This is a genomic window from Aeromonas sp. Y318-1, from assembly GCF_027706125.1.
In the GTDB taxonomy this organism is placed as follows: Bacteria; Pseudomonadota; Gammaproteobacteria; order Enterobacterales; family Aeromonadaceae; genus Aeromonas; species Aeromonas hydrophila.
The window spans coordinates 57672-113919 of record NZ_JAPDCM010000015.1; the positions used below are offsets into that span (position 1 = coordinate 57672).

At 58.8% G+C, this 56248-nt stretch carries 54 protein-coding genes, 3 tRNA genes and 2 pseudogenes (1 of these 59 running past the window's edge); 26 read left to right on the forward strand and 33 right to left on the reverse strand.

The window, feature by feature from the left end; genetic code table 11:
- Positions 1-91 precede the first annotated feature (91 nt).
- Positions 92-1165 (forward strand): PIN-like domain-containing protein, encoded by a 1074-nt coding sequence (locus OKB87_RS19620; protein ID WP_270828321.1) that lies wholly within the window; start codon positions 92-94, stop codon positions 1163-1165.
- 356 nt (positions 1166-1521) lie between these two features.
- Here the strand turns inward: OKB87_RS19620 and OKB87_RS19625 are convergent, their stop codons facing one another.
- Complete coding sequence (locus OKB87_RS19625; RefSeq protein ID WP_270828322.1) at positions 1522-2016, reverse strand: hypothetical protein; 495 nt, start codon at positions 2014-2016, stop codon at positions 1522-1524.
- Entirely contained in the window at positions 1994-2221 is a 228-nt protein-coding gene (locus OKB87_RS19630) for a hypothetical protein (RefSeq protein ID WP_270828323.1), read from the reverse strand. The genes OKB87_RS19625 and OKB87_RS19630 overlap by 23 nt, the downstream gene beginning before the upstream one ends.
- A 1904-nt stretch (positions 2222-4125) precedes the next feature.
- Here OKB87_RS19630 and OKB87_RS19635 point away from each other — a divergent pair.
- Both OKB87_RS19635 and OKB87_RS23700 read left to right on the forward strand, forming a co-directional pair.
- Positions 4126-4910: pseudogene (locus OKB87_RS19635) on the forward strand (IS5 family transposase); the annotation flags it as partial.
- Positions 4911-5218: 308 nt separating this feature from the next.
- Complete coding sequence (locus OKB87_RS23700; protein WP_429076515.1) at positions 5219-5398, forward strand: helix-turn-helix transcriptional regulator; 180 nt, start codon at positions 5219-5221, stop codon at positions 5396-5398.
- A 35-nt stretch (positions 5399-5433) separates the two neighbouring features.
- Here the strand turns inward: OKB87_RS23700 and OKB87_RS19640 are convergent, their stop codons facing one another.
- Positions 5434-6627, reverse strand: a complete 1194-nt coding sequence (locus tag OKB87_RS19640) for a tyrosine-type recombinase/integrase (RefSeq protein WP_270828324.1) — start codon at positions 6625-6627, stop codon at positions 5434-5436.
- A 188-nt stretch (positions 6628-6815) separates the two neighbouring features.
- Between OKB87_RS19640 and sbcB the strand changes: the two genes are divergently transcribed.
- Positions 6816-8231, forward strand: coding sequence for an exodeoxyribonuclease I (sbcB, locus tag OKB87_RS19645; protein WP_270828325.1), 1416 nt, complete (start codon positions 6816-6818; stop codon positions 8229-8231).
- A 154-nt stretch (positions 8232-8385) separates the two neighbouring features.
- The gene (locus OKB87_RS19650) at positions 8386-8892 is read left to right on the forward strand and encodes a hypothetical protein (protein ID WP_039214596.1); all 507 of its coding nucleotides are present in this window, start codon (positions 8386-8388) and stop codon (positions 8890-8892) included.
- Positions 8893-8964: 72 nt separating this feature from the next.
- On the opposite strand, the gene OKB87_RS19655 is transcribed toward OKB87_RS19650, so the two are convergent.
- Positions 8965-10674, reverse strand: coding sequence for a glycoside hydrolase family 36 protein (locus OKB87_RS19655; RefSeq protein ID WP_270828326.1), 1710 nt, complete (start codon positions 10672-10674; stop codon positions 8965-8967).
- Positions 10675-10833: 159 nt separating this feature from the next.
- On the opposite strand from OKB87_RS19655, the gene OKB87_RS19660 reads away from it, so the two are divergent.
- From OKB87_RS19660 to cdd, 3 genes are all read left to right on the forward strand, one after another.
- Positions 10834-11190, forward strand: a complete 357-nt coding sequence (locus OKB87_RS19660) for a CidA/LrgA family protein (RefSeq protein ID WP_011705771.1) — start codon at positions 10834-10836, stop codon at positions 11188-11190.
- Positions 11187-11873, forward strand: coding sequence for an LrgB family protein (locus OKB87_RS19665; protein WP_270828327.1), 687 nt, complete (start codon positions 11187-11189; stop codon positions 11871-11873). The genes OKB87_RS19660 and OKB87_RS19665 overlap by 4 nt, the downstream gene beginning before the upstream one ends.
- A gap of 187 nt (positions 11874-12060) precedes the next feature.
- Entirely contained in the window at positions 12061-12942 is an 882-nt protein-coding gene (gene cdd, locus OKB87_RS19670) for a cytidine deaminase (RefSeq protein ID WP_124252890.1), read from the forward strand.
- A gap of 84 nt (positions 12943-13026) precedes the next feature.
- On the opposite strand, the gene OKB87_RS19675 is transcribed toward cdd, so the two are convergent.
- From OKB87_RS19675 to OKB87_RS19685, 3 genes are all read right to left on the reverse strand, one after another.
- Entirely contained in the window at positions 13027-14691 is a 1665-nt protein-coding gene (locus tag OKB87_RS19675; RefSeq protein WP_016350478.1) for an AMP-binding protein, read from the reverse strand.
- 97 nt (positions 14692-14788) lie between these two features.
- Positions 14789-15067 (reverse strand): YfcL family protein, encoded by a 279-nt coding sequence (locus OKB87_RS19680; protein WP_011705767.1) that lies wholly within the window; start codon positions 15065-15067, stop codon positions 14789-14791.
- A 110-nt stretch (positions 15068-15177) separates the two neighbouring features.
- Entirely contained in the window at positions 15178-16293 is a 1116-nt protein-coding gene (locus OKB87_RS19685; protein ID WP_270828328.1) for an ATP-NAD kinase family protein, read from the reverse strand.
- A gap of 118 nt (positions 16294-16411) precedes the next feature.
- Between OKB87_RS19685 and OKB87_RS19690 the strand changes: the two genes are divergently transcribed.
- On the forward strand, positions 16412-17146 hold the full coding sequence (locus tag OKB87_RS19690; protein WP_016350476.1) for a TerC family protein: 735 nt from the start codon (positions 16412-16414) through the stop codon (positions 17144-17146).
- A gap of 57 nt (positions 17147-17203) precedes the next feature.
- On the opposite strand, the gene OKB87_RS19695 is transcribed toward OKB87_RS19690, so the two are convergent.
- From OKB87_RS19695 to pspA, 12 genes and pseudogenes are all read right to left on the reverse strand, one after another.
- Positions 17204-17692 carry an OmpA family protein gene (locus OKB87_RS19695; RefSeq protein WP_017409647.1) on the reverse strand — a complete coding sequence of 163 codons (489 nt, stop codon included), beginning with the start codon at positions 17690-17692 and terminating at the stop codon, positions 17204-17206.
- Between the two features lie 2 nt (positions 17693-17694).
- Positions 17695-18963, reverse strand: a complete 1269-nt coding sequence (locus tag OKB87_RS19700; protein ID WP_017409648.1) for a diguanylate cyclase domain-containing protein — start codon at positions 18961-18963, stop codon at positions 17695-17697.
- Positions 18960-19508 carry a YfiR family protein gene (locus tag OKB87_RS19705; RefSeq protein WP_270828329.1) on the reverse strand — a complete coding sequence of 183 codons (549 nt, stop codon included), beginning with the start codon at positions 19506-19508 and terminating at the stop codon, positions 18960-18962. Before OKB87_RS19705 ends, OKB87_RS19700 begins: the two co-directional genes overlap by 4 nt.
- 198 nt (positions 19509-19706) lie before the next feature.
- Positions 19707-21254, reverse strand: a complete 1548-nt coding sequence (gene tyrR, locus OKB87_RS19710; RefSeq protein WP_270828330.1) for a transcriptional regulator TyrR — start codon at positions 21252-21254, stop codon at positions 19707-19709.
- A gap of 134 nt (positions 21255-21388) precedes the next feature.
- Positions 21389-21504 (reverse strand): annotated as a pseudogene (locus OKB87_RS19715) (4a-hydroxytetrahydrobiopterin dehydratase); the annotation flags it as partial.
- 126 nt (positions 21505-21630) lie between these two features.
- Positions 21631-21969: a 4a-hydroxytetrahydrobiopterin dehydratase gene (locus tag OKB87_RS19725; protein ID WP_270828331.1), complete on the reverse strand. Its 339-nt coding sequence runs from the start codon at positions 21967-21969 to the stop codon at positions 21631-21633.
- A 54-nt stretch (positions 21970-22023) separates the two neighbouring features.
- Positions 22024-22818, reverse strand: a complete 795-nt coding sequence (gene phhA / locus OKB87_RS19730; protein WP_270828332.1) for a phenylalanine 4-monooxygenase — start codon at positions 22816-22818, stop codon at positions 22024-22026.
- Positions 22819-22990: 172 nt separating this feature from the next.
- Entirely contained in the window at positions 22991-24022 is a 1032-nt protein-coding gene (locus tag OKB87_RS19735) for a YcjF family protein (RefSeq protein ID WP_270828333.1), read from the reverse strand.
- Positions 24023-24088: 66 nt separating this feature from the next.
- Complete coding sequence (locus OKB87_RS19740; protein WP_270828334.1) at positions 24089-25495, reverse strand: YcjX family protein; 1407 nt, start codon at positions 25493-25495, stop codon at positions 24089-24091.
- A 131-nt stretch (positions 25496-25626) separates the two neighbouring features.
- Positions 25627-26031 carry an envelope stress response membrane protein PspC gene (pspC, locus tag OKB87_RS19745; protein WP_029301161.1) on the reverse strand — a complete coding sequence of 135 codons (405 nt, stop codon included), beginning with the start codon at positions 26029-26031 and terminating at the stop codon, positions 25627-25629.
- Complete coding sequence (pspB, locus tag OKB87_RS19750) at positions 26028-26264, reverse strand: envelope stress response membrane protein PspB (RefSeq protein ID WP_005300084.1); 237 nt, start codon at positions 26262-26264, stop codon at positions 26028-26030. Before pspB ends, pspC begins: the two co-directional genes overlap by 4 nt.
- A 3-nt stretch (positions 26265-26267) precedes the next feature.
- Complete coding sequence (pspA, locus tag OKB87_RS19755) at positions 26268-26948, reverse strand: phage shock protein PspA (protein ID WP_011705754.1); 681 nt, start codon at positions 26946-26948, stop codon at positions 26268-26270.
- 196 nt (positions 26949-27144) lie between these two features.
- On the opposite strand from pspA, the gene pspF reads away from it, so the two are divergent.
- The 7 genes from pspF to OKB87_RS19790 all read left to right on the forward strand — a co-directional run bounded on the left by pspF (position 27145) and on the right by OKB87_RS19790 (position 33723).
- The gene (gene pspF / locus OKB87_RS19760) at positions 27145-28179 is read left to right on the forward strand and encodes a phage shock protein operon transcriptional activator (RefSeq protein WP_270828344.1); all 1035 of its coding nucleotides are present in this window, start codon (positions 27145-27147) and stop codon (positions 28177-28179) included.
- A 90-nt stretch (positions 28180-28269) separates the two neighbouring features.
- Positions 28270-29865, forward strand: a complete 1596-nt coding sequence (gene sapA / locus OKB87_RS19765; RefSeq protein WP_270828345.1) for an ABC transporter substrate-binding protein SapA — start codon at positions 28270-28272, stop codon at positions 29863-29865.
- 2 nt (positions 29866-29867) lie between these two features.
- Entirely contained in the window at positions 29868-30827 is a 960-nt protein-coding gene (locus OKB87_RS19770) for an ABC transporter permease (RefSeq protein ID WP_011705751.1), read from the forward strand.
- A 35-nt stretch (positions 30828-30862) separates the two neighbouring features.
- Positions 30863-31756, forward strand: a complete 894-nt coding sequence (locus tag OKB87_RS19775; protein ID WP_041216297.1) for an ABC transporter permease subunit — start codon at positions 30863-30865, stop codon at positions 31754-31756.
- The gene (locus OKB87_RS19780) at positions 31756-31884 is read left to right on the forward strand and encodes a hypothetical protein (protein ID WP_270828335.1); all 129 of its coding nucleotides are present in this window, start codon (positions 31756-31758) and stop codon (positions 31882-31884) included. Before OKB87_RS19775 ends, OKB87_RS19780 begins: the two co-directional genes overlap by 1 nt.
- Positions 31884-32882 (forward strand): peptide ABC transporter ATP-binding protein, encoded by a 999-nt coding sequence (locus OKB87_RS19785; protein ID WP_005300065.1) that lies wholly within the window; start codon positions 31884-31886, stop codon positions 32880-32882. The genes OKB87_RS19780 and OKB87_RS19785 overlap by 1 nt, the downstream gene beginning before the upstream one ends.
- 55 nt (positions 32883-32937) lie before the next feature.
- A complete protein-coding gene (locus OKB87_RS19790; RefSeq protein WP_011705748.1) occupies positions 32938-33723 on the forward strand; it encodes a peptide ABC transporter ATP-binding protein in 786 nt (261 codons plus the stop codon).
- 143 nt (positions 33724-33866) lie between these two features.
- On the opposite strand, the gene miaE is transcribed toward OKB87_RS19790, so the two are convergent.
- From miaE to lrp, 8 genes are all read right to left on the reverse strand, one after another.
- The gene (miaE, locus tag OKB87_RS19795; RefSeq protein WP_017409658.1) at positions 33867-34625 is read right to left on the reverse strand and encodes a tRNA isopentenyl-2-thiomethyl-A-37 hydroxylase MiaE; all 759 of its coding nucleotides are present in this window, start codon (positions 34623-34625) and stop codon (positions 33867-33869) included.
- Positions 34626-34808: 183 nt separating this feature from the next.
- Complete coding sequence (gene purF / locus OKB87_RS19800; RefSeq protein WP_011705746.1) at positions 34809-36329, reverse strand: amidophosphoribosyltransferase; 1521 nt, start codon at positions 36327-36329, stop codon at positions 34809-34811.
- 21 nt (positions 36330-36350) lie between these two features.
- Entirely contained in the window at positions 36351-36839 is a 489-nt protein-coding gene (locus OKB87_RS19805; protein ID WP_011705745.1) for a CvpA family protein, read from the reverse strand.
- Positions 36840-37025: 186 nt separating this feature from the next.
- The gene (gene serS, locus OKB87_RS19810) at positions 37026-38321 is read right to left on the reverse strand and encodes a serine--tRNA ligase (RefSeq protein ID WP_011705744.1); all 1296 of its coding nucleotides are present in this window, start codon (positions 38319-38321) and stop codon (positions 37026-37028) included.
- A gap of 340 nt (positions 38322-38661) precedes the next feature.
- Positions 38662-39999, reverse strand: a complete 1338-nt coding sequence (locus tag OKB87_RS19815) for a replication-associated recombination protein A (RefSeq protein WP_029301167.1) — start codon at positions 39997-39999, stop codon at positions 38662-38664.
- Positions 40000-40152: 153 nt separating this feature from the next.
- Positions 40153-40761 (reverse strand): outer membrane lipoprotein chaperone LolA, encoded by a 609-nt coding sequence (gene lolA / locus OKB87_RS19820; RefSeq protein ID WP_011705742.1) that lies wholly within the window; start codon positions 40759-40761, stop codon positions 40153-40155.
- Positions 40762-40838: 77 nt separating this feature from the next.
- On the reverse strand, positions 40839-43361 hold the full coding sequence (locus OKB87_RS19825) for a DNA translocase FtsK (RefSeq protein WP_270828336.1): 2523 nt from the start codon (positions 43359-43361) through the stop codon (positions 40839-40841).
- A 201-nt stretch (positions 43362-43562) separates the two neighbouring features.
- Positions 43563-44054: a leucine-responsive transcriptional regulator Lrp gene (gene lrp / locus OKB87_RS19830; RefSeq protein WP_005300047.1), complete on the reverse strand. Its 492-nt coding sequence runs from the start codon at positions 44052-44054 to the stop codon at positions 43563-43565.
- 149 nt (positions 44055-44203) lie between these two features.
- Here lrp and OKB87_RS19835 point away from each other — a divergent pair, with 149 nt between their 5' ends.
- From OKB87_RS19835 to OKB87_RS19845, 3 genes are all read left to right on the forward strand, one after another.
- The gene (locus tag OKB87_RS19835) at positions 44204-44434 is read left to right on the forward strand and encodes an alanine dehydrogenase (RefSeq protein ID WP_270828337.1); all 231 of its coding nucleotides are present in this window, start codon (positions 44204-44206) and stop codon (positions 44432-44434) included.
- A gap of 653 nt (positions 44435-45087) precedes the next feature.
- Complete coding sequence (gene trxB / locus OKB87_RS19840; protein ID WP_017409663.1) at positions 45088-46038, forward strand: thioredoxin-disulfide reductase; 951 nt, start codon at positions 45088-45090, stop codon at positions 46036-46038.
- 57 nt (positions 46039-46095) lie between these two features.
- Entirely contained in the window at positions 46096-47343 is a 1248-nt protein-coding gene (locus OKB87_RS19845) for a response regulator (RefSeq protein WP_270828338.1), read from the forward strand.
- Between the two features lie 110 nt (positions 47344-47453).
- Here OKB87_RS19845 and OKB87_RS19850 read toward each other — a convergent pair whose 3' ends face one another.
- A complete protein-coding gene (locus tag OKB87_RS19850; RefSeq protein ID WP_270828339.1) occupies positions 47454-47924 on the reverse strand; it encodes a glycine zipper 2TM domain-containing protein in 471 nt (156 codons plus the stop codon).
- Positions 47925-47943: 19 nt separating this feature from the next.
- Here OKB87_RS19850 and aat point away from each other — a divergent pair, with 19 nt between their 5' ends.
- The 3 genes from aat (at position 47944) to infA (ending at position 49652) form a co-directional block, all read left to right on the forward strand.
- Positions 47944-48651, forward strand: coding sequence for a leucyl/phenylalanyl-tRNA--protein transferase (gene aat, locus OKB87_RS19855; RefSeq protein ID WP_011705736.1), 708 nt, complete (start codon positions 47944-47946; stop codon positions 48649-48651).
- Positions 48648-49364 carry an arginyltransferase gene (locus OKB87_RS19860; RefSeq protein ID WP_011705735.1) on the forward strand — a complete coding sequence of 239 codons (717 nt, stop codon included), beginning with the start codon at positions 48648-48650 and terminating at the stop codon, positions 49362-49364. Before aat ends, OKB87_RS19860 begins: the two co-directional genes overlap by 4 nt.
- Positions 49365-49433: 69 nt before the next feature.
- Entirely contained in the window at positions 49434-49652 is a 219-nt protein-coding gene (infA, locus tag OKB87_RS19865) for a translation initiation factor IF-1 (RefSeq protein WP_005300033.1), read from the forward strand.
- 69 nt (positions 49653-49721) lie between these two features.
- On the opposite strand, the gene clpA is transcribed toward infA, so the two are convergent.
- Both clpA and clpS read right to left on the reverse strand, forming a co-directional pair.
- Positions 49722-51974, reverse strand: coding sequence for an ATP-dependent Clp protease ATP-binding subunit ClpA (gene clpA / locus OKB87_RS19870; RefSeq protein WP_270828340.1), 2253 nt, complete (start codon positions 51972-51974; stop codon positions 49722-49724).
- A gap of 59 nt (positions 51975-52033) precedes the next feature.
- Positions 52034-52351, reverse strand: coding sequence for an ATP-dependent Clp protease adapter ClpS (clpS, locus tag OKB87_RS19875; RefSeq protein WP_005300028.1), 318 nt, complete (start codon positions 52349-52351; stop codon positions 52034-52036).
- Between the two features lie 228 nt (positions 52352-52579).
- Here clpS and cspD point away from each other — a divergent pair, with 228 nt between their 5' ends.
- Complete coding sequence (gene cspD, locus OKB87_RS19880; protein WP_005300025.1) at positions 52580-52798, forward strand: cold shock-like protein CspD; 219 nt, start codon at positions 52580-52582, stop codon at positions 52796-52798.
- A 107-nt stretch (positions 52799-52905) separates the two neighbouring features.
- Here cspD and folD read toward each other — a convergent pair whose 3' ends face one another.
- On the reverse strand, positions 52906-53769 hold the full coding sequence (gene folD / locus OKB87_RS19885) for a bifunctional methylenetetrahydrofolate dehydrogenase/methenyltetrahydrofolate cyclohydrolase FolD (RefSeq protein WP_043168397.1): 864 nt from the start codon (positions 53767-53769) through the stop codon (positions 52906-52908).
- Positions 53770-53972: 203 nt separating this feature from the next.
- Here folD and OKB87_RS19890 point away from each other — a divergent pair.
- From OKB87_RS19890 to OKB87_RS19900, 3 genes are all read left to right on the forward strand, one after another.
- Positions 53973-54049 (forward strand) — tRNA-Pro (locus tag OKB87_RS19890).
- A gap of 36 nt (positions 54050-54085) precedes the next feature.
- Positions 54086-54162: transfer RNA gene (locus OKB87_RS19895), tRNA-Arg, on the forward strand.
- 49 nt (positions 54163-54211) lie between these two features.
- Positions 54212-54287 (forward strand) — tRNA-His (locus OKB87_RS19900).
- Positions 54288-54713: 426 nt separating this feature from the next.
- Here OKB87_RS19900 and OKB87_RS19905 read toward each other — a convergent pair.
- Positions 54714-55505 carry a hypothetical protein gene (locus OKB87_RS19905; RefSeq protein WP_270828341.1) on the reverse strand — a complete coding sequence of 264 codons (792 nt, stop codon included), beginning with the start codon at positions 55503-55505 and terminating at the stop codon, positions 54714-54716.
- Between the two features lie 3 nt (positions 55506-55508).
- On the reverse strand, positions 55509-56248 hold the 3' portion of the coding sequence (locus OKB87_RS19910; protein WP_270828342.1) for an N-acetylglucosaminidase. The gene runs 124 nt beyond the window's last position; the window shows 740 of its 864 coding nt (coding positions 125-864); its start codon lies off the right edge, out of view; the stop codon is at positions 55509-55511.

Here is a 56248-nt window from a genome sequence, read left to right on the forward strand (position 1 = left end):
CTGACTGTTGCCCATTCTTTGGTGTTCATAAATACAATAACTATGAACGCTAAGTATTGTTAGTTCGGATAAAAAAAGAGAGATAGTCATCATGAAAGATAGCTTCAAGGGTTACTATAATACTGATAGTGGTAAACTGAAGGAATTATGGAAAAGTCCAGAAACATTATTTGTATTTGACACAAATGTTTTCCTCAATATCTATGGTTATGCAAAGCAGACTAGAGATGACTTCTTCAAAATAATAAACGCGCTAAGTGAAAGGATTTGGATCCCTTACCATGTAGGCCTTGAATATCAGCGTAGAAGACTTGATATAATCAAGCATGAAAAGTCAATTTTTAATTCAATCGGAAAAAATTTAGAAAAAATACAGAATGTATTTAAAGGAGACTTTGAGCAATTAGCTTTAAAACGACGTTTTCCAAAGCTATATGAAAACACTGAAAAATTAGAAAATGAAATTGGGAGAAGCATTTCTAGTTATAAACGTTCCGTGAAGCATTGGGATGATAATCAACCATGCGTAAGATCAAATGACGAAATCAGAAACAATTTAGATTTATATTTTGAAAACAAAGTGGGCAGCCCGCCACCTGACCAAGAATGGCTGGATGAAACTTTTAAAGAAGGGCAAGTAAGATACGATAATAAAATCCCTCCAGGTTTCAAAGACGCTGCTAAGTCGAAACAAGATACTGCTTTTTATCAGCACAATGGCTTGAAATATGACAAACAGTTTGGGGATTATATAATTTGGAAGCAACTTCTTGAAAAAGCCAGTAACGGCGGTGTTAAATATATTATTTTTATCACTGATGACAATAAAGATGACTGGTGGTTAAACATGGAGTCAAATGGAAAAAAACAAATTGGCCCATTACCAGAACTCCAATCTGAGATTTATAGAACCACGAGCGTCAATTCATTTCACATGTATTCGACGGCAACGTTTCTTGAAGATGGGAAATCAAATCTAGCTGTGGACGTGAAAGAAAGCTCAATACAAGACGCGATAAACCAAATGATTAGTGTTGATTCTGAAAATAAAGAGAGTTCAATTGCCTCCTTGCTAGACTCAATTTTCATTAGTGACAACCATATTAAATGGTACAATGCATATAGTATATCAGAAAAAACAATAAAAATCGCAAAAAGCATCTGAATAACCTATTAACCAAATATAATAAAGATGAGTATATAAAGTCTAAAGAAATTTTACTTGAACACTTTATAGATAATGAACACCTAGCGCTCGATATTAAAGATAATTATTACACAGATGAATACATAAATTATTTATTAAAAATTCATGAAGCCCGCAATAGTTTATTAAGACTTAAAGACTCTGAAAAGAAATCACGTTCTTCATCAAAAAACAACAATGAAAGTAATGAGGAAGGCGATAGTGATGAATAGTTTTTTTAAAATCGGTGCTATTCAATTACTGGATTGAAAAGGTAAAAACAGCAGACATCGGCCAGAGGCCGATGTCTGTCTACTACCTCATGAACAACGCCTTTAAGCATTAAGCCCCCTCCCCATCACACTCACACCTTGTCGGGCTTTCTCAGCCAACACCTTCCGCAGCTCAGCTGTAACTTCCTCTGCCGGCACACTGCGATTTCGTAGGTAAACTCTCACCTCCGCCTCCATCTCACATACTCGCAGGGACACCTGGCGGCCAACTGGCGCAGCGCTGGGAACGGGATTATTACGCAGGATAACAGCCCTTACCTCCGCCGGCCGCGGCGCATACTGCCGATCGACATCCTCCCCAAGCTGCAGCACCGCCTCGCGGATCTGCTGCGCATTGAAGCCCCTTAGCATGCTCCCCCAGGCCAGCGCTACACCTCGGGCATTGCTGTCCAGCTGGTTAGCATTGGCAGGCCAAAGTCCTGCCATCAATGGCAGCAGCTCCTCAGCCAAGAACACCGACATGCGGGCGCTGACCTGCAGAGCATCCCCTGATGCGCTCAGGGCCGTCGTCTCGTCAGAGCGGAGTGCTGTCGTCATAGACTCCCCTCCCCGACTCTCTGAGTGCCTTAGCGGCCTGCTGGGCAGCCTGCAGGTTTTCCAGTGGCTTGCGCTGCGCAGTGGTCCGGAACGAGCTGGCAGCCCGGCGGATCCAGTTACGCCAGGTCTTCTCCCAGTCCAGCTTGACGGCCTTTGCGCCGGGCAGTGCCTGCCAGTAATCCGCGAACGTGGCCGCCTCCAGCAAGATCCGCTCCCTGGGGAGGCCTGTCTCCTGGATAGCCCACCTCCCCCACTCGCCTGGGAGCACCCAGTCGTTCGGCAAGCGTGTACCTCGTCGTGGGGGCTCACTGTCTGGGCGTTTGTCCCCTTGGGGGGATACAGGGGGGATCTTTGGTTCAATGACTGGATCTAAAGAGTGACTGATTCTATGTGCATCTCTTGCACATCTGGATGTGCATGAGATTCACTATCAAGTATCAACAAGTAGACATTTGACCTCTTCCCATTGGGGCCTTTCCGAGCCTGCTTAATCAAAAGGCCAGCAGTACACAACGCATCGATATGACTGATCACTGAGCGACGCGAAATCTCACATTGATCGGCGATATGTTGACTGCTTTAAAAATTGCTAGAGCAGGCCAAGAGCTTGAAACTGACAAAGTGGCCATGCACGGAGTTTTATTGTTGCTTTCGCTATCGTCAGTAAATAGGTTAATTTTTAATAAATCGCATAGAAATGTCGATTGCTATTAATTATATATCGATAGTACTCGGTATCGTGGACCCATAAGATGACGCATTTCAGTGAAATATGACACAGCCACTTTTCTATAAAAAGCTCAGTTTTTAGACTATCTTAGCCGTATAAATGGTAATCGCTTCTCAACGCTACAGCATAGTCCATTCTAAAATTTAACTTAATTCCATTGAGCGTTCAGTAATCAGTATCAACTGAGGAAATACAGACCTCACCTAGATGAGAATTTTCGGTATAACACCCTATTTTCAATAAACTGTCATACCGCAATGAACATCAACAAATCAAGCAACCACCATTAAAGCACCAATCTATATACAGGTTAATGAGTAACCATTCTTGATGGCATATAACGGCTCTATTGCCATATTATGGCAATGTTTATCGGTGATTTTTCCAGATTTTTGCATGCAAATCGCTATGATTTTATCATGTACACAAAACCGAATCATTAAAAAATAGCTCTTTAAAAAACAAAGCCTTAAGCTAGTAAAACTATTAGCTCAATATCAAAAATCCGTGCCACTATATGGCAATAAGCATTTGGCGCTGCCATATGGCGGCAGACACTTCTACACAACGCCTTACTGAGCCTATTTACCATACAGACAACTCAGAAAACCCATCAAAATATGAAGATAAAGCGACTAGATATGCATTTATCATCCCTTCCATACTCGTCTTAGTATCTTGTCCCAAGATAGTACAATGGGATACCATTAATTATAACCAAGCTGCCTTGTCGCACCCAATCGAAACCCAACCAAGGAATACCTTATTATACATCTCATGCATGGCTTCGACGCCACCTTGTAGATATTCAATAATTATACCTTTTCATGCTGACCTTCACTTACATCCCCTGTATTTCAAGATGAAATCTGTTCTATATAAAAGCCATGTTAAATACAATAATTCTGAGTAGCAATTCATGCTATCTCACTCACTATAAGTTATATTTTTAATTTTGCTAATTTATTACGGTAAGTGACAGAGTTACGACTCATTTACTGGCGGAGAAAAGACAAATATAACATGCATTACTGCTCAGAGTGAAAAATGAAGAAGCCTGGAATCTTAAATTCAATACAAATAAAACCATCACTAATATCACACTCTGATAATAATCTTATCCAGACCTGTTCAACTTGGAGACACTGGATGTTATTCGTCACGCGGGAGATGGTACGTAAGGCGGTGAATATCTACAACGTGGAGCGACTGTATCATGTGTTGAAATACAGAATCCCCGATGTGGTAAATCGGGGATTCTGAGTGGAAAAATGCTAGTTGAAATTGTGTAAATCGGCGTTGTTGCCCAAATCGATATAGCTTGAATGGAACTAACTGAGAACTTGGTGATCTGATCACTACCATCCTCTTCAACTCTGCATCATGGGCGGCGGGGCCGCAGCCCGCTTTACACTGGCCAGACCATCTGTACCTTCCTGATGCTCAAGGGGATTTTCAACCTCACTCTGCGGGCCACTCAGGGACTACTCGACTCCCTGTTCGAGTTGATGAATGTGCCATTGTGCGCACCGGACCATAGCTGTGTCAGCAAGCGCGCCCGCACGGTGACAGTGGCCTATCGGCAGCCCAGCAAGGGGCGCATCACCGGCCTGGTTATCGACTCGACTGGCCTGAAGGTGTTTGGCGAAGGCGAATGGAAGGTCAGAAAACATGGCGCGGAGAAGCGGCAAGTCTGGCGCAAGTTGCATCTAGCGGTAGACCCGGTGACCCACGATATCGTGGCGGCGGAAGTCTCGCTGGAAAATGTCCATGATGCCGAGGTGTTGCCCACCTTGCTCAACCCTCTGCGGCGTAAGCTGGGACATGTTTATGCGGATGGCGCCTATGACAGCAAAGCCAGCCATCTGCTTATCTCGCGCAAAGGTGCGACAGCCTGTATCCCGCCTCGCAAGAGCGCGGGGTTATGGAAAAAGGGACACCCAAGAAATGACGCTGTGCTGGTGCTGCGTAAGGAAGGGCTGGCACACTGGAAGAAGATAACGGGGTATCACCGTCGCTCACTGGCAGAGACAGCAATCAGTTGCTGGCGGGGAAAATCAGCCTGCGTAACTACAACGGCCAAGTGGGAGAAGTCATGGCGTATGTCAGCGCCATAAACACACTGAATACCCTTGTTCTAGCTATCAGAAAGCCCCGAGTCTAACGGTCACCAGGAGCTGGGGAAGTCATGACTTGCAGGCTGATTTGGGCAACAACACCACTCTATACCCAACCATCAAGGGCTAACACGAGCCAAAATTTTTATTGAAATTTACATATCATAACCATAAGCCAAATTGCTCCATAGCCATTTTCATTGCTTTTATAATACACAAAAACAATTATTAAATTGATTTTCACAGTATGAAGGCGGCGGTTTGTTTTTATATATCATAAAAACAACCGTCTAAAATAATCGCAAATTGACATGTGTAGCTGTGATGTTTAACCTCCTAAAAAACAGGAGAATATATGAACAACAATGAGCCAACACTAATAAAAACCAAAACACTATTAAAACAACTTGGCATATCCAGATCGACGCTGTATAGATGGATTAAAGAAGAAAAATTCCCACCACCTCTCAATAAAGGCTTTTATTCGACTGCAGCGGTAAACAACTGGATATCAAGGGGAAAGCACTCATCTTAGATGATGAATTATATGATTTCATGGTTCGGTTATATTTAGAGTTCCTGCAATGATTTTACTGCCTCCATTAATTTTTTATCCCATAACTCATATGCCTCACGTTGCTCATCAATCCAATCATGTAGATTGTAAATAGCCATGACACCCGCCATCCTGTGACCAAGAATTTTCTCGGTTACCTGTGGCATAACGCGCTCTTCCGATAGGCGAGTACTCAACGTTCGACGCATGTCGTGCATACGCCAATACGGCAGCTCCAGTTTATCTCGCACACGCTCAGCTAGCTGGATGAGAGATGCGCTACTCAGTGACTGCGTTTGATTCACCGGAGAGCGACATACAGGTCCCCCCTTTAGCCGAGATCTCACGGCCGTTTCTTGCAGCAACATCATCACCCTACTAGGAATAGGCCTACGTATTGGCGCCCCACATTTGGCACGAGCAGCGGGAACCGTCCAAATTTGCTCCTCCATATTGAACTCACTCCACTGTGCACCCAATGCCTCGCCGCTGCGACAGCCTAGCAGGATCACCAATTTGGCTGCCAATTTTAATCCGCGGCTGGCCCTGCTCTGTTCAAATGCAATCCAAATCTGAGCGAGTTCACGCATGGTCAACACACGAGTGCCTCTCTCAGGTTGAGAGCCCACATCTTCGGTGCGTAATTGCAGCACCGGGGAGCCGCCAATGAGATTACGCCGAATACAAAAACTAAGAATGGATTTTAACCTGCGCAATAAATGCCCTGCGTTTTTCGGCTTTTTCTTGCCAATCTTATCAAACCACTCCAGCCAGCTCGAAAACGGGATCTGTTCAACCGGAATACCAATAAACAGAGGTTCGAAATAGCGCTGCATGGTATGCTCATAGAGCATGACCGTACGGGGCCGCAGCTTGGGCAGATGGTGCTCACGAAAATGCTCGCAGCACTGTTTCAGTGTGACATCATGCTTCTGGTGGAGCTTATCCCAGAAAACTCTGGGATGTTCATTACGCTCAAGTGCACCACGGATAGCAGGGATCAACGCCCTGGCATCAGCGAGTTTAAGGTCGGGATAGCGTCCAATTTTGAGTCTCGCCGCTTTTCCTTGCCAACGATAGCGATATTGCCACGAGATGGTGCCTCGTTCGGTGACCCGAGCTGACAATCCATCACGGTCTGACAATTCCCTCTTGCCAAAGTAGGGCTTACCATAGAGGGCCCGTAGCTTCGTATCAGTAAGTGTCATATGACTCTCCTATGACTGGTCATCTGATTTTTCACTGACACATTAACGCGTCCTAACGTGTACACAGATATGTACCAAACTGGTCTGAAACGGACTGAATCAAGATCGGACAAAGTGAGACAATCTGAGATAACACTCCGTATAACGACTTGTTTTTCAAGCATATAGACACAATTCAGAACCACGAAATGAACCAGCAGACAAATCCTACCTTCTATTTCCACGACTACGAGACCTTCGGCATCAGCCCGGCCAGGGACAGACCGGCGCAGTTTGCCGGCATTCGTACCGACGGGGATTTCAACCTCATCGGCGAGCCGCTGGTCATCTATTGCAAGCCGCCGGCGGATTACCTGCCGGAGCCGGAGGCGTGCCTGATCACCGGCATCACGCCGCAGAAGGCGATGAAGGACGGGCTGTGCGAGGCGGATTTCATCCGTCAGATCCACGAGCAGTTCGCCACCCCGGGCACCTGCGTGCTGGGCTACAACAGCATCCGCTTCGATGATGAAGTGACCCGCTACACCCTCTATCGCAACTTCTATGATCCCTATGCCTACGCCTGGCAGAACGGCAACTCCCGCTGGGACATTCTCGACATGCTGCGGGCCTGCTACGCCCTGCGCCCGGAGGGGATCAAGTGGGCGTTTGATGAAGAGGGCAAGCCGAGCTTCAAGCTGGAGAAGCTGACGGTGGCCAACGGCGTGGCCCACGCCAATGCCCACGATGCGCTGTCCGATGTGCTGGCCACCATCGAGATGGCCAAGCTGGTGAAAAAGGCCCAGCCCAAGCTGTTCGGCTACCTGTTTGACCTTCGCAACAAGAACAAGGTGAAGGCCCTCATCGACGTGGTGACCATGAAACCGCTGGTGCACGTCTCCGGCATGTTCTCCCCCTGGCAGGGGTGCGCAAGCTGGGTCTCGCCGCTCGCCTGGCACCCCAGCAACCAGAACGCGGTGATCATGGTGGATCTGACCCGTGACCCCACCCCGCTCATCGAGCTCACCAGCGAGGAGATACGCGAGCGCCTCTACACCAAGAAAGAGGAGCTGGGGGATCTGGCCGGCATTCCGGTGAAGCTGGTGCACATCAACAAGTGCCCGGTGCTGGCGCCGGCCGCCACCCTGACGGCGGAGCGTGCCGACCAGCTTGGCATCGACCGGGAGCAGTGCCGCAAGAGCCTGGATCTGCTACGCGCCCACCCCGAAGTGCGTGAAAAACTGGTGGAAGTGTTCAATCAGGAGTTTGCCGGCAACAATGACGGCGACCCGGATACCCAGCTCTACGCCGGCTTCTTCGGTCACGGCGACAAGTCCACCATGGATCTGGTGCGCGCCACCCCGGCGGATCTGCTGGGCGAGCGGGAGTTTGCCTTCACCGACTCACGGCTGCCGGAGATGCTGTTCCGCTACCGTGCCCGCAACTGGCCACACACCTTGAGCGAAGCGGAGCAAAAGCGCTGGCGGCTGCACTGCAGCGACTACTTCAGCCGCCGTCTGCCGGACTATGTACCGCGCCTCGAGGCGCTGGCCGAGCAGAATCAGGGTAACGAACGGAACTTTGCCATCCTCAAGAGCCTCTATCACTACCTCGAAAATCTGTGAGATGTGACCCGCCTCACGGTTAAATGACTGTACGCTCCCCCGCCCCGCGACATAATGGGAAGGGGAGAAAAGACTCCTGATGTTTCAATTATTTGTGCGCTAACATTGCACTAACGGCCGGTTGGCCTATCGACCCTTGGGGATGCCGCATCCGATGCGTTCAGGATTATCCGGTTTTGGTTTGCTCATCTGCGCCCTGCTGCCATCGGCCAGCATGGCGGGTGTGCGTTTTGATGTCCCCGACTATCTGTTGCAGTTGCCGCAGCAGACTTACCAGCTGATCGAGAGCAACTTCAGCCGCCTCTATCAGCAGACCGACTTTACCCCCCAGATCACCAACAGCTATTTCAACCGCTCCGATCTCTACAACTTCGTCGGCGTGCCGCTGGCCATCACCCCCCAGGCCGGTTTCCAGCTGGAAGTGTTCGGCCAGCTCTACAACCGCGCCTCCCAGAGCTACGTGCACATGAGCCAGGACATGTCGCTCTATCGGATGATCCGGGCCGACATGATGGGCAACACCAACGACGAGGTAGCCCTCGGCATGGGGCTCGGCATTCCGCTCACTGCGCAGCTCACCTTCAAGGCCCTGCTCTCCAGCAACGAGATCCCGGGCTATGGTGCAGCCAATTACGCCATCGGCTTCGAGTGGCGTTACTGACCCCGGCATAGCAACGCCTTTCGCAATAGATTCAGGCTCCCATGGGAGCCTGAATCATGATTGCCAGCCTGCTCAGCGGTAGCGGATCACCCGCCCCTCGCCCCCCTGCAGGGTGAGCGCGGTACCGACTGCCCCCTCATCCCAGAAATCTTCGCCCCCTGCCGGCAACAGGAACTCCTGAGGCTGCACCTCCCAGTTGAAGAGGCAGAGCAGGGTGCCGCCCCCGGGCAGGCTCACCTCGCCACAGGCAAAGTCCATCGACTCGAAACGGGCGCCAGGGGCGCGCGCCGCGCAAAGCTCGAGCAGCTTGCGCAGTTGCGCCGCCTGTACCTCGTCGAGATCCTGCAGCCGGTCCCCGGCCAGCATTATGCCGCCGCTTGCCACCAGCGCCGCCAGATGGAAACGGTACTCGGCAGGGCTCGCCTGCTGGCTCGGCAGATCCCGCAGGCAGATGCAGTCGGGATCGAGGGCCCACAGCCGGTCGTTCTGCCAGGCGCGGCAGAAGGCCTCGCGAGCGATCTGGCGATAGCGATGACCACTACGCTCCACGTCATCGCTCACCCGCATGCCGTGCACCCGCCCAAGGCTTGGCCAGATAGGCGCGTTGCAGCCGAGCAGGAAGGCCCCCTCGCCCGCCCCGCACAGGATGGCGGCCATGCCGCGTCGGTAGGCCTCCACCCGGGTGGCGGCCGGGTCATGGAAGCGACCGCCGTGGATGGCCCCCCAGAAGTTGGCGTCGAGCTTGAAGTAGTGGATGCCCCACTGCTCACGCAGGGTACGAAACACCCGCTCGAGGTGAGCCTGTACCTCGGGGTGGGTGCCATCCAGCACATACCAGGGGGTACAGCGCCAGCCGCCATAGGTAACCCGCTCGGAGGGTAGCGGCAGCCCGTCATCCCCCTTCACGAACCAGTCGGGGTGATCCTGAAACACCTGGGAGCCAGGCTCGGCGATAAAGGGGGCCACCCAGAGCGCGGGCTCGCAGCCGGCGCCTTTGATCTCGGCGGCCAGGGACGCCACCCCCTGCTCGAACTTGGCCGACGGGGTGAGCCAGTCGCCCATCTTGGCTTGATAGCCGTCGTCGATCTGCACGTAGCGCAGCGCCGGAAAGCGCTCGGCACGCACCTGCAGGTTCTCGCGAATGTCGGCGGCGCTCACGTCCGCGTAGTAGTGATACCAAGAGCACCAACCGCTGGGGCGTTCGCCAACCTGGCCGATCAGCGAGCCATGCTCGGCCTCGATCCGCTGCGCCAATTCGGCCAGCAGCGCCTCCCGATCTTTCCCCTCGAGGCAGAGCAGCGCCTCGCTCTGCCAGAACTGGCCGGCCGGGAGTACACGCCCCTCACCGTTCATCAGGATCTGCAGCCGGCCATCGGGGTAGAGCCGAAACTCCCCGCCAAAGCGCTGACAACTGGCAAAGGCGAGCAGCAACCAGCCCTTGTCATGCTCCACCAGCAGCAGGTTGTGCACCGTGTGATAACCCTGATCATCGGTGATCCGATAGACACCGGCATCGGGACAGCGACCGACCGGCTGCGGCGCTTGCCAGCTACCCATGGTCTGGGCCAGCATCTGGAAACCTTCGCCGTAGATGGCGCACGCAGGCGAGAGGCCGAGCTTGCCGTCAAACAGCATCCAGTGCCCGACCCGGGCCTCGCTGCTGCCGGTGTTGTCGAGCCGTACCCGGCATAGGGGGCCCTCCCACTGGCGGGTTTGCAGCAACGAAGGGGGCAGATGGTGGTCGTCCGCCAGCTGGCGCAGGCGGGACAAGAGAGATGTCATGGCGACTCCTTGTGGTTCGAAAAGGGTTCTATCTGAAAATCTTCAATTAAATCAGCCTCAAACGAACTGATTTCAGCTGTTATTGTTTTAATGCCGCGACCAGGCCTCTCTGGTAGACTGGCGTATTCCTTAGTTCACCGTTACCAAGATGGGGCTCCTGTGATCGCGCAACGTGCCTTGCTGTACCTTCGTGACTTTCTGGTCATCGTCGCCTGCCTGCTGGCGGGTAAAACCCTGGCAGCCATCCTGCCGTTCGCCTTCCCCGGCAGCATCATCGGCATGCTGCTGCTGTTCGTGCTGCTCTCCCTGCAACTGGTGAAACTGCACTGGGTTGAGCAGGGCGCCGGCCTGCTGCTGCGCCACATGGGGGTCTTGTTCGTGCCGGTGGCAGTCGGGCTGGTGGCCTGGCTGGAGCCCCTGCGCCAATCCTTCGGCCTCATCATGCTCTGCATCGTGCTCGGGATCGTGCTGATCCTCGGCACCGTCGGCCGCCTCTACCAGAGGATGAACAAATGATCTTCTGGCTGGCCATTCCCTTGACCCTGGCGCTCTACTTCGCCACCCGGGCCCTCTATCGCAAGCTGCCCTGGCCCATCATCAACCCGGTGCTGGTGCCCACCGCCGTCATCATCGGCCTGCTGCTCTGGTTCGATCTGCCGCTGGAACAGTACGAGAGCGGCACCCACCCCATCACAGCGCTGCTGGAGCCGGCGGTGGTGGCGCTGGCACTACCCCTTTATCAGCAGGCCCGCCAGATCCAGGCCAGGCTCAAGCCCATCCTAATCTGTACCCTGAGCTCGGTCTTGATCTCGGTCTGCACTACCTTGCTGATCGGTCATTTTATGGGCGCCGATCCGGCATTGCTGGCCTCGCTCGCCACCAAATCCATCACCACGCCGCTCGCCATGAGCGTCAGCCAGTCCCTGGGCGGCATTCCCGCCATCGCCGCCGCCGTGGTGGTGGTGGTCGGGATCGTCGGCGCCCTGATCGGCTTCCCCCTGCTCAAACTGATGCGGGTCACCGACCCCGAAGCCCAGGGGCTGGCCATGGGGGCCTGCGCCCACGCCATCGGCACCGCCACCTCCGCCGAGCAGGGCATCACCCAGGGGGCCTTTGCCTCCCTGGCCATGGTGGTGTGCGGCATCCTCACCGCCGCCGTGGCCCCCCTGCTGTTTGCCATTTACCACTGGTTGAGCTGAAGAGCACCCTTTTCCGCGATGGCGGGCCTGCGGGCCCGCCGATGTGCGACCTGCCGCACAATTTGCACAAGACAAACGTTTCCATTACCATCCCCCTCCGTTTGCCCGTCAGGGCGTGAGCACGCTCACACATTTAGCCGAGCTTGCTCCCTACAATGGCCCCCCAATTGGCCTTTGAGGACACACTATGCATCCCCGTTTTGCCAAGCCACTCGATACCCTGTCCGCCCCGCTCAAGGCGGCGCTGCTGCCCATGCTGGGCGATGATTTCCAGGCTCGCTTCACCCCGGATCAGGTCGCCACGCTGAAGGCCGCCACCGGTCTTGACGATCGCGCCCTGCGCCTGGCCCTGCTGCCGCTGGCCGCCGCCTGCTCGGTGGCCCCCATCTCCAAGTTCTTCGTCGGTGCCATCGCCTGCGGCCTGAGCGGCAACTGGTATTTCGGCGCCAACATGGAGTTTGCAGGTCAAGGGCTGTTCCACTCGGTCCATGCCGAGCAGTCCGCCATCTCCAACGCCTGGCTGGGCGGCGAGACCGGCATCTCCGAAATCACCGTCAACTACACCCCTTGCGGTCACTGCCGCCAGTTCATGAACGAGCTGAGCACCGCCAAGACCCTCAAGGTTTCCCTGCCGGATGACTTGAGCGCGCTGCAATCCTTCCTGCCCCACTCGTTCGGCCCGGCGGATCTGGACATCACGGACGCGCTGATGAGCCCGCAGGCCCACGACGAACTCACGCTTGAGAGCGACGATCCGCTGTGGCAGGCCGCGCTGGCCGCCGCCCGCCAGAGCTACGCCCCCTACAGCCAGGGCTATGCCGCGGTGGCGCTGCAGTTCGCCGACGGTCGCATCTTCTGCGGTCGCTACGCCGAAAACGCCGCCTTCAACCCCAGCCTGCCACCGATGCAGATGGCCTGTGCTCACGCGGTGCTGGGCGGCGAAGATCTCGCCACCATCCGCCGCGCCGTGCTGCTGGAGAGCAAGGATGGCCAGATCAGCCAGCAGGACTCCGCCCGCGCCACCCTCAAGGCGCTCGGTTCGGTCGAGCTGGAGTATCAGGCGGTCTGACCTGCCGTTGCCTGAAACAACAAGGGGAGCCAGTGGCTCCCCTTGTTGTTTTGTGGTGATCGGCAGCAAGCCTGCCGGGCCCCGTCAGGACTCCCAGATGATGCTCTGGGAAGAGGACCAGGCGTCGCCGAGGTCGGCATACTTCTGCTCCAGCAGGTGGCGGCGGATCTTCATGGTCGGAGTGAGCACCCCGTTCTCGATGTTCCAGGGGCTCTTCACCACCAGGATGCCGCGAATTTTGGCGTGAGACTCCAGCTGCTCGTTGACCCGGTTGCGGGCCGCCTCCAGCTGGGCATTGACCTGATTGCGATCCCCCTTCATGGCGCTCTCCGCCAGCTGCACCAGGGCCACCGGCTGCGGCATGCCGTAACCAATCACGCACAGCTGCTCGATGATGGGTTCCTGGCCGAGCAGCCCCTCGATGGGCACCGGCGCCACATACTTACCCTTGGCGGTCTTGAACACGTCCTTCATGCGGCCGGTGATGGTGAGATAACCCTCCCGATCCAGCTTGCCCATGTCGCCGGTGTGCAGCCAGCCCTCCTCGTCGATGGCTTCACGGCTGTGCTCGGGATCCTTGTAGTAACCCAGCATCATCCCCTCGCAGCGACAGAGGATCTCCCCTTCGTCGGAGATCTTGATGGTGACCCCCGGCCCCGCCTTGCCGACCGTGCCTATCTTGTCGGCCCTAAACGGGTAGTTGAGGGTGGAGAAGGCGTGGTTCTCGGTCATGCCCCAGGCCTCGGTGATCTCGATGCCGATGCTGTGGTACCACTCGAGCAGGGCCGGTGCCACCGGCGCCGAGCCACAGCCCAGCACCCGCGCCTGATCCAGCCCCAGTCCCTTTTGCAGCTTGCGCTTGATGAGGCCCGACACGAACGGGATCTTGAGCAGCAGCTCGAGTTTCTTCTGGGGCAGCTTCTCGTGGATCTTGATACGGAACATGGCCCACAGTCGTGGCACCGAGATGAACACGGTGGGACGGCAGCGCTTGACGTCCTCGATGAAGGTATCGAGGGACTCGGGAAAGGCGATCTCGGCGCGGCCATAGAGACTGCCGCCATAGACATAGACCCGCTCGGTGATGTGAGCCAGCGGCAAGTAGGAGAAGCCGCGATCCTGCTCGCACAGCCCGACTGCCTCCACCAGCTTCTCGCACGACCAGGCGTAGCGCTCGACGCTCAGCATGGCCCCTTTCGGCTTGCCGGTGCTGCCGGAGGTGTAGACCAGGCTCAGCAGGGAGTCCGGGGCCTGCACCGGGCTGTCCGGGATGGGTTCGTGCTGCTCCAGCAGATCGTCCCACTGATGGGCCGCCGGCATGGTGTCATAGGGAAAGGCGATGCGCAGCAATTCGGCGGGTACCCCCGCCTCCTGGCTCTTCCAGTCATCGAGCTTGCCGACGAAAATCGCCTTGGCCTCGCTGTGACGCAGCACGTATTCGATGGTGTCAACGTTGGCAGTGGGATAGATGGGCACGCTCACGTACTGCCCCATCTGCATGGCGAGATCGGCGATGAACCACTGGGCGCAGTTCTTGGAGAGCAGCGCCACCTTGTCGCCGGCCACCAGCCCCAGCTGACGCAATGCTGTCACCATGCGGCGGGCCTCGTCAGCGACCTCACCCCAGGTGAAGTCCAGGTATTCGCGGTTGATGGTTTGACGCAGATAGACTCGGTCAGGACACTGCCGCTCCCATTGGTAGAGCATTTCGAGCGGCAGTTTATTGGCAATGCGCGAGGAGGAAGCCATAGTTTAATCCCTGAAACAAAAGGCGAAACTTATTATTAACCTTTCACTAACCTCAGGGAAGAATAAACTCAAACTTCTGTTTGAACTGTGTAACCGATCAAGCTTCTGCCTGTTGTTGCAAACGAATCCACATTGCCTGCACCAGCTTCTCATCCTGCTCGGAGAGTTCCCCCTGCAGGATGGCCTCGTTCAGGCTGCGCAGCACATAACTCTTTACATCCCGTACCAGGGTCTTGCCTTCCAGCTCGGCCCGCGCCACCGCCAGCGAGATGTGGCCGCGCAGATAACCCCCGGCAAACAGCTCATCGTCGGTCGCCGTGGCCACCATGCCGTCTATCAGTCCCAACAACTTGTGCTCAAAATCATGAATCGTCATTTAACGCAGCCTCATTTTCCGGGGTTGCCGGCAAAATAATTCGGGGGAGTGGAACCGCGATCCGGTTGATCACGGCTCTCTGGCGCCAGGCCAGCCGCATCCTTGATGTCCTATTCCGGGTTGGCCACCGGGTAGATGACCTGATCCTTGTATCCCGTGGTGATCCGCAGATAACCACTTAACGACCGGTTCAGCGCCGGGTCATCGGTATCCACCAGCAAGGGCCTGCCCGCAAGGGCCGCCAGCTTGGCTTTGGTGGCCAGGACCTGGATCTGGTCCCGCCCGACGGCTCGCAACACCTCTGGACTCAGTTGCTGATTTCCGCGCCCGAACAGATGTCCCTGACCGCCGATCAGGGTAATGATCAACCGGCAGCGACGGCCACGGATCCGGGTCAGGATCTCGGCGGCGGACAGATCCTGCCCGATAAGACGGCCATTTTCCACCAGATCCACACCGAGCAGGGTATTTTCGAGGCCGAGCTCCGTCATGCAGGCCGCCACCGTGCTGCCGGAGCCCATCAGATAGAGGGTCTCGGGCTCCATCTGCTCGACCACGCCGGCGGCGATGTCTGCCAGCACCAGCTCTTCAGACTCGCGCCCCCCCTGCTTGACCGCCTGCACATAGCGCAGATCGCCGGGCACCTGCAGCTGGCCGTAATGGCGGGCACGCACCTTGCCGGCGCGAAACGCCTCCTCGTCGATGTCCATCACCTCGGCATCCACCAGACTCAGCAGCTCGCCGGCAATCATCCTGGCCGCCACCCGGCCGCTGGCGGCGGGGGTCACCCCATAGACCCCGGAGTGGATCTTGCAACCGGCCGGAATGCCGAGCACGTGGCACGCCTCCCCCACCGCCGCGCAGATGTCCCGCGCGGTGCCGTCACCGCCGGCAAACAGCAGCAGATCGACGCCTGCCTCGCGCATCCGTTCGGCGGCGATGCGGGTATCGGCCGCCGTGGTGGCTGCTGCCGCGGGCTGATGGACGATGCGGCAAGGCAGGCCGAGCTCGCCGGCAAGATCGGCCCCCATCTCGCCCGCCACCGTCAGCAGTTCGAAGCTGTCCGCCAGTTCACACAGCGGAAGCAGCGCCTGCCGGGTCCGCTCGCGGGCCTTGGGGACGGCGCCACGGGCCAGCGCCTCGGCCACCATGCCGTCACTGCCCTTGAGTCCGACCGCGCCGCCGATGCCGGCGACCGGATTGATGATGAGTCCTAAACGAAACATGTGTCCCTCCCGTTGGATGGCCGCCATTTTTATCTTTTCCTGCCACTGGGACAAGCCATAACCCCCTGTTAGAATGCGCGGCTTCAACCCTCAATCAAAGTTCAACCAAGGTTCAATCATGCTGGAATGGATTGCAGACCCCTCCGCCTGGGTCGCGCTCGCCACCCTGACCCTGCTCGAGATCGTACTGGGCATCGACAACATCATCTTTATCTCTATCCTGGTCGGCCGCCTGCCGGAGGCACAGCGCCAGAAGGCGCGGATCCTGGGGCTGGGTCTTGCCATGGGTACCCGCATCCTGCTGCTGCTCTCCCTGGCCTGGGTGATGCGTCTCACCGAGCCGCTGTTCACCGTGCTGGGCGAGGCCATCTCGGGCCGCGATCTCATCCTGCTGCTGGGGGGTCTGTTCCTCATCGGCAAGAGTGCCCACGAGATCCACGCCACCCTGGAGGGGGCCGCCGAGCCTGAGAGCGTGAGCGCCGCCGCGTCCGGCTTCATCAGCACCCTGATCCAGATCGCCATTCTCGACATCGTCTTCAGCCTGGATTCGGTCATCACCGCCGTGGGCATGGCGGATCACGTGCCGGTCATGGTGCTGGCCATCATGATCGCCGTCTTCATCATGATGTTCGCCGCCAAGGCCATCGGTGACTTCGTCGACAACCACCCCACCATCAAGATGCTGGCCCTCTCCTTCCTCACCCTGGTCGGTTTCGCGCTGATGGCCGAGGGGATGGATCTGCACATTCCGAAGGGCTACATCTACTTCGCCATGGCCTTCTCGCTGACGGTGGAGATGATCAACATCCGCCTGCGCAGTCACCACGACCGCGAAAAGCTCAAGCAGGAATAACTGCGAGCCACAAAAAAGAGCGCCATCAGGCGCTCTTTTTTTATCTACACAACCATGTCATTCATTGCTGATGACAATCGCCACGCGGCGGTTCTCGGCCCGACCGGCAGCCGTCTTGTTGTCGGCGATCGGATCGCGTTCACCACGGCCCCGGATGTCCAGGTTGGCCTGCGGCATACCGACCGAGACCAGCACGTCGGCCACCGACTGCGCCCGCTTGTACGAGAGCTGATCGTTATAGTCCGCCGCCCCGTTGGAGTCGGTATGACCATCGATCCGCGCCCGGTTCAAGCCTACCTCCTGCAGGGTCTTGCCCAGTTTTTCCACCACCACACGGGTCTTGGGGGTCAGGGCACCGGCATTGTTGGCAAACAGCACACGGTTGGAGAAGTCCAGAGTCCAACCCTCGTCGGTCAGGCGAAAGCCTTGCTCCTTGAGTACGGCGATCTGCTCTGCGGTCAGGCCGTGGGGGGCGCTTTGGCACCCCGCCAGCACGCTCAACAGCAGGCCGATCAAGCCGGTTTTCATCAGGACATGGATCTTCATTGTTATTTTTCCTCAGCAGAGACATCGAATTCCAGCTGGTCATGGAGCGCAAGCTCCCGACGCAGCCGTTTGGCTTGGTACATGGCATGGTCCGCCTGCTGCAGCAGATCGGCGGCGGTCAGCCCCTGATCCGGATACAGCGCGATCCCGATGCTGACGGCGGCCAGCAGCTGGCTGCCATCCCCCAGTACCACGGGGTCTGCCATGGCCTGCTGGATGCGGGTAACCACATCTTCCGCCTCGCCCACCTGGGACAAGGGGGTCAGCAGGATGGCAAACTCGTCGCCCCCCAGACGGCATACCAGATCCATCGGCCGCAGCTGATGTTGTACCCGTCTGGCCAGGGCGATCAGCACGTCATCCCCGGCGGCATGGCCCAAGGTGTCGTTAATCTGCTTGAAGCGATCACAATCGAGGTAGAGCAGTGCAAAGCGCTCATCATGCAGCCGGCCGGTGGTCACCGCCTGATCCAGACGAGCCTCAAACAGAGCACGATTGGGCAAACCGGTCAAGGCGTCATGGGTGGCCTGGTGCAGCAGGCTGGCATTCTCCCGCCGCTGGTGAGCCTGCCAGGCTTCCAGTTCGTCGAGCAGGGAGTTGAAATCCTGGCCGAGTGCGTGCAGCTCGGCGATATTGGCCTCGGGCACCCGCATGGCGAGGATCCGCTGGCGGCTGACGCTGTGGGCCACCTGGGCCAGATCCTTGAGCGGCGCGGTGAGGGAGTTTTGCATCCGGCGCGCCACGTAGAGCGCCCCCAGAGTGCTGAGCACCAGGCAGAGCAGCATGGCCAGCAGGGTCTGCAACAGGAACAGCAGCAGGTATTGGCCGTGCCCCACCAGATGAATGCGGGCGATCTCCACCCCGCCCCGCAGCATGGGCTGATCCACCGGCCCCGGCAGAATGAGCCGCGCCAGGTACTGCTCAAGACCGGACCAGGGGGTGCTCATGGCCCGGCTCCAGCTGGCCAGCAGCTGACCGCTCGGCAGATAGATGCTGGCTCGCGCCACATCTTCGTGGGTGGTGATGGCCTGCAGTGCCTCGCGGGCCGCCTCTTCGTCGTGGAACACCACGGCCGCTTCGCTGGTGTAGCTGATGGCCCGCGCCACCAGCTCCAGGTTGTGATCCGCATAGAGCCGCAGCGCCAGCAGGGCGATGCCGGTCAGCAACACACCGGCCATGCAGACCGCCGTCAGGGACGTCACCAGATGGGTGCGTCCCAAACTCTGTCGCAAGGTGAGGCGCTGGTTGGGGGGGCGGAACAAGCCGATCATGAGCCCCCCTCATCGGCCTTGGCCAGCTTGAGCACGGCGGGATGTACCCGCACCCCGCTCCTGGCCAGGGCATCCAGATTGACCCGAAAACGGATCCGCTCCTTGCCGATCTGCAGGCAGAAGACGGAGTCCGCCACGCACTCGGTGCTGTGTTCGCTGATGCTGAGAATGGGGTAGCCGCGCAGCCGCTCGAACAGCGGCAGCCGTCGCTCGGGGGATAACACCCCCAGATAGAGCACGTCACACTGGGGGCCGATCGCCTTGTCATCGACGTCGTAGCGATGGACGCTGACCGGCCGGCCATTGGCCTGCTGCTTGATGGAGAAGAGCGCCGTAGCGTACTCCGTCGGCGCAGCAATGCACAAACGCAGCTCGCTCGGTTCGGTCGGCCAGCGGGTGTAGCTGAGAATGTCGAGCACGGTCTGGCGCACCTGCTCGGCTCGCAGCTCGGCCGAGGTCAGGGGGGGCGGCTCGGTGGAGAGGGCCAGCGTGCAAACCAGCGGCGCCAACCACGCCAGGATCCGGATCAGTGAAAAAGAGTGCATCGTGCCTGCGCTTAAGCCCACATCAGCACCCAGAAAGGGCGGTTGCCCGCGAGGGGTGAGCCGGATGGAAATAGTATTGAACTTGTCAGCAGCATGACAAGGCGCAGCCGACAGAGCAAGGGGCTGACCGGGCCGGCATCACAATAATGACGAGAGCCCACCCGTGCGTGAGCCCTGCAATAAAGTGCATTCATGGGGTTACTTCTTGTTGATCCCGTATTCCCGCAACTTGTTGGCGATGGCGGTGTGCGACACGCCCAGCCGTTTGGCCAGCTGGCGGGTGGAGGGGAACGCCGGGTAGAGCCGCTCCAGCAGCCGGCTCTCGAAGCGTTTCACCGCTTCATCCAGCCCCCCTTCGAACCACTCGTCGATGAGCGGCATGGCGTCGGCCGCCACCGGCAGATCCACGTGCTCAGGGCCGATCTCGTCCCCTTCCAGCAATGTCATGGCGCGATAGAGGCAGTTGCGCAGCTGGCGCACGTTGCCCGGCCAGCGGTAGGCGGTCAGGTATTCGGCCATGTTGCGGGTAAAGCGCGGGCGCGGGCGCTGCAGTTCACTGGCAAAGCGGGAGACGAACTGCTGGGCCAGCGCCATGATGTCCGCCTTGCGCTCGCGCAGCGGCGGCAGCGCCAGACTCAACACGTTGAGGCGATAGTAGAGGTCTTCCCGAAACTTGCCCTCGTGCACCAGATCCAGCAGCTGCTTCTGGGTGGTGCAGATGAAGCGCACGTTGACCTTCACCTCCTGCTCGTCACCGACCCGCCGGAACACGCCATCCTGCAGTACCCGCAGGAACTTGGTCTGCAGATGGGGGGACATGTCGCCGATCTCGTCCAGCATCAGAGTGCCGCCGCTCGCCAGCTCAAGCACCCCGCGCTTGCCCTCGGTGTTGTTGCCAAAGGCGCCGGGGGCGTAACCGAACAGCTCGCTCTCGGCCACGTTGTCCGGCATGGCCGCACAGTTCAGCGCCATGAAGGGGTGGCTGGAGCGCAGGCTGGCACCGTGGCAGGCGCGGGCCAGCAGCTCCTTGCCGGTGCCGGTCTCGCCGACGATGAGCAGAGGCGCATCCTGCATCGCCAGCTTGCTCGCCTGGGCCAGCACCTGTTTCATCTTCTGGCTCTCGGCCTGCAGGTGTTCAAAGCCCCCCACTTCCACCGCGTGCAGCGCGCTGAAGTGCATGCCGACCCGGCGGGCGGATTTGAGCACCACCACAGCGCCGGCCAGGGCCTGTCTGCCCTTCTCCTCGGCCACGAACAGCGGCATCAGATCCGCCAGATACTCTTCGCCATTGATGCTGAGCTTGCAGGTCTGCGGCCGGATCTCGCTCGCTTCCAGCCAGCGGCTGAAGGAGAAGCCCTTGACCAGGGAGCCGAGCGCCGCGCCACGCATCTCTTCCACCGGCAGGGCCAGGGTGGTGAGGGCGGACTGGTTGGCCTGGGTCACCTTGCCCTTGGCATCGAGGGAGAAGACCAGATCCGGCAGCGCCTTGAGCAGCGCCTCAATCTCGTGGTGTTCGCGCTCGGAGGGCATGTAGGGGATGGTCTTGACGTCATAGACCCCGGGAATGCGGCGGATCTCCGGCATCAGGTGCTGGAAATCACGAAACTCCAGCTCGGGAAAGTTGAGATAGATGATGCCTGAGGTATCGATTTCGATGCCGCGCAGATCGATGTTGTGCTCCACCAGACGGTCGAGCAGTTCCCGGGTCAGGCCCAGGCGGTCTTCACAGCTGACTTCAAGACGCATTCGGGACACACTTCCTAGCTAACTCTATGAATGACCGGATAATACAGACTCGATCCCGCCAGTGCGAGCGCCAGCCCATAAAAATGCGGGCCCGCCCCGTTTTCACCGGGCAGGCCCGCGCCATGAAGTGGCGTTTATTTAAGCAGCTGGTCGGTGCACGTCGCCATGATGAAGTCGTTGCGATGCAAGCCGCCTATCTTGTGGGGCCACCAGCTGACGGTCACCATCTCGCCCACTCGGTGAGTGAGGGCGTCTTCACTTCAGCAGCTCATCCGTGCGCGCCGCCATGATGAAGTCGTTGCGATGCAAGCCGCCTATCTTGTGAGCCTACCAGCTGGCGGTCACCATCTCGCCCACTCGGTGAGTGAGGGCGTCTTCACTTCAGCAGCTCATCCGTGCGCGCCGCCATGATGAAGTCGTTGTGGTGTAATCCACCTATCTTGTGGGTCCACCAGCTGACGGTCACCTTCCCCCATTCGGTGAGAATGGCGGGATGATGAAACTCCGCCTCTGCCAGTTCACCCAGCCGGTTGGTGAAGGCGAGCGCCTCCTTGAAGTTGCGAAAGGTGAATTCGCGCCGCAGCTGCAGCTCACCTTTTACCACCAGCGGCTGCCAGTCGGGGATGAGGCGCATCAGTTCGTTCAGCTCCTGCTCGCTCACCTTGGGGGCATCGGCGCGGCACGCTTCACACTGCTGGCTGGCCAGTTCGGACATGGGACTCTCCTTGTGTATCGATGAAAAGGGGGTAATCAAACACCGGCGGGCGACTCAGCTCGCCTGCTTGCCGCCGGCCGGTGCAAAACGGGGAGGACGCAGCCCCAGACGGCGCGCCTCGGCCACCATGGCCATGATGTCCTGCTCCGCCAGACGATAGAGCTCGCCAAGCTCGGGCAGCACGAAGTAGGTGGGCTGCATGATGTCGATGCGATACGGGGTGCGCAGCACCTCGATGGGATCAAAGGGTTGCAGCACGGGTTGGCCGCCAAGGGCATAGGCGGTCTCGCCGATGGAGGAGAGAATGCCGCCACCGTAGATGCGCAGCCCCTTTGCCGTGGCCAGCAGGCCAAACTCCACCGTGAACCAGTAGAGCCGTGCCAGAAAGACCCGCTCCTCCTTGCCGGCCCGCAGGCCAAGCTGGCCGTAGACATGGGTGAAGTGGGCAAAGGCGGGGTTGGTCAGCATGGCGCAGTGGCCGAAGATCTCGTGGAAGATGTCGGGCTCCTGCAGATAATCGAGCTCGTCCCGACGGCGAATGAAGGTGGCCACCGGAAACTGGCGGTTGGCCAGCAGGGCAAAGAAGCGGTCAAAGGAGATGAGCGCCGGCACCGCCGCCACCGACCAGCCGGTGGCCGGTTGCAGCACGGCGTTGATCTGGGCCAGCTGGGGGATCCGATCCCGGGGCAGGTCGAGCCGCGCCAGCCCGGCCTGGTACTCGTCACAGACCTTGCCCTCGAGCGCCGCCAGCTGGCGCTCGATCAGGATCTGCCAGGTGCCGTGCTCCTCGTCCGAGTAGTGGATCGTGCCCGCTTCATCCGGCTGGTGGGCGGTGTAGAGACTTGCCATGGGTGACTCCATTCTCTGGGTTGCGACCCGCCATCCGGGCGGTCAGGCGCCATTGCGCGATGGGATCACTGTAACGGTTTGCCCCTCAAAAAAGCAGCCGACCCGAGGGTCGGCTGCGGCGGATAATTGTAAATAATTTGTGACAACCACAATCGAACCCCTGGCCTGCCGTTCACCCCTTGTTGAGGTAGCCCGCCAGCTGACCGATCAGCCGCTTGCGCAGCTCGCCGAGCCTGGGTTTCTCGTCCGCGCACCAGGGCAGCGGGCGACACGCCTCTATGGTGCGCAGGCCGAGGCGGGCGGTGAGCAGTCCGGCCCCTACCCCTTGGGCGGCGCGGGCGGAGAGCTTGGCGGTCAGCTCAGCCCCCAGCAAATCCATCCCCACCTCGGTCACCAGCTCGGTGGCACCGGCGTAGAGCATGTTGCGAAACACCTGACGAATGAGGCGAATGCGGCTCCAATAGCCGAGCTCGATGGCGTAGACGTCGGCGATGTCCTCGATCATCCGCAGGTTGCGCCACAACATCAGCATCATGTCGACGGTGGCGAGCGGGCTCAGGGCCACCAGCACGGCGGCCTCCCCCGACCATTTGGCTACCCGCGCCTGGGCCAGCTTGTCGCGCTCGCCGAGTACCAGCTGGCTGTAGAGGGTCAGCACTTCCCGATCGCTGTGGCTCTCGTCGAGCTGGGCCAGCCAGGTCTGATACCCTTCGCGCCCCTTGTCACCGCTACGTTCGGCCAGCCCTTCGCAAAAGGCCTGGCCCTGGCCGACCCCCTGATGGGCCAGCAGATCTTCGGCCCGCGAGCGCACATCCTGGCGCCGCTTGAGGGTGCGCAGCCGCAGCCACTCGCGCCCCACCACGCCGGCGGTGCCCGCCGCCACCAGCGCCGAGGCCGCCAGCCAGGCGCCGCCCCAGAGCGGGGTGGTGAGAAATTGATCGTAAAGGAAAGCACCGTACTGGCCCAAGGAGAGCACACCGACCGCCCCCAGCCCCCAGGCCAGCAGCCGATGGCGGCGGCGTGGTTTGATGACGAGGGCACTCTCCACCTCGGTGAGCTCTTCCAGCTCATCGAGACGCTCGAAGCTCGCCTCCTCCAGTCGCTGGGCCGGCGCAGGCGCCCGCTGGTCCTCGGCTGCCGTCAAGGTGGGCTCCAGGATCACCTTGCCCTGCAGCGGTGGCCGCTCTTTTATCTGATCGTTCATCGCCTTGTTCTCCTGAAAACAGTCTCCCGGGTACGGCGCAGGCAATAAGCCCGTACCGCACACCGGTTATTCGAGGTGATCCCCGAGCAGAAACTCCAGCGCCGCATCGAGCCGGATATGGGGCAGCGCCTGATGGGGGCTCATGGGCAGCGGGCGAAATGCCTGAAAATCAAAGCCCTGATTGTTCCACCACTGGGCGGGGGGAATATGGGACGGCACCTCGCCCGGAAACAGCAGCAGCGGCTCGCCGGCGAGGCTGGTACCACGGATGGCGGGGAACTCGCGGCCATCGGCCACCCCCTTGCCCACCTCGGTCGCCTTGATGGCGGCCAACGCCAGACACTCGGTGGCAATCCCCTCAAAGCGGGCCTGGCCGCGGCCGCTGCGCACCAGATGCTGCAGCAGGGAGACCATGGGGCCGTGCTGCTCCGGGGTGACGTGATCGGCCTTGCTCGCCACGAACAGCAGCTTGTCGATGCGCGGCGAGAAGAGCCGCCGCCACCAGTTGCTCTTGCCGTAGGCAAAGCTCTCCATGATGCGGGCGATGGCCTGCTGCATGTCGCCAAAGCTGGCCGCCCCGGCGTTGAGGGGCTGCAGGCAATCCACCAGCACGATCTGGCGATCGAATCCGGCAAAGTGCTGCTCATAAAAACCCTGCACCAGGTGCTGCTTGTACTGCTCGAAGCGCTGCTTGAGGGTGGCGTAGAGGGTGCCCTCGGCGGGTTCCTGGGCCGGTTTGTCCCACACCCAGGGCACAAATTGCAGCATGGGGGCGCCGGCATACTCCCCCGGCAGCACGAAGCGACCGGGCTGGATCAGGTGCAATCCCAGCGCCTGTTTGCAGGCATGCAGGTAGTCGGTGTAGCGCTCGGCGAGCTGGGCCACCGGCCTCTCCTCGAAGCCCTGATCCGCCTGCCACTCGGGTGCCAGCCAGCCGGCGGCAAGGGCCTGCAGCTCGGGGCGGCGCAGCTGCTCGCGCACCTGCTCGCTCCACTGCTCGTAGCTCATCTCAAGCAGCGGCAGGTCGAGCAGCCACTCCCCGGGGTAGTCCACCAGATCCACGTAGAGGGTGGAGATCTCCCCCAGATGTTTGCGCAGGGGATGGCGGGTGCGATAGCGAATTTCGAGGCGCACCTCGGCCACCCCGCGGGTCGGCTCGGGCCAGGCCGGCGGATCGCCAAACAGGGCATCGAGGCCCCGTTCGTAGGCAAAGGTGGGAATGTGGGCATTTTGCTGGGGCACCCGGCGGGCACCGAGGATGCGCCCCTGGCGCAGGGCATCCCACAGGGGCAGGCGGCCGTCGATGGCCGCGTGTTCCAGCTGGTTGACCAGCGCCGTGATGAAGGCCGTCTTGCCGCTGCGAGAGAGGCCGGTGACCGCCAGCCGGATGTGGCGATCCCGTACCCGGTTGACCACGTCGTTCGCCTTGTGCTGCAGGCGATTGAACTGCTGTTCCAGTTTATTGAGTATCAAGGCTTGTCCTGTTCTCCCGTCCATCCAGAGCGAAGGGGATGACCGCTGCCGCCCCCGCGCCATGGCCCCCTGGCGCGGTGCCCGCCCTCAAAGGCCGGCCCGCGCCGGCGGAGCCATCGCGCCGCTCAGGGTTACAAGTTGCGAAACTCCCGCTGCAGGGTGAACTCCTTGGAGGTCACCAGCTTTTCGATGCGCTGCAATCTGGGCTCCAGCCCATCCAGCTCCTGGCCGATGCGGGCAAGGGCCTGATGGGGCGTGACGCCCGCCTGCCAGCTGCGCGCCTTCATCCGCACCTCGGCAAAGTCGGCATCCTCCTGGGCGTAGAGGGTGACGGGCTTTTTGTCGAGCAGAAACCAGGCGGCCACGTAGGCGGTGAAGGTGATGAAGCCGGCGAAGATGAGGCCGCTGATGGCAAGCAGCCGCACGATCCAGGTCTCCACCCCGAAGTACTCTGCCAGACCGGCACAGACCCCGGCTATCTTGCCGCGCTGGGGGTCACGATAGAGGTTGCGCCCTTCACGACTGATGCTGCTCATACCTTGTTCCTCCAGCCCGGGACTTCCGCATCCAGAATCGACTCCAGGGCGCCCACCCGCTCCTGCATCTTCTCGGCACGCACCAGCAGCCCCTGCAGCTGTTCACGCTCTCCATCGGCAAGACCGGCGCCAATGCGTCCCTTGGCGCGGTAGTGCAGCACCAGCCAGATGGGGGCCACCACCACCATGAAGACCACCATGGGAACCATCAATACACCCAGCAGATCTTCCATCTGTTACTCCCCCTGTTTCGGCGTGGTATCGCCTTGGCCCAGCTTCTGGCGCATGGCCTCGAGCTCTTTGCTGATCTGATCGTCGGCTTCCAGTTCGGCAAACTGCTGGGCCAGCGCCTTGTCGGATTGTCCCAGATCGGCGCGGGCCTCCATCTCGTCGATGCGGCGCTCCATGCGCTCGAACTTGCTCACCACCGCCTGGCTGTCGCCACGGGCGACCTGGCTCTGTACGTTGAGACGGCTGCTGGCCGCTTCGCTGCGAATGGCCATCGCCTTCTGGCGGGCACGGGCATCTTCCAGCTTGGCTTCCAGCTGACGGATCTCCTCCCCCAGCTTGGCGATGCCGCTGTCCACCGCCTGCTGCTCGCGCTCGAGGCCGTCGGCCAGCTCGGCCTGCTTCTTCTTCTCGATAAGCGCCGCGCGGGCCAAGTCTTCCCGCCCCTTGCTCAGGGCCAGCTCGGCCTTGCCCTGCCACTCGGCAACCCGCTCCTGATGGCGGCTGACCTGACGGCCGATCTCTTTCTGGTTGGCGAGGAAGCGGGCCAGATTGGAGCGCTCCTTCACCAGCTCGTCCTCCATCTCCTGGATGATCAGGCGCACCATCTTCTGGGGATCTTCTGCCTTGTCGAGCAGGGCCGTCAGGTTGGAATTGATGATGTCGGCCAGGCGGGAAAAAATACTCATGATTGTACTCCTGTGGTTGGCATACGTTGTTTCTCCATTGACAATGGCAACTTGTGTGCCAATCTGGAACAGAATTTAACTTGTTGATTTATATGGGGCAGATAAGTCGAGTTTCAAGATACACCACACAAGTAATGATTAGAATCACCAACTTTTGGTAAGATTGACCAGCTTTCAACGATTCACGGGGATGACTATGACCACGGCCACGGAAAGCCTGTTGGGGGAATCCAACGCATTTCTCGAGATCATTGAGCAGGCCTCCCGCCTGGCGCCGCTGCGCAAGCCCGTGCTGATCATCGGCGAACGGGGGACCGGCAAGGAGCTCATCGCCCACCGCCTACATTATCTCTCGGCGCGCTGGGATCAAAGCTTTGTCACCGTCAACTGCGCCACCTTGAGCGAGAGTCTGCTGGAGACCGAGCTGTTCGGCCACGAGGCGGGCTCTTTCACCGGCGCAGCCAAACGCCACCAGGGCCGCTTCGAGCGGGCCGATGGCGGCACCCTCTTCCTTGACGAACTGGCCACCACCAGCGCGCGGGTGCAGGAAAAACTGCTGCGGGTGATAGAGTACGGCGAGTTCGAGCGGGTGGGCGGCGCCAAGGCCCTCAAGGTGGATGTACGGCTGGTGTGCGCCACCAACGAGGATCTGCCGGCGCTGGCCGACAAGGGGCAGTTTCGCCACGACCTGCTGGACCGGCTCGCCTTCGACGTCATCACCCTGCCCCCGCTGCGGGAGCGGCGCGAAGATATTCTGATGCTGGCGGAGCACTTCGCCCACGGCATGACCCGGGAGCTCGGCTATCCGCTGTTTGCCGGTTTCTCGCGCAAGGCAACCCAGTTGCTGCTGGATTACCCCTGGCCCGGCAACGTGCGGGAGCTGAAAAACGTGGTGGAGCGCAGCATCTACCGCCAGGGCAACCCCCAGTTGCCGCTGGCCGAGCTGGTGCTCAACCCGTTCGATTCCCCCTGGCGCCCCCGGGTCCAGGCAGCGGTCACGCCCTCCCTCCCGCTGGAGCAGGCGCCGGCGGTGGCACCGGACTCCCCCGCCCTGCCGCTGGATCTCAAACAGGCGGTGGCGGGCTACGAGATTAATTTACTCAAGCAAGCGCTGCAGCAATCCCAGTATAATCAGCGCAAAGCCGCTCAACTGCTGGCCCTGAGCTATCACCAGTTCCGCGGCATGCTGCGCAAATACCAGCTGCTGGACAGTGACAACGATGCGGATTAATCACCCGGGCAGCCTGCCCCAGAGCGGCACCCACCCCTTGCCGGCCCCGTCGCCGGCAACTTCGTATAAAAACATGGTTCGACAATGAGAATGCTCAAACCCTTGCTGCTTGGAGTGCTGGTGCTGCTCACCGGTTGTCAGAAACAAGACGACGCGTCCAGGACGGGACTCATCTATTGTGCCGAAGGCTCGCCCCAGACCTTCAATCCCCAGGTCTCCAATTCCGGGGTGACCCTGGATGCCAGCTCGCGCCCGCTCTATGACCGCCTGCTGGAGGTGAACCCCAACACCCTGGCGCTGGAGGGAGGGCTCGCCACCCGCTGGAGCACCAGCGAAGACGGCCTCTTCTATACCCTGACCCTGCGCAAGGGCGTCACCTTTCACCACACGCCCTGGTTCAACCCCTCTCGTCCCCTCAACGCCGACGATGTGGTGTTCACCTGGCAGCGGCTGCTCGACAAGCAGCACCCCTATCACGACGTCTCCGGCGGCGAATACCCCTACTTCTACAGCCTGGGGCTGGATCAGCTGATCAAGCGGGTTTACAAGAAGGGTACCGATCAGGTGGTGTTCGAGCTGAACCGGCCGGATGCCTCCTTCCTCGCCACCCTGGCCAGCGACTACGCCATCGTGCTCTCCGCCGAGTATGCCGGGCAGCTGCAAAAGGCCGGCACCCCGGGGTTCATCGACAGCCGCCCGGTGGGCACCGGGCCGTTCAGCTTCAAGGAGTATCGCCACAACGAATACGTGCGCTACCTGCGCCACCCCGGTTACTGGGGCGGCGAGGCCAAGATTGAGCAGCTCATCTACGACATCACCCCCAAATCGTCCAAGCGGCTGGCCAAGCTGCTGACCGGCGAGTGCGACGTGATGAGCACCCCCTCCGCCAGCCAGCTGTCGGTGATCGACCAGGATCCCGACCTCAGCCTGGCGGTACAGTCCGGCATGAACGTCGCCTTCCTCGCCCTCAATACCCGCAAGGCGCCGTTCAACAAGGTGCAGGTGCGCCAGGCCATCGCCAGCGCCATCAACATCGACAACCTGCTGCAGGCGGTCTATTTCGAGACGGGCCAGCCCGCCAACAGCCTGCTGCCGCCGCTCTCCTGGGGGTACAACCCCTCCCTGCCGATGCGCCAGCCGGATCTCAAGCGGGCGCGTCAGCTGCTCAAGGAGGCGGGACTAGCGCAAGGGTTCGAGATGCAGGTGCTGGTGCAGCCGGGCTCGCGCGCCTACAACCCAGATGCCCTCAAAACCGCCCAGCTGATGCGAAGCGATCTGGCCAAGGTCGGCATCAAGCTCAAAATCGTGCAGCAGGAGTGGCCGGTCATCGAGGCCCGCCTCGCCCAAGGCCAGTACGACAGCCTGCTCAGCGGCTGGATTGCCGACAACGCCGACCCGGACAACTTCTTTCGCCAGCTGCTGAGCTGCGCCGCCGTCGAACGCGGCAACAACTACAGCCGCTGGTGCAGCCCGGCGTTTGATCAGCTGCTGGACGACGCAGTCACTACACCCCAGCTGGCATTCAGGCTGCGCAACTACTACTACGCCCAGACCCTGCTCAACGAGCAGATGCCGCTCATTCCGCTGGCCCACGCCCTGCGCACCCAGGTCAGCCGCAGCGACATCGAGGGGCTCTCCCTGATGCCCTTTGGCGGCACCGTCTTCAACCAGGCCTATCGGGAGTAAGCATGTTTCTCTATATCCTGCGTCGCATCAATCTGCTGCTCATCACCCTGCTGGCGCTGACCTTCGTCGCCTACCTGCTGGACGTGCGCCTCATCGGCCAGCAGGCCAGCTTCTGGAGCGGCTACCCCGACTTCCTGCGCCGCATTCTGGACGGGGATCTGGGGCTCTCCAGCGTCTCCGGCCTGCCGGTGCTGGACGAGATCCGTCACTACTTCCCCGCCACCCTGATCCTCTGCGTGGCGGCCTTCGCCATCTCGCTGCTGGTGGGCATTCCGCTCGGCACCCTGGCGGCCCTCTCTCAGGGCAAGCCGCTCGATCTCACCATCATGACCGCCGGCCTCATCGGCTACGCGGTGCCGGTGTTCTGGCTGGCACTGCTGGTGGTGATGTTCTTCTCGCTGGATCTGGGCTGGCTGCCCGCCTCCGGCCAGATCAGCCTGCTCTATGACGTGCCCTCCATCACCGGCATCGCCCTCATCGACGTGCTGATGAGCCACGAGCCCTGGCGCCAGGCCGCCCTGCACGACGCCCTGCGCCACCTGATCCTGCCCTCGCTGGTGCTGGCGGTGGTGCCCACCACCGAGGTGATCCGCCACGTGCGCAGCTCCCTCATCGACGTGATGAAGCAGAACTACATCAAGGCGGCGGCCAGCCGCGGCCTCTCCCGTCGCCAGATCGTCTGGCGTCACGGCCTCAAGAACGCCCTGCCGCCGGTGCTGCCGCTGCTGGGCCTGCAGCTGGGCAGCGTGCTCACCTCCGCCATGATCACCGAGGTGGTGTTCGAGTGGCACGGTATCGGCCGCTGGCTCATCAACAGCATCGCCCTGCAGGACTACGCCGCCATCCGCGGTGCCACTCTGGTGGTGGCCAGCTTCGTCATCTTCATCAGCGTCAGCACCGAACTGCTCACCACCATCATCTACCCGGCGCGGCGCAAAGAACTCTATGCAAAACAAGACTGAACGTGCTCATGGCATGACCCGGAGCCAGGAATCCTATGCAAGACAAGACTAGCCTCTACCCCGAGCTCAAGATCCTCTCGCCGCTGGAGCAGACCTGGGCCTCCTATCGCCGCAATCCGCTGGCGATGGCAGGGCTCTGGTGCTTCGTGATCCTGCTGCTCATCACCCTGTTCGGCCCGCTGGTGGTGCCCTACGGCATCGACGAGCAGCACAGCGCCCGCTTGCTGCTGGCCCCCTCCTGGGCCAACAGCGGCAACATCGATTATTTCCTCGGCACCGACGATCTGGGGCGCGACATCCTCTCCCGGCTGGTGGTGGGCGCCCGGTTCACCTTTGGCAACGCCCTGCTGGTGGTAGTGATCGCCATGGTGGCGGGTACCGCCATCGGCATCCTCGGCGGCATGAGCAAGGGGATCAAGTCGAGCGTGCTGCACCACCTGCTCGATACCCTGCTCTCCATCCCCTCCCTGCTGCTGGCCATCATCATGGTCGCCATCCTGGGGCCGGGTCTGTTCAACACCCTGATCGCCATCACCCTGGCGCTGATCCCTCCCTTCATCCGGGCCACCTACAACGCGGTTCACACCGAGATGCAGAAGGAGTACATCATCGCCAGCCGGCTCGACGGCTCACCCCCCTTGCGCATCATGCGGTTGGCCATTTTGCCGAACATCGTCGAGACCCTGGTGGCCCAGACCACCCGCACCCTGTCGGCAGCCATCCTCGACATCTCGGCGGTGGGCTTTCTCGGCCTCGGCGCCCAGTCACCGCAACCGGAATGGGGTGCCATGCTGGCCGACTCGAGCGATCTCATCTATCTCGCCCCCTGGACCGTGACCCTGCCGGGCATGGCCATCCTGTTCAGCGTGCTGGTCACCAACCTGGTGGGTGAGGGCATTCGCGAAGCGCTCAAAGAGGGGAATGACTGATGCAATGCTCTGTGTCCAAGATAGGCATGCTCACCCTTGTCCCCTGCCCATTCCTGTACGGCGTGCAGGTCAACCCATCGCTGGTGGGTGAAGGTATCCGCGAAGCACTCAAAGAGGGGAACGACTAATGCCTCTGCTCGACATACGCAACCTCACCATCGAGATCGACACCCCGCAGGGCAAGGTCAAGGCGGTGGACAAGGTGAGCCTGACCCTGGCCGAGGGGGAGATCCGCGGCCTGGTGGGCGAATCCGGCTCCGGCAAGAGCCTGGTGGCCAAGGTGATCGTCGGCATCCAGAAGGACAACTGGACGGTGCGCGCCGACCGGATGCGTTTCAACGACATGGACTTGCTGACCATGGCGCCTCGCGAGCGGCGCCGCATCATGGGCCGCGAGATCGCCATGATCTTCCAGGACCCCATCAGCTGTCTCGATCCTTCCGAGGAGATCGGCACCCAGCTGGAAGAGGCGATCCCGACCGACTCGTTCGAAGGGCAGTTCTGGCAGCGCTTCCAGTGGCGCAAGAAGAAGGCCATCGCCTTGCTGCACCGGGTCGGCGTCAAGGATCACCGCAAGGTGATGCGGGCCTACCCTCACGAGCTGTCGGACGGCATGTGCCAGAAGGTGATGATCGCCATGGCCATCGCCAACCAGCCGCGCCTGCTGGTGGCGGACGAACCCACCAGCGCCATGGAGTCCACCACCCATTCGCAGATCCTGCGGCTGCTGGACAAGATGAACAAGCTGGGCAACACCACCATCCTCATCATCAGCAACGACATCGCCGCCATCGCCAACCTGACCGACACCATCAACGTGATGTATTGCGGCCAGATGGTGGAGGTGGGCACCCGGGAGCAGATCCTGGAGACACCGCACCACCCCTATACCGATGCGCTGCTCAAGTCGATCCCCGACTTTGACAAGCTGGTGCGCCACAAGTCGCGCCTGGAAACCCTGCCCGGCGTGATCCCACCGCTACAGCACCTGCCCATCGGTTGCCGGCTCGGCCCCCGCTGCCCCTACGCCCAGAAGCAGTGCGTGCAGACCCCGCTGATGAGCAAGATCAAGGGGCACCAGTTCAGCTGCCACTTCCCGTTGAACATGGAAGAGCCCAAAAAGTGAATTCAATCCCGTATCAGAGCGTGGCAGCATGCCCTCTCACCAAGGAGCCAGGACAGTGATCGAACCCTCCCTGTTGCAGGTCAGGGGCCTGTGCAAGACCTATCAGAACCGCACCGGCCTGTTTCGACGCCGGGCGGTGGAAGCCATCAAGCCGCTCTCCTTTGATCTCGAGGTGGGCCAGACCCTGGCCATCGTCGGCGAGGCCGGCTCCGGCAAGAGCACCCTGGCCCGCATTCTGGCGGGCATGATAGAGCCGAGCGGTGGCGAAATCGCCATCGAGGGGCAGCCGATGATCCACGGTGACTATCAGACCCGCTGCAAGCTGCTGCGGATGATTTTCCAGGACCCCAACTCCTCCCTCAACCGCAAGATCCGGGTCGGCCAGATCCTGGAGACGCCGCTGCGCCTCAACACCGAGATGACCGAGGAGGAGCGCCGCGACAAGGTGGTGCAAACCCTGCGCATGGTGGGCATGCTGGCGGACCACGCCCTCTTCTATCCGCAGATGCTCTCCGCCGGTCAGCAGCAGCGGGTGGCGCTGGCACGGGCGCTGATCCTCAACCCCAAGATCGTGGTGGCCGACGAGGCGCTCTCTACCCTGGATATCTCGGTGCGCTCCCAGATCATCAACCTGCTGCTGGAGATGCAGGAGACCATGGGGCTGAGCTATGTGCTGGTGGCCAACGATCTGGGGGTGGTGAGCCACATCAGTGACGAGGTGCTGGTGATGCACGAAGGGCGGGTGGTGGAGCGCGGCAAGACCCTCAAGGTGTTCGCCGATCCCCAGCACGAAGTGACCCGGCGCCTCATCCAGAACTACAACAACGAATACCGCCGCTGATCCGCGCCCGGCGGCTTTTGCCCGCCGCTTTCGCGCCTGAAAAAGAGACAAAAAAATCCCGGCTCAGGGGCCGGGAATTGCGCTCAAAAATGAATGCGTCGCTCGTAGTAGGAACGCTGCAATGGTAGGCAGCGCCCTGCCCGTCAACAACTGTCAGATCTGACAGGAAGACCGCTATGGAACCGGAACTGCGGATCCGGCGAGCGGATCAGCTCCGCCTCCACCTGGCCGAAGAAGGCCACCCGTTCACTGATGTCCTCCCCCGCATATTGCTCGGCCAGTGCCAGATAGTCCTGGTAGTGGCGCGCCTCGGAGCGCAGCAAGGAGACGTAGAAACGCCCCAGCTCCTCGTCCAGATGGGGCGCCAGCTTGGCAAAACGCTCGCAGGAGCGCGCCTCGATATAGGCGCCGATGATCAGCTTGTCGACGATGGTGGCGGGCTCGTGGGTGCGGACATGCTGCATCAGGTTGCGGGCATAGCGAGAGGCGGTCACCGGGCCGTAGGGAATATCGCGGGCCTGCATGATCTCCAGCACCTGCTCGAAGTGATGCAGCTCCTCCTGGATGAGCCGCACCATGGGAAACAGCAGCGGATTGCGGGACAGCTCCTCGAACACGGTGCGATCAGACTCCCCCATGCTGCGCTTGCCCAGGATCTCGGCCTTCTCCGGAATCGCATCCAGCTCCCGATAGAACTCCAGCTTGGGCAACAGATGGCGCTTGCCCTTGGGCAGGCAGTAGCGGCGCACCAGGCTGTGGGCAGTGAGCGCGGCCTTGTTCTCGCAGTTGGCGTGATCGATAAGCAGGGTCGGCAGCCAGGCGGGATCCCGCGCCATCTCGATCCACGCATCCGGGGTCTCGCAGTGCAAAAACTGGCGCACGGGGGCTAGCAGGTCATCCATCTGAATTCTCGTCTGTTCGGGTGATATGGCGGCGGCCAATGCTAGCGGATCCCGCCGCCACTGCCCATAGCTGCGGGTACAATCGCTGCTTTTTCAAGCAAATGCGGGCCCTTTTCGGAGAGCGGAAACAACAATGGGGGCCAGGGCCCCCATCTCGTTGCAACACGCCAGCGTGGAAAACGTTTAACTACCTTCGTTAAAAATTTCCAGATTGCTGGTGCCTTCCTGCCACTCGCGCACCGCCTTGTTGTCATCGCTGCGCATGGCGTTGAGGTGGTCGAGGTAGGATTGATCCACGTCGGAGGTGACGTAGTGACCGTTGAACACCGAGGTTTCGAAGTGGCGCAGTTCGGGGTTGATCTCCCGTACCGCCGCTTCCAGATCTTCCAGATCCTGGAAGATGAGGCCGTCGGCGCCAATCAGCTTGCACACCTCTTCCACTTCCCGGCCGTGGGCGATCAGCTCGTTGGCGGTGGGCATGTCGATGCCGTAGACGTTGGGAAAGCGAATTTCCGGCGCCGCCGAGGCGAAGTAGACCTTGGCTGCCCCCGCTTCACGGGCCATCTGGATGATCTGCTCGGAAGTGGTCCCGCGCACTATGCTGTCGTCCACCAGCAACACCTTCTTGCCCTTGAACTCGGAGCTGATGGCATTGAGCTTGCGGCGCACCGACTTCTTGCGCTGGGTCTGGCCCGGCATGATGAAGGTACGGCCGATGTAGCGGTTCTTCACGAAGCCCTGACGGTACGGCAGATCCAGGGTGTGGGCGATCTCCAGCGCCACGTCGCAGGAGGTCTCCGGGATGGGGATGACCACGTCCACGTCGAGATCTTCCCACTCGCGGGCAATCTTCTGGCCCAGCTTGCGGCCCATGTTGAGGCGGGCGGCGTAGACCGACACCTTGTCGATGCACGAATCAGGGCGAGCGAAGTAGACGTATTCGAAGATGCAGGAGCTCATCTGCGGGTTCTCCGCACACTGCTCGGAGAAGAGCTGGCCCTGCTCTGTGATGTAGATGGCCTCCCCCGGCGCGACGTCGCGCACCGTCTCGAAACCGATGGCGTCAAGCGCCACGCTCTCGGAGGCGAGCATGTACTCCACCTGCCCCTGCTCGTCGACCCGGCGGCCCAGGATCAGGGGGCGAATGCCGTTGGGGTCGCGAAAACCGATGAGACCGTGGCCGATCACCAGGGAGACCACCGCATAGGCGCCGCGGATCTGCTGGTGCACCTTGCGCACCGCCGAGAAGATATCTTCCGGGCGCAGCGCCATCTTGTCGCAGAGATCCAGCTCGTGCGCCAGCACGTTCAGCAGCACCTCGGAGTCCGAGGTGGTGTTGATGTGGCGACGGGCCACCTTGAACTGCTGCTCCTTGAGCTCCTTGGCGTTGGTGAGGTTGCCGTTGTGGGCCAGCACCATGCCGTAGGGGGAGTTCACGTAAAAAGGTTGGGCTTCAGCGGCACTGGAGCTGCCTGCGGTGGGATATCTGACATGTCCTATGCCGATATGCCCTTTCAAGCGCTGCATGTGACGCACTTCAAACACGTCCTTCACCAGGCCGTTGGCCTTGCGTTGCCGGAAGTTTCCACTGTCAATGGTCACGATCCCGGCGGCATCCTGTCCCCTGTGCTGCAACACCGTCAAGGCGTCGTAGAGGGCCTGATTGACGGGGGTGGTGCCAACTATACCGACAATACCACACATGTCTTTGCTACCTCGAAGTCACTATACCTGTTTAAGAAAACTCGATGAGTTCAGCATGAACCCGAAAAACCACTGGATGACCGGCTTGAACTCGGGCACCAGCTTGGACGCCGTCCACCAGTCGCTCTGGGAGAGATTGGTGAAAGTATCCATGAAAAAAAGCAGGGCACTGACGATCAGTACCCCGCGAATAGCGCCAAAACAGATGCCAAGCACCCGATCGGTCCCGGACAGCCCCGTCTTGTCCACCAGCAGTCCCACCACGTAGTTCACCACGCTGCCGAGGATCAGGGTCGCCACAAACAGGGCGGCGATGGCCAGGCCGTTGCGCACCAGCGGGTCGCTGAACGAGGTGAAATAGATGGCGAGATCCGAATAGAAATGGCTGGCGATGAAGAAGGCGACGAACCAGGTGACAAGGGACATGGCCTCCTTGACGAAGCCGCGCACCAGGCTGATGAGAGCAGAGAAACCGACGATGCCGATGATGGCGTAATCAATCCAGACCATAGAAAAAGATGTCCTGCGAAATTGCGGCGCAGTCTAACAAAAACGATTGCGCAATGCTTGATAAAAATGTGTTAACGGTTCAAACAGGCGGCGAACCAGCGCATTCACTGCCCATTGAAACGGTTGACCGACGCCAGAATGCACAACGCCATGGCATGCCATGGCGTTGTCGTCTGCAATGAGCGCTTACCCGATGTGGGTCAGGCCGCCCATGTAGGATTGCAGCGCCGCCGGGATGGCGATGCGGCCGTCTTCCTGCTGGTAGTTCTCGATCACCGCCACCAGGGTGCGACCCACTGCCAGGCCGGAGCCATTCAGGGTGTGCAGCAGCTGCGGCTTGCCGTCGATGCGCACACGAGCCTGCATGCGGCGCGCCTGGAAGTCGGTGCAGTTGGAGACGGAGGAGATCTCGCGGTAGGTGTTCTGGGCCGGCAGCCACACTTCCAGATCGTAGGTCTTGGCGGCGCAGAAGCCCATGTCACCAGTGGAGAGCGCCATCACGCGATACGGCAGCTCCAGCAGTTGCAGCACCTTCTCGGCGTGGCCCGCCATCTCTTCCAGCGCTTCCCAAGATTTCTCCGGGTGCACCAGCTGGACCATCTCGACCTTGTCGAACTGGTGCATGCGGATGAGGCCACGGGTATCACGACCGTAGGAGCCGGCTTCGGAACGGAAGCAGGGGCTGTGGGCGGTCATCTTGATGGGCAGTTCCTGCTCGTCGAAGATCTCGTCGCGGGCCATGTTGGTGAGCGGCACTTCGGAGGTCGGGATCAGAGAGAACTTGCGTACTTTGCCCTCTTCTTCCCCTTCGCCGTCGATGCCGGTATTGAACAGATCCTGGGAGAACTTCGGCAGCTGGCCGGTACCGTACAGGCTGTCCGGGTTGACCAGATAGGGCACGTAGCACTCGGTGTAACCGTGCTGCAGGGTGTGCAGGTCCAGCATGAACTGGGCCAGGGCGCGGTGCAGACGGGCAATCTGGCCCTTCATCACCACGAAGCGGGAGCCGGAGAGCTTGACGCCATTCTTGAAGTCAACGCCCTTGGCCGCTTCACCCAGATCGATGTGATCGCGTACCGGGAAGCTGAACTCGCGCGGGGTGCCCCAGCGGCGCACTTCCACGTTGTCGTTCTCGTCACGACCGACCGGGGTGGTGTCGCTCGGCAGGTTGGGGATGGCGTCCGCGATGACCTTCAGCTCGGCCAGCAGGGCATCCAGCTCGACCTTGCTGGTCTCGAGCTCTTCATTGATCTTGGTGACCTCGGCCTTGAGCGGGGCAACATCTTCGCCGCGACGGGCAGCCTCACCGATGGATTTGGAGCGGGCGTTGCGCTCGGCCTGCAGCTCCTGGGTACGGGACTGCAGATCCTTGCGTTTCTCTTCCAGAGCATTGACAGCCGCTACGTCCAGAACGTAGCCACGTGTCGCCAGACGAGCGGCAGCTTCGGCGATATCGCTGCGCAGATATTTGGGATCCAGCATGGTTTACCTACTTTTTTAAAATGGGATCTGGGCCTGAGTCATCATGACGGGCTGGAAAACAGATCCGGAAGTTAACATCGGTTGGCGCACCCCTGTCGTCTTTCAGAATCGGGCCTATGGTGAGCAGGCCTTCGAAATCAAGAAGATGGCACCAGGCCAAGACAAGCGGGGTCAGAGGGCCAGTGTATCAGACCGCCCCCCCGCCCGAACAGGGACTATTACGCCCGTTTTGCCCTGTTTTCCGGGGGATGACGACCTGGATCAAATCGGCTGACCAATTAACGCGCAACCCGGCAAGACAGACCCGGGAGAGGCTCGCTACCAGCCGCCAGCTACACCACTATTTGTCCCGTTGCCGCGGGCTCTGCCGATCCAGTTCATGCAGATAGTCGAGCTTCTGGCCAATCTGCTTCTCAAGGCCGCGATCGGTGGGCTGATAGTACTGCTTGCCGGCCAGCTCGGGCGGGAAGTACTGCTCGCCGGCGGCATAGGCACCGGGCTCGTCGTGGGCGTAACGGTACTCGGCGCCATAACCCAGCTCGCTCATCAGCTTGGTCGGTGCGTTGCGCAGGTGCGGCGGCACCTCGAAGTCCGGCAGGTTCTTGGCATCGTGAAGCGCCGCCTTCCAGGCGGTGTAGACCGCATTGCTCTTGGGCGCACAGGCGAGATAGACGATCGCCTGGGCGATGGCCCGCTCCCCTTCCGCCGGCCCGATGCGATGGAAGCAGTCCCAGGCCGAGAGCGCTACCTGCATGGCACGGGGATCGGCATTGCCCACGTCCTCGGAGGCAATCGCCAGCAGCCGGCGCGCAATATAGAGCGGATCGCAACCGGCGCTCACCATGCGGGCATACCAGTAGAGCGCCGCATCCGGCGCCGAGCCGCGAATGGACTTGTGCACCGCCGAGATGAGGTCGTAGAAGTGATCGCCCCCCTTGTCGAAGCGCGCCACGTGCTCCCCCACCACGGCGGCCAGCAGGGTGCTGTCGATCAGCTTGTGGCCGCTGCCGTCGGGCTCGGCCATGTCGGCCAGCAGCTCCAGGTAGTTGAGGGACTTGCGCCCGTCCCCATCTACCGCCTTGGCCAGCGCCTCCTTCACCCCGGGGGCGAAGGTCAGCGCCGGATCATTGAGCCCGCGAGCGTCCTGCATCGCCTGATCGATCAGGGTGAGGATGTCCTCCTCCTCCAGCCGTTTGAGCAGATAGACCCGGGCCCGGGAGAGCAGCGCGTTGTTGAGTTCGAACGAGGGGTTTTCGGTGGTGGCGCCGATGAAGGTGATGGTGCCGTCTTCTATATGAGGCAGGAACACGTCCTGCTGGCTCTTGTTGAAACGGTGCACCTCGTCCACGAACAGGATGGTACGCACCCCGCGCCAGCTGTTCTCCTTGGCCTTGTCGATGGCGGCGCGGATCTCCTTGATGCCGGAGGTGACCGCCGAGAGCCGCTCGACCTCGGCCTGGCAGTAGTGGGCCATCAGTTCGGCCAGCGTGGTCTTGCCGGTGCCGGGAGGCCCCCACAGGATCATGGAGTGGCAGTGGCCGGCCAGGATCGCTTTGCGCAGAGGCTTGTCAGGCCCCAGGATGTGTTGCTGACCTATGTACTGCTCGAGGGTTTGCGGCCGCATCCGGGCCGCCAACGGACGAAAGTCCGACGAGAAATCCAGCGACAAGTTGCTCATCTGTATTGACCGTTCCGTATCACGCATACCGCCATGGAAAAACGGGCCGACCAGACATCCAACAAAAGGTTACTCATCGGTATTGACCCCCCAGCGTCACCCCCGTCGCCATTGGCAGACGGGCCGACCAGAAATCCAGCGACCGCTTGCTCATCAGCGCTGATCGTCCAGCGCGACCCCCTTCGGGATCTTGAAGACAAATTCGTTGCCCTTGAGCACCGGCTTGCGGTTGAAGTTACTCAGGGTGAACTCGCTCCACTGGCCCTGGGCCTCTTTCACGTCGAAACGGCTGATGTTGTTCTGCCTGTCGAAGGTGATGCGGAAGGAGGCGATCAGCTCGTCCTGGTTGCGACTGGTGACGGTGTAGACATCCCCTTCCTGGGTGACGTCATAGTTCTTCCAGAGGCTGTTGTCGTTGCCGGCGATCAGCACGAAGGGGGTGTTGAGCACCGCATCCTTCATCTTGAGGGCAGTCACCTGCTCGACGAAGGGATCATAGACCCAGACATCCTTGCCATCGGCCACGATCAGGCTCTCGTCCGGCGAGGTGGTGTGCCAGTTGAAGCGATTGGGGCGCTGCACCAGCAGATCGCCGCCGGCGCGTTGCAGCTCCTTGCCCTTGCTGTCATAGACGGTCTGGGCAAACTTGGCGGAGAAGAGGCTCACCCCCGCCAGCTTCTGCTTGAGATCGCTGGCCGCGTCGGCCCACACCTGGCTGCTGGCAACCAGCAGCACAGTGCCCATCAACAGTTGTTTTTTCATCATGCTTTTCATAACGGCTATCTCGATAAAAGGCCACGCCCGCAGGGGGCATGGCCAGGATGATAGAGGGGTGAGGCTTAGTCCCGTACCGGTGGCGGGGCCAGCACGTCGCGCTGACCATTGCCGCCCGGGGCGCTGACGATGCCCTGGTTTTCCATCTGCTCGATGAGACGGGCCGCCCGGTTGTAACCAATCTTGAACTTGCGCTGCACGCTGGAGGTCGAGCCGCGGCGCGACTCCACCACGAAGGCCACCGCCTCGTCGAACAGGGGGTCGAGCTCTTCATCGTCACCACCACCGTATTCGCCGCTGCCGCCCTCGCCGCCGGATTCACCGGAGAGGATCTCCTCGATGTAGTTCGGCTCGCCGCGCAGTTTCCAGTCCGCCACCACCTTGTGTACCTCGTGGTCGTCGACAAAGGCGCCATGTACCCGGGTCGGGTTGGAGGTACCGGCCGGCATGTAGAGCATGTCGCCCATGCCAAGCAGGGATTCGGCGCCGCCCTGATCGATGATGGTACGGGAGTCGATCTTGCTCGACACCTGGAACGAGATACGGGTCGGGATGTTGGCCTTGATGAGACCGGTAATGACATCCACCGACGGACGCTGGGTCGCCAGGATCAGGTGGATACCGGCCGCCCGCGCCTTCTGGGCGATACGGGCGATCAGCTCCTCCACCTTCTTGCCGACGATCATCATCATGTCGGCAAACTCGTCCACCACCACGACTATGTGGGGCAGTTTTTCCAGCTCAGGCGGCATCTGGTCCATGGAGTCGCCCGGACGCCACAGCGGATCCAGCAGGGGTTCCCCCTCCTCAATGGCCGCCAGCACCTTGTCGTTGTAGCCCTTGAGGTTGCGCACCCCGACCGCCGACATCAGCTTGTAGCGACGCTCCATCTCGCCCACGCACCAGCGCAGGGCGTTGGCGGCGTCCTTCATGTCGGTCACCACCTCGGTCAGCAGATGGGGGATCCCCTCGTAGACCGACAGCTCCAGCATCTTGGGATCGATCATGATGAAGCGCAGATCGTCCGGCGTCGACTTGTAGAGCATGGAGATGATCATGGTGTTCACCCCCACCGACTTACCGGAGCCGGTGGTACCGGCCACCAGCAGGTGGGGCATCTTGGCGAGGTTCACCACTACGGGTTCGCCGGCGATGTCCTGACCCAGCCCCATGGTGAGCGGGTTGCGGCTGCTCGAGAACGCCTCGCAGTCGAGGGTCTCGCGCAGGTAGACGGTCTGACGCACCCGGTTGGGCAGCTCGATCCCGACGAACGTCTTGCCCGGGATCACTTCCACCACCCGCACGCTGCTGGCCGACAGAGAGCGGGCCAGATCGCGGGAGAGGTTGGTGATTTTGCTCGCCTTCATGCCAGGCGCCAGATCCAGCTCGAAACGGGTGATGACGGGGCCCGGATAGACGCCCACCACCTTGGCCTGCACGTTGTAGTCGGCCAGTTTCGCCTCCACTAGGCGGCCCATGCGCTCCAGCTCGTCCTTGCTCATCATCTGGGTCTTGGCGGGCGGGCGGTCCAGCAGCTCGATACTCGGCAAGGGGGGCAGCCCAGGTTGCAGGCGGCGCTTGGGCTTGCCGGGGGTGGGAGCCGCCGGCGCAGGCGCCTCTTCATCCCCTTCCGCCCAGGGCAGATCCAGATCATCGTCCTCGTCATCGGCCGTGACCAGGGCAGGCTGACGACGGGCGCCGTTGGTGGCGGCACGCTTGGCCTTGGCCACCGGGGCCGGCTCGTCATCTTCATCGTCAAACTGCGGGTCGAACTGGAAGGTATCCTCATCAAGCTCAGGCAGCCATTCATCGGACTTGGCCTTCTGGCTCTTGGTTGCGGCTTTTTCCTTGGGACGACGGGTCCAGCTGGAGTGCGGTTCATCTTCCTCGTCATCGAGCTCGATGGCACCCACGCCCCCTTCCAGCAAGGGATCCGGTCCCTCAACGCGCGGCTGGCGCCAGCCACCGGTCAGCCAGCGGCCGAGGGTGGTGGGAAAATGGTAAACGGCGCTGACCGAACCTGTGCAGGCGGCCCCGATCCGCTCGACGATGGTCAGCCAGGACCAGCCGGTGAACAGGGTGATGCCGGTGGCCACGAAGCAGAGCAGCATCAGGTTGGCACCGACACCGCCAAACAGCGGCACCACGGCGGAGGAGATCACGTCCCCCACCAGGCCGCCGGCGGAAAAATTCTGCAGATCGTTGAAGTTCATGCTGGCGATGGCGGACATGCCGAGCACGGTCAGCACGAAGCCGACGATGCGCACCGACAGGGTGAGGTAGTCCACATCGAGCAAGCGGCTTGGACGCCAGAACAGGCTCCAGCCCAGCAGCACGACCAGGGGAGGCACCAGATAGGAAAACGCCCCAAAGGTAAACATGGTGATGTCGGCGAGCCAGGCCCCCGCGCTACCGGCGAGGTTTTTCACCTCCCCTTGCCAGGAGGTCTGGGACCAACCGGGATCGGCGGGGTGGTAGGACAACAGGGCAAGCAAGAGATAGGCAGCCATCAGGGTGATGGCGATCAAGACGGCTTCGAAGATCCGTTGTGTACCTGATAAAGGAGTAAACAGCTTTTTATCGGCCAAACTCCGGCTCCTTTCTGAAAACATGTAATGCAGGGGGATAAGGGGGCCTAGTATCCCTGAAAAGCCCACCGGTTGTCAGCCAGTGCCTGGCGTGGCGGCCATATTCACAACCGACTCGATAAGAAGAAACGAGCGGACCGGCCGCTCGTTTCTGAATGTCGTGACTTGTCGCAAGGCTGGCAAGCCACAGCATAACCCGACTCAACGGGTGCTGATCACCAGACGACTGCTCTGTTTGACCTCTTCCATCACCACATAGGTGCGAGTGTCGTTGACACCGGGCAGACGCAGCAGGGTTTCCCCCAGCAGACGGCGATAGGCCGACATGTCGCTGACTCGGGTCTTGAGCAGATAGTCGAAATCGCCGGAGACCAGATGGCACTCCTGGATCTCCTCGAGCACCTGAACAGCCTTGTTGAACTGTTCAAACACATCGGGGGCACCGCGATTGAGGGTAATTTCCACGAATACCAGCAGAGACGCGTCCAGATAATGAGGGTTCAGAATGGCGGCATACCCTTCGATATACCCTTGTCGCTCGAGGCGACGAACCCGTTCCAGACACGGTGTAGGACTCAGGCCAACTCGTTTGGACAACTCAACGTTCGAAATTCTGCCATCCTTTTGCAGCTCATTCAGAATGTTGCGGTCAATCCTGTCCAAATCCTTTAGCCGACTCTTAGCTTCCATCATTTATTCCATCCTTTGGCTATTTTTTGGTAAGAATCACCAGTCATTTTATAATTATGGTCACAAATCCTGTCAATACCTGAATATGCAAGGCGCAAATGTTGCCAAACTAGCTTGCAACATAAACCACCAATCGATAGTCGAGGGATAGCATGATTATCGGTGTACCTAAAGAAATAAAAAACCATGAATACCGCGTAGGCATGGCTGTGGCCAGTGTACGTGAACTGACAGCACGAAACCATACTGTTTTCGCCCAAAGCGGCGCAGGAAGCGGCATTGATTCAGGTGGTGCAGATTATCGCGCTGCCACTGTCGCTATTTTGTCCTGCATTGCAGCAATTTTCACCGCGGCCGACGTATCCATCAGACTCAAAACATAACGCCTCCCCTTCCCTGCGTCTTCGTCGCAACTGCCCGGCAATGATTTGGCATTCCCCCTGCAAGATAACGGGAGGTCGCCATCGTGAATGTGCCCACCAGGAGAGCGGCCACCCCAGAGAAATCCTCCCTCATGTCAGTGCGCGGCCTGAGAATGTGTGCCCCCCCTCATGGGGCGGGCTTGGCCTGAGGTGCTGTATTACAAAGCACCGGCAGCGAGGGCTACTGCGCCAAAACTTGTCAATCGCGTCTAGATCGCCGCCACACCAGCGGACAGGATCAGCCTGGTGGGCAGCGCCCACTGGCATACACGGCTGCAAACCCCCTTCCCTTCCCTTCCCTTCCCTTCCCTTCCCTTCCCTTCCCTTCCCTTCCCTTCCCTTCCTTATCAATAGGAATGCGCACCACGTCCGGCAAGCGCCAGCGGATACCAAGCGCCACCTCTCACATCATCATGGTGAGAGAGCAGTTGCGCTCCTTATCAATGAGCCCGGGGCCCGGTTGAGGAGCCTTCCGAGACAGAGCAGGTTTTCAGCACTTTCTTACCCCCCTGCCACCCCGCCAACCGATTGATGCAATCGACTCACTGGCCTTTGACCCCTTATCACGAATTACCTACAATCGCGCAAACTCATCACGTCTCGGAAATCACATCATGAGCCAAGTCACTCATAGCAAACTGCTGATCCTGGGGTCAGGCCCGGCGGGTTACACTGCCGCCGTCTATGCCGCCCGTGCCAACCTCAATCCGCTGCTCATCACTGGCATGCAGCAAGGCGGTCAGCTGACTACCACCACCGAAGTGGAGAACTGGCCCGGTGACCCCGAGGGTCTGACCGGTCCGGCCCTGATGGAGCGCATGAAAGAGCATGCGGAGAAGTTCGACACCCGCATTCTGTTTGATCACATCAATGAAGTGCAGCTGACCCAGCGTCCGTTCCGTCTCAAGGGCGACAACGGCGAATACACCTGTGATGCGCTGATCATCGCCACCGGTGCCTCCGCCAAGTATCTGGGCCTGCCTTCCGAAGAGGCCTTCAAGGGCCGCGGCGTCTCCGCCTGCGCCACCTGTGACGGCTTCTTCTATCGCAATCAGGAAGTGGCCGTGGTCGGCGGCGGCAACACCGCCGTGGAAGAGGCGCTCTATCTGGCCAACATCGCCAAGAAGGTGCACCTCATTCACCGTCGCGACGAGTTCCGTGCCGAGAAGATCCTGATCAAGCGCCTGCACGACAAGGTGGCCAGCGGCAATATCGTGCTGCACACCCACCAGACTCTGGACGAAGTGCTGGGCGACGACATGGGGGTGACCGGCGTGCGCCTGCGCAACACCCAGAACGACACCACCACCGACCTGCCACTGATGGGCGTCTTCATCGCCATCGGTCACCAGCCCAATACCCAGATCTTCGCCGACCAGCTGGATATGCAGAACGGCTATCTGAAGGTGCGTGGCGGCCTCGACGGCTTCGCCACCCAGACCAGTATCGAAGGGGTATTTGCCGCCGGTGACGTGGCTGACCACACCTACCGCCAGGCCATCACCTCGGCCGGTACCGGCTGTATGGCCGCCCTCGATGCCGAGCGCTATCTGGACGCGCAATAAGCACAAGGGATATAAAAGGCATGCCGCGAGGCATGCCTTTTTACTTTAAGGAGCCGGATGAAACAGAAAATATTGATAGTCGAGGACAGTCTGACCATTCGACGGATGCTGATCCAGGCCATTGCCCAGCAGACCGGTCTGGAGATCGATGCCTTTGATACCCTCGAAGGCGCCCGTCACTGTCGGGGAGAGGAGTATGTGGTCGCACTGGTGGATCTGACCTTGCCGGACGCACCTCGCGGAGAAGCGGTCAGCGTGCTGCTGGAGCGCGGCCTGCCAGTGGTGATCCTCACTGCCGATATCAGCGAGGAGAAGCGCGCAGCCTGGCTGGAAGCTGGGGTGCTGGACTATGTGATGAAGGATTCACGCCACTCCCTGCAATACGCCGTCAGCCTGGTTCATCGCCTCTACCTCAACCAGCGCATCGAAGTACTGGTGGTCGATGATTCACGCACTTCCCGCCACCGCACCATGGCCCAGTTGCGCAAACAACTGCTGCAGGTGCATGAGGCGAGCCACGCCCGGGAGGCCCTGGCCCAGCTCGAACAGAACCCGGCCATTCGGCTGGTGCTGGTCGACTACTACATGCCAGAAATTGACGGGATCAGCCTGGTGCGCATGCTGCGCGAGCGTTACAGCAAGCAGCAGCTCGCCATCATCGGCATCTCGGTGTCGGACAAGCGCGGCCTCTCCGCCCGCTATCTCAAGCAGGGCGCCAACGACTTCCTCAACCAGCCGTTCGAACCGGAAGAGCTGCAATGCCGGGTCAGCCACAACCTGGAAGCGCTGGAGCAGTTCAACAGCATCCAGGAGTCGGCCAATCGCGACTACCTGACCGGGCTCTACAACCGGCGCTACTGGTTCAATGAAGGACAGAAATGGTTCGAGGAACACCAGCGTCAGGAGACGCCCCTTGCGCTGTGCGTGCTCGATGTGGATCACTTCAAGCAAGTCAACGATCACTGGGGTCATGCCATCGGCGATCAGCTGCTCTGCCACCTCACCCGGCTGCTCACCCAGTTCTTCCCAGATGCCATGATCGCCCGTTTTGGTGGCGAGGAGTTTGCCCTGATGGTGCCCCACTGCACCGTGCCGGTGCTGCTCAAACGGCTGGAGGGGCTGCGCCAGCAGATGCGCCAGCAACCGCTGTCCAGGGAGACGCCGCTGTTTGTTCGCGCCAGTTTCGGGGTGATCAAGGTCGGGCGCGGTTCCATGGACGAGGCACTGAGCGAGGCGGATCGCCTGCTCTATCAGGCAAAGAACACCGGCCGTGACAAGATAGTGTCGCAGGACTCATCGGCCTGACGTTACCTCGCCAGATGTTCTCCGTGTAGTACCTGCCCGACAGCTTGCCCAGCCGGCAGCGTGTCGGGTCACTTCTCTCCCCTTGATGACCGCTTGAGCCAGCGCCTGCTTCAATAGGTCTTGTCCACCCGCACGCCATCGTCGAAATAGAGGATGCGCACCTTGTCGCCGTTCATGAACACCATGGCCGGATCGTAATCCTGAATGACGTTCACCAGCCCGTTTTGCTCGTTGCGGATAAGCAGCTCCACCAGCTTGTTCTCCACCACGGTGCCGCCCGATTGATATTGCTGCGCCGCGGCAGCACCCGCCAGCGCCCCCACGGCGGTAGCTATTTCACGACCATGACCGCCACCAAACTGGTTGCCAAGCAGACCGCCCAGGACGGCGCCACCCAGGGTTTTCCAGCCGGAGTGTTCTGACTCCAGAATTTGGCGCTGGGTGATGTTGCGCACCGTCTCGACCTGGCCAAACACCACCTGATTCACGGGTCTTGCCGTATTGCGCTCGTAGACCTGCGCCCAGGCGGGCGCAGTGACAAAGCAAAACAAGCTGGATATTATCAGGATAATGGCCTTCATCTATGAACCTCGTTACCTTATGTCTCGCTATCTTACCCAATTGGATGATGAGCTGTGCTGGTTTCCCGACCCCGAGCATGCCCTGGAGGAACCCAACGGCCTGCTGGCGATCGGAGGGGATCTCTCCCCTGCCCGCCTGCTGGCAGCTTACCATAAGGGGATCTTCCCGTGGAATGAACCCCACCAGCCGCTGCTGTGGTGGTCACCGGATCCCAGAGGCGTCATCCGGCCGGAACAACTGCACATCGGTCGCACCCTGCGCAAATTTATCCGTGGTACCTCATTCGATATTTCCATCGATCGCGCCTTTAATGAGGTTATAGCGGCCTGCGCCGCGCCCCGTCGCAGTGCCAGTGGAACCTGGATTAGCACACCCATGATCGACGCCTATCGACAATTGCACCGCCTGGGCCATGCCCACTCCATCGAGATCTGGCAGGAGGGCCAGTTGCAAGCCGGCCTCTATGGTCTCTCCCTCGGCCGGGTGTTCTGCGGCGAGTCCATGTTCAGTCGTATCGACAACGGCGCCAAACTGGCCATGGTGGCCCTCTGCCAACACTTCGCCCGCCATGATGGCGCCTTGATCGATTGCCAGATGCAGAACGATTTTTTGGCCACTCTGGGAATAGAAGAGTGGCCGAGACGCCAATTTTTGACGACGCTGGCACAACTGAGCCGACAACCGCTGGCGGCCAATTGCTGGCAAACGGGGAGCATTCTGTTATGACCGAAGAAGTGATCCTCAAGGTAGGACTGACCCCGAAGCACCAATGCAGCTATCTGGGTCATGAGCAGGAGCAACTGCTGGTGTTGATGGATCACAGCCTGCTCAATGCCAGCGGCTACGAACGCCTGCTGACGGCCGGCTTTCGGCGCAGCGGCAACGACATCTATCGTCCCCACTGCCCGGCCTGCAATGCCTGCCAGTCCCTGCGCATTCACAGCGAGCGCTTCGTGCCGAGCCGCAGCCAGAAGCGGATCCGCCAGCTCAATCAGGATATCGAACTGGTGCTCAGCTACGACGACAAGCCAGAGTACTACCAGCTCTATGAACGCTACATTCGCGAACGCCATCATGACGGCAGCATGTATCCCCCCAGCCGTACCCAGTACAAGGGCTTCCTGCACTGTGACTGGATGCCGCCCCTCTATCTGGAAATGCGCAAGGATAACCGGCTGATCGGGGTCGCGACCACGGATCTGCTGCCCCATTCCCTCAGCGCCATGTACACCTTTTTCGACCCTGCCCATGCCGATCGTTCCCTCGGTACCTTCGCCATTCTGAGCCAGTTGGAACTGGCCAGAAGAACCGGTCGCAGCTGGCTATATCTGGGCTATCTGGTGGAGGAGTGCCGCAAGATGAATTACAAGCGCCAGTATCTGCCCCATGAACGGTTGATACAGGGGGAATGGAAAAATATCGACAGCAAGCCCGAGTAAACTTTACACATAGCCTTAAATCCGGCATGATCCAGCGGATTTTTTGTTGTGGCTTATCAAGAGGATTCAATGGCTAAAGAAGACAGTATTGAGATGCAGGGCACTATTCTCGAAACCCTGCCCAATACCATGTTCCGTGTGGAACTGGAGAATGGTCACGTGGTTATCGCTCATATTTCCGGCAAGATGCGCAAAAACTACATCCGTATCCTGACTGGGGACAAAGTAACGGTAGCTCTGACTCCGTACGATCTCTCCAAGGGACGTATTGTTTTCCGCTCTCGCTAAGCCAGGAATTCAGCAAAAAACCCCAACCTTCCGGTTGGGGTTTTTTGTGGTTTTCCAACAGCGCCAGGCTTAGTGGGAAACAGCTTCAACATTGACCTGATAGTCAAAGCTGAGGCTGTCATTTATCAACTCAACCTTCACTCCCCCCCCATCGACCAAGGATCCGAACAGGATCTCATTGGCAAGGGGTTTCTTGAGGTGTTCCTGGATGACCCGTCCCATGGGTCTCGCTCCCATGGCCCTGTCATATCCCTTATCGGCCAACCAGTGGCGGACACCCTCGGACACTTCAAGAGACACGCCCTTGGCATCCAGTTGTACCTGCAACTCGACGATGAACTTGTCGACCACCTGATGTATCACCTGCATATCCAGATGGTTGAACCAGATGGTGTGATCGAGCCGGTTGCGAAACTCCGGGCTGAACGTCTTGTTGATCACCGCCATGGCATCGTGGCTCATATCCTGCTGCTGGAAGCCGATGGATTTGCGCTGGGTCTCCTGCACGCCGGCGTTGGTGGTCATCACCAGGATCACGTTGCGAAAATCCGCCTTGCGCCCGTTGTTGTCGGTCAGGGTGCCGTTGTCCATCACCTGCAGCAGCAGGTTGAACACGTCCGGGTGCGCTTTTTCGATCTCGTCCAGCAGCACCACTGAATGCGGGTGCTTGAGCACCGAGTCGGTCAGGAGTCCACCCTGCTCAAAGCCCACATAGCCGGGAGGTGCCCCGATCAGGCGGGAGACGGTGTGGCGTTCCATGTACTCCGACATGTCAAAGCGCAGCACCTCGACGCCGAGCGCCTTGCCCAACTGCTGAGTGACCTCGGTCTTGCCCACCCCGGTCGGGCCGGCAAACAGGAAGCAACCCACGGGGCGACGCTCATTACCCAAGCCCGAACGTGACAAGCGAATGGAATCGGTCAGCACCTCGATGGCTTTGTCCTGACCAAATACCACCATCTTGAGATTGCGCTCCAGATTCTTCAGCACTTCCTTGTCGGAAGAGGAGACTGATTTCTCCGGGATGCGGGCAATCTTGGCCACAATGGCTTCGATCTCCTGCACATTGATCACTTTCTTGCGCTTGCTCGCCGGCAGCAGCCGTTGCCCGGCACCAGCTTCGTCGATCACGTCGATCGCCTTGTCAGGCAGATGGCGATCATTGATGTACTTGGCAGAGAGCTCCACCGCTGCGCGGATGGCCTTGACGGTGTAGCGCACCCCGTGGTGAGCCTCATAGCGGCTCTTGAGCCCCATCAGGATGCGGGTGGTGTCGTCCACACTGGGCTCGACGATATCGATCTTCTGGAAGCGACGCGCCAGAGCACGGTCCTTCTCAAAGATCTGGGAATATTCCTGATAGGTGGTGGAGCCGACACAGCGCAGCAAACCATTGGAGAGCAGCGGCTTGATAAGGTTGGCCGCGTCCAGCTGACCACCGGAGGCCGCCCCTGCCCCTATGATAGTGTGGATCTCGTCGATGAACAGGATCGCCCCTTCCTGGCGCTCGATCTGCTTGAGCAGCACCTTGAGGCGCTTCTCGAAATCACCGCGATACTTGGTCCCCGCCAGCAGCGAGCCCATGTCCAGAGAATAAATAGTGCTGCCCGCAATCACCTCGGGCACATCGCCCTTGACGATACGATAGGCCAGCCCTTCGGCGATGGCCGTCTTGCCCACCCCGGCTTCACCGACCAGCAAGGGGTTGTTCTTGCGACGACGGCAGAGCACCTGGATGGTACGGTTGAGCTCCTGATCCCGTCCGATGAGCGGATCGATACGCCCTTCCAGCACCAGCTGATTGAGGTTGGTGGCAAAGCTTTCTATCTGGGCGGCAGACACATCGTCGTCGGACTCGGCATTGTTGTTGCTGTTGTCCGGCTTGCTGTCTTTGCGCACGCCATGAGAGAGGAAGTTGACCACGTCCAGCCGGCTGATCTCGGCTTTTTTCAGGAAATAAGCGGCTTGGGACTCCTGCTCGCTGAAAATGGCAACCAGCACGTTGGCACCACTGACTTCCGTGTTGCCCGATGATTGGACATGGAACACGGCGCGTTGCAGCACCCGCTGGAAGCCCAGTGTGGGCTGGGTTTCACGATCTTCATCGTCACGGGGGATGAGCGGGGTTGTTTGACTGATGAATGCGCTGATCTCTTTGCGCATCAGCTCCACGTCAGCACCACAAGAACTCAGCGCCTCATGGGCTGAGCTGTTATCCAGCAGGGCTAACAACAGGTGCTCGACAGTCATGAATTCGTGGCGCTCGTCACGGGCCAGTTTGAAAGCCTCGTTCAGCGTCTTTTCTAGATCTTTATTCAACATAGGCACCTCCCCTAGTACAGCAACAATGTGGTGTCGTCATCGCCATCAAGTCATCAGATTCAAGCCTTTTCCATGGTACACAGCAGTGGATGTTCGTTGTTACGTGCATAGGTGTTGACCTGGACCACTTTGGTTTCGGCAATCTCGGCGGTGAACGTGCCACAGACTCCCTTACCACTATAATGCACGCTCAGCATCACCTGAGTGGCCTTGTCCAAATCCATACCAAAGAACTTTTGCAGCACCTCCACCACGAACTCCATCGGTGTGTAGTCGTCGTTGTTCAAGACGACCTTGTACATGGGTGGCGGTTGCAGCTTGGTTTTCTCTGCTTCTGCAATCTCTTCATTAGCAAAGAGTTCTTTCTGCTTGCTCATAATCGCGCTTTGGTACCTCTAGATTACTACCGCCTAACACAAGATTGTCAATAGACTTGTTAACCAGATCACATCAGTTGTTAACAACTCCTTGACTCGCTCAAAAGTTAGACTAGATTGGTTACTTGCTAATCGGCGCCCGTCTGCTATGGGCTATGTTACTAGTTATAAAGGGCTGGCGCAGGTTACTCAACGACTTCAAGGTAATCAATAAAAGGATGTAGATGTATGGCAACCGGAACAGTCAAGTGGTTTAACAACGCAAAAGGATTTGGGTTTATCTGTCCGGAAGGAGGCGGTGAAGATATCTTCGCCCACTACTCCACGATACAAATGGAAGGCTACAAGACGTTGAAAGCAGGTCAAGCAGTCAACTTTGAACTGCAGCAGGGGCCGAAAGGCAATCACGCCTCTGTCATTGTGCCAAACGAAGCACAGAACATGTAAGAGTCGAACTGGATAAATAAAAAAACCGGCAAGCCGCAAGGTTGCCGGTTTTTTTATTGCTGCAATTTACAGGAGAAGTTCGTTCCCCCGAGCAGACTAGAAAGAGATCATTGCGCGCTGTCGTGATAGTCCTGACAGGCGCTCAGGGTATTTTCCATCAGGCTGGCGACCGTCATAGGACCAACCCCACCCGGTACAGGCGTGATGAAGGATGCATGATTGCGCGCGGTCTCAAACTCAACGTCACCAACCAGAGAGCCGTCCGCCAACCGGTTGATCCCCACATCGATCACCAGTGCCCCAGGTTTGACCCACTCACCCGGAATGAAGTTGGGTTTGCCAACCGCCACCACCAGCAGGTCGGCACGGCGAACCTGATCTTCCAGATCCTGAGTGAAACGGTGACAGGTGGTGGTAGTACAACCCGCCAGCAGCAGCTCCAGCGTCATCGGCCGGCCGACGATGTTGGATGCCCCGACTACTACCGCATGCAAACCGTGTGTTTTAACACCGGTCGCTTCAATCAGCGTCATGATGCCTTTGGGCGTACAGGGGCGCAGTGCCGGGATACGCTGTGCCAGCCGACCCACGTTGTAGGGATGGAAACCATCCACGTCCTTGTCAGGGCGAATACGCTCCAGCACCTGAGTCGTATCGCAGTGCGCCGGCAAGGGGAGCTGCACCAGGATACCGTCAACGTCTGCGTCTTCATTCAGCTTATCGATCAGTGCCAGCAACTCTTCCTGGCTCGCCGTCGCATCCAGATCGTAAGAGCGGGAGATAAAGCCTACCTCTTCGCAGGCGCGACGTTTGCTACCGACATAGACCTGCGAAGCAGGATCTACCCCGACTAGGATGACCGCCAAGCCCGGTGCCCGTTTCCCTTGTGCCAACCGCTGTTGGACTTGCGCTGCGACCTGATTGCGAATCGTTTGCGCAACCTGTTTTCCATCAATGATTTTGGCAGACATCGTTCTTCACTCACCATGTGTTCAACTGCCGCGCATTGTCGCATTTTTTTGCCACGGGTGTTAGCGGCTCTCGCATGGAGGGCAATAAGTAGGCATTTGAATTCATTGGTGGAAAAATTCGTTGACGCTGGCTTTCCCGCTTGGGTATGATGCCGGCCCGTTGCCCAGTACAGCCGCTGTCGCTAAGCTGGACACGAGATTTTCGGTGATTAGCGCAGCCCGGTAGCGCATCTGGTTTGGGACCAGAGGGTCAAAGGTTCGAATCCTTTATCACCGACCAGGTTTTTCGACATGCCGCCAGGCTTGTCGAGGCAATGCGCCCTTAGCTCAGTCGGATAGAGCAACGGCCTTCTAAGCCGTGGGTCGCAGGTTCGAATCCTGCAGGGCGCGCCATTGATGATATGCATCTCCCCGATGCAGGCATTGATGGATATCTTCAGTGGTGGCTGTAGCTCAGTTGGTAGAGTCCCGGATTGTGATTCCGGTTGTCGTGGGTTCGAGTCCCATCAGCCACCCCATTATCCCTTTCAGAAAACATCCAATCTTATCGATTTAAATCCGGTAGACATAAACCGCCCCCCCCCCCGATGTCCTGACCATTGCTGCAAAAATGCCCGCAACGGGTCGCACAGGCGACACTCTAAAAGGCATAAGTATTGGTGCTGGAGATCGCCAGCAACCCGTATCAGACCTTGTGGGTATCAAATTGGTATGAATCGGTGGGGTTGATGTAGTCAGACCTGAAGTGCTATTTGGAGCACTACTCACCAGAGGCAACATCAGAGCAAAACAATAGAAAGACAACCTCCCCTCCTAGCACATATTCAAGAAGGTTCTGAATGTGATACCGAAAGAAGAGTGCACTACAGCAGAATAAAAAGGCACCGATTTGAAACCGGAGCCTGATGGTAAGTAAAGCTGTATATAGATACTAATTAAAGGTTTTACATTGGATTGATAGATATCTCTATTTCATTGACAACTTCATAACCAGAAAATTTCATCATGTAGTTATCACTTACATATGTAAAAGCACCATCTTTCTTGGATACAGGCACACCATATACTTTTATGACATCAAGCATCTTGCTTCCCACATAGATCCCTCTACTACTAAACCCCACATCTTTCTTAAGAATGACTTTAGTTATTCTATAATCATCAAAGTCTCTTTTTAGTTTATTATAGTCAAGATTTGATGACTCTATATATATGAAACCAAAGTCATGAGGATAAAACTTATAATCTACACCCTCAATGTTTTTAAATTTATCGACAAAACCATTTCCACTATCCATTTCAGTGAGTCCATTAAAGGACTCGATGATTTCACTGTAATCACCACCAATTTTTATGTCATAACCATTGAAGTGGATGGCAAAATCACTTCTTTGTACATTTAAATGTTCAGATAGTTTTTCTTTTTTGGCGATACGAGATGAATCAACCCACCCCGTATGAGCTTCACCTTTTCGGTCTAGATAGCTAACATATTGAAATCCATTGTATGATGCATATGAAATTGCCTTATCGCCATTAATAATGAATTTTTTCGACTTACATTCATCAAGAGGCATGTCATAAAAAAAAGTGCGACCTTTCGATGTGACGACAATATTTGACACATCATACGCAACTCCATTATCCTTCTGAACTTCATTAAACCTTACACTCTCACATGCCGCGTGAAGACTAAAAGAAAAAAATAAAGCGAAGACATAAATAACACTTTTCATTAATCACTCCTCATAGACCGGAATATCGACATGTAAAATGGCATTAGGGAAAACATCAAATCTTTTCTTCATGTTAGGTATTTGGTGTTTAGCCCAAAGAACATCACTGGCATACTGATGCTCGCCCGGTGAAGCTGGATTCCAACGCATTTTATAAAGCGTATTCTGTTTATATTTATGGTGGTTGACAAAGTTGTCTGATATCCATCTAGCTCCGCCATCTATTGCTTTATCAATTGAATTCCATCCATTTTTATATGCATATTCAGTACCTAATGAAGGCTTGTCATCTCTAACGTTAATACCATACATATTATAAACCTTAACCCCATTAAAATCTTTTCCACGTGCAAAACTTGATGTCCCCCGACCAGTTTCTAGTGATGCATGAGAAACTAGATACACTTCACTGACATTATACTTTTTAGCTGCAGAGATAAAAATAGAACCTTTACCCTCTAAAACTCCTTGCCCTAACAAAAATTTATTAAGATCATCCTCTGAAACTTCTGAGTATTTTGATAGATCAAGAAATTGATAGATAGTATCTTTAGTCAGGTCATCGTCTGGTGTTAGATGGAGCAATACCTCATCTCGACTTGCCAGTTTATTATTTCCCACTTTAGGTGCGTACTTAGAAGGTATTGCCATCTGTTTATCTAATGCTTTCCCAATGACATAGTTATATTTTGTATAATGTACAACAAATCTATCTTTTTTCTTTCCATATATAGCCATAGGAT

What these genes read in the sequence shown, in the direction of transcription:
- OKB87_RS19620 (WP_270828321.1), top strand. Translation starts at nt 92, where the DNA reads ATGAAAGATAGCTTCAAGGGTTACTATAATACTGATAGTGGTAAACTG.
- OKB87_RS19625 (WP_270828322.1), bottom strand. Translation starts at nt 2,016, where the DNA reads ATGACGACAGCACTCCGCTCTGACGAGACGACGGCCCTGAGCGCATCA.
- OKB87_RS23700 (WP_429076515.1), top strand. Translation starts at nt 5,219, where the DNA reads ATGAACAACAATGAGCCAACACTAATAAAAACCAAAACACTATTAAAA.
- OKB87_RS19640 (WP_270828324.1), bottom strand. Translation starts at nt 6,627, where the DNA reads ATGACACTTACTGATACGAAGCTACGGGCCCTCTATGGTAAGCCCTAC.
- sbcB (WP_270828325.1), top strand. Translation starts at nt 6,816, where the DNA reads ATGAACCAGCAGACAAATCCTACCTTCTATTTCCACGACTACGAGACC.
- OKB87_RS19650 (WP_039214596.1), top strand. Translation starts at nt 8,386, where the DNA reads ATGCGTTCAGGATTATCCGGTTTTGGTTTGCTCATCTGCGCCCTGCTG.
- OKB87_RS19655 (WP_270828326.1), bottom strand. Translation starts at nt 10,674, where the DNA reads ATGACATCTCTCTTGTCCCGCCTGCGCCAGCTGGCGGACGACCACCAT.
- OKB87_RS19665 (WP_270828327.1), top strand. Translation starts at nt 11,187, where the DNA reads ATGATCTTCTGGCTGGCCATTCCCTTGACCCTGGCGCTCTACTTCGCC.
- cdd (WP_124252890.1), top strand. Translation starts at nt 12,061, where the DNA reads ATGCATCCCCGTTTTGCCAAGCCACTCGATACCCTGTCCGCCCCGCTC.
- OKB87_RS19675 (WP_016350478.1), bottom strand. Translation starts at nt 14,691, where the DNA reads ATGGCTTCCTCCTCGCGCATTGCCAATAAACTGCCGCTCGAAATGCTC.
- OKB87_RS19680 (WP_011705767.1), bottom strand. Translation starts at nt 15,067, where the DNA reads ATGACGATTCATGATTTTGAGCACAAGTTGTTGGGACTGATAGACGGC.
- OKB87_RS19685 (WP_270828328.1), bottom strand. Translation starts at nt 16,293, where the DNA reads ATGTTTCGTTTAGGACTCATCATCAATCCGGTCGCCGGCATCGGCGGC.
- OKB87_RS19690 (WP_016350476.1), top strand. Translation starts at nt 16,412, where the DNA reads ATGCTGGAATGGATTGCAGACCCCTCCGCCTGGGTCGCGCTCGCCACC.
- OKB87_RS19695 (WP_017409647.1), bottom strand. Translation starts at nt 17,692, where the DNA reads ATGAAGATCCATGTCCTGATGAAAACCGGCTTGATCGGCCTGCTGTTG.
- OKB87_RS19700 (WP_017409648.1), bottom strand. Translation starts at nt 18,963, where the DNA reads ATGATCGGCTTGTTCCGCCCCCCCAACCAGCGCCTCACCTTGCGACAG.
- OKB87_RS19705 (WP_270828329.1), bottom strand. Translation starts at nt 19,508, where the DNA reads ATGCACTCTTTTTCACTGATCCGGATCCTGGCGTGGTTGGCGCCGCTG.
- tyrR (WP_270828330.1), bottom strand. Translation starts at nt 21,254, where the DNA reads ATGCGTCTTGAAGTCAGCTGTGAAGACCGCCTGGGCCTGACCCGGGAA.
- OKB87_RS19725 (WP_270828331.1), bottom strand. Translation starts at nt 21,969, where the DNA reads ATGTCCGAACTGGCCAGCCAGCAGTGTGAAGCGTGCCGCGCCGATGCC.
- phhA (WP_270828332.1), bottom strand. Translation starts at nt 22,818, where the DNA reads ATGGCAAGTCTCTACACCGCCCACCAGCCGGATGAAGCGGGCACGATC.
- OKB87_RS19735 (WP_270828333.1), bottom strand. Translation starts at nt 24,022, where the DNA reads ATGAACGATCAGATAAAAGAGCGGCCACCGCTGCAGGGCAAGGTGATC.
- pspC (WP_029301161.1), bottom strand. Translation starts at nt 26,031, where the DNA reads ATGAGCAGCATCAGTCGTGAAGGGCGCAACCTCTATCGTGACCCCCAG.
- pspB (WP_005300084.1), bottom strand. Translation starts at nt 26,264, where the DNA reads ATGGAAGATCTGCTGGGTGTATTGATGGTTCCCATGGTGGTCTTCATG.
- pspA (WP_011705754.1), bottom strand. Translation starts at nt 26,948, where the DNA reads ATGAGTATTTTTTCCCGCCTGGCCGACATCATCAATTCCAACCTGACG.
- pspF (WP_270828344.1), top strand. Translation starts at nt 27,145, where the DNA reads ATGACCACGGCCACGGAAAGCCTGTTGGGGGAATCCAACGCATTTCTC.
- sapA (WP_270828345.1), top strand. Translation starts at nt 28,270, where the DNA reads ATGCTCAAACCCTTGCTGCTTGGAGTGCTGGTGCTGCTCACCGGTTGT.
- OKB87_RS19770 (WP_011705751.1), top strand. Translation starts at nt 29,868, where the DNA reads ATGTTTCTCTATATCCTGCGTCGCATCAATCTGCTGCTCATCACCCTG.
- OKB87_RS19775 (WP_041216297.1), top strand. Translation starts at nt 30,863, where the DNA reads ATGCAAGACAAGACTAGCCTCTACCCCGAGCTCAAGATCCTCTCGCCG.
- OKB87_RS19780 (WP_270828335.1), top strand. Translation starts at nt 31,756, where the DNA reads ATGCAATGCTCTGTGTCCAAGATAGGCATGCTCACCCTTGTCCCCTGC.
- OKB87_RS19785 (WP_005300065.1), top strand. Translation starts at nt 31,884, where the DNA reads ATGCCTCTGCTCGACATACGCAACCTCACCATCGAGATCGACACCCCG.
- miaE (WP_017409658.1), bottom strand. Translation starts at nt 34,625, where the DNA reads ATGGATGACCTGCTAGCCCCCGTGCGCCAGTTTTTGCACTGCGAGACC.
- purF (WP_011705746.1), bottom strand. Translation starts at nt 36,329, where the DNA reads ATGTGTGGTATTGTCGGTATAGTTGGCACCACCCCCGTCAATCAGGCC.
- OKB87_RS19805 (WP_011705745.1), bottom strand. Translation starts at nt 36,839, where the DNA reads ATGGTCTGGATTGATTACGCCATCATCGGCATCGTCGGTTTCTCTGCT.
- serS (WP_011705744.1), bottom strand. Translation starts at nt 38,321, where the DNA reads ATGCTGGATCCCAAATATCTGCGCAGCGATATCGCCGAAGCTGCCGCT.
- OKB87_RS19815 (WP_029301167.1), bottom strand. Translation starts at nt 39,999, where the DNA reads ATGAGCAACTTGTCGCTGGATTTCTCGTCGGACTTTCGTCCGTTGGCG.
- lolA (WP_011705742.1), bottom strand. Translation starts at nt 40,761, where the DNA reads ATGAAAAAACAACTGTTGATGGGCACTGTGCTGCTGGTTGCCAGCAGC.
- lrp (WP_005300047.1), bottom strand. Translation starts at nt 44,054, where the DNA reads ATGATGGAAGCTAAGAGTCGGCTAAAGGATTTGGACAGGATTGACCGC.
- OKB87_RS19835 (WP_270828337.1), top strand. Translation starts at nt 44,204, where the DNA reads ATGATTATCGGTGTACCTAAAGAAATAAAAAACCATGAATACCGCGTA.
- trxB (WP_017409663.1), top strand. Translation starts at nt 45,088, where the DNA reads ATGAGCCAAGTCACTCATAGCAAACTGCTGATCCTGGGGTCAGGCCCG.
- OKB87_RS19845 (WP_270828338.1), top strand. Translation starts at nt 46,096, where the DNA reads ATGAAACAGAAAATATTGATAGTCGAGGACAGTCTGACCATTCGACGG.
- OKB87_RS19850 (WP_270828339.1), bottom strand. Translation starts at nt 47,924, where the DNA reads ATGAAGGCCATTATCCTGATAATATCCAGCTTGTTTTGCTTTGTCACT.
- aat (WP_011705736.1), top strand. Translation starts at nt 47,944, where the DNA reads ATGTCTCGCTATCTTACCCAATTGGATGATGAGCTGTGCTGGTTTCCC.
- OKB87_RS19860 (WP_011705735.1), top strand. Translation starts at nt 48,648, where the DNA reads ATGACCGAAGAAGTGATCCTCAAGGTAGGACTGACCCCGAAGCACCAA.
- infA (WP_005300033.1), top strand. Translation starts at nt 49,434, where the DNA reads ATGGCTAAAGAAGACAGTATTGAGATGCAGGGCACTATTCTCGAAACC.
- clpA (WP_270828340.1), bottom strand. Translation starts at nt 51,974, where the DNA reads ATGTTGAATAAAGATCTAGAAAAGACGCTGAACGAGGCTTTCAAACTG.
- clpS (WP_005300028.1), bottom strand. Translation starts at nt 52,351, where the DNA reads ATGAGCAAGCAGAAAGAACTCTTTGCTAATGAAGAGATTGCAGAAGCA.
- cspD (WP_005300025.1), top strand. Translation starts at nt 52,580, where the DNA reads ATGGCAACCGGAACAGTCAAGTGGTTTAACAACGCAAAAGGATTTGGG.
- folD (WP_043168397.1), bottom strand. Translation starts at nt 53,769, where the DNA reads ATGTCTGCCAAAATCATTGATGGAAAACAGGTTGCGCAAACGATTCGC.
- OKB87_RS19905 (WP_270828341.1), bottom strand. Translation starts at nt 55,505, where the DNA reads ATGAAAAGTGTTATTTATGTCTTCGCTTTATTTTTTTCTTTTAGTCTT.